The sequence below is a fragment of the Synechococcus sp. MU1643 genome, from assembly GCF_020514095.1.
Classification (GTDB): Bacteria; Cyanobacteriota; Cyanobacteriia; order PCC-6307; family Cyanobiaceae; genus Parasynechococcus.
Genome location: NZ_VTKY01000009.1, coordinates 1 through 54,001, shown reverse-complemented (window position 1 = coordinate 54,001; position 54,001 = coordinate 1). Strand labels below are relative to the sequence as shown.

General features: G+C 57.9%; 66 protein-coding genes, 1 tRNA gene and 1 pseudogene (1 of these 68 cut by a window edge). 34 read left to right on the top strand and 34 right to left on the bottom strand.

Features of this window, described 5'->3' with window-relative positions; translation table 11 throughout:
* Both FZX09_RS11130 and FZX09_RS11125 read left to right on the top strand, forming a co-directional pair.
* On the top strand, positions 1-609 hold the final stretch of the coding sequence (locus tag FZX09_RS11130; RefSeq protein ID WP_226402838.1) for an efflux RND transporter permease subunit. It extends 2,814 nt beyond the left edge of the window; only the last 609 of its 3,423 coding nucleotides appear in the window; the start codon falls outside the window, past its left edge; its stop codon occupies positions 607-609.
* Positions 609-905 (top strand): hypothetical protein, encoded by a 297-nt coding sequence (locus FZX09_RS11125; protein WP_226402836.1) that lies wholly within the window; start codon positions 609-611, stop codon positions 903-905. Before FZX09_RS11130 ends, FZX09_RS11125 begins: the two co-directional genes overlap by 1 nt.
* Positions 906-1,158: 253 nt before the next feature.
* Here the strand turns inward: FZX09_RS11125 and FZX09_RS11120 are convergent, their stop codons facing one another.
* The gene (locus FZX09_RS11120; protein ID WP_226402834.1) at positions 1,159-1,317 is read right to left on the bottom strand and encodes a hypothetical protein; all 159 of its coding nucleotides are present in this window, start codon (positions 1,315-1,317) and stop codon (positions 1,159-1,161) included.
* 257 nt (positions 1,318-1,574) lie between these two features.
* Between FZX09_RS11120 and FZX09_RS11115 the strand changes: the two genes are divergently transcribed.
* Positions 1,575-1,826, top strand: a complete 252-nt coding sequence (locus FZX09_RS11115; RefSeq protein WP_226402832.1) for a hypothetical protein — start codon at positions 1,575-1,577, stop codon at positions 1,824-1,826.
* A 2-nt stretch (positions 1,827-1,828) separates the two neighbouring features.
* Here FZX09_RS11115 and FZX09_RS11110 read toward each other — a convergent pair whose 3' ends face one another.
* Positions 1,829-1,996 carry a hypothetical protein gene (locus FZX09_RS11110; protein WP_226402830.1) on the bottom strand — a complete coding sequence of 56 codons (168 nt, stop codon included), beginning with the start codon at positions 1,994-1,996 and terminating at the stop codon, positions 1,829-1,831.
* Positions 1,997-2,070: 74 nt separating this feature from the next.
* Here FZX09_RS11110 and FZX09_RS11105 point away from each other — a divergent pair, with 74 nt between their 5' ends.
* Entirely contained in the window at positions 2,071-2,904 is an 834-nt protein-coding gene (locus tag FZX09_RS11105) for a sulfotransferase domain-containing protein (protein ID WP_226402828.1), read from the top strand.
* 765 nt (positions 2,905-3,669) lie between these two features.
* On the opposite strand, the gene FZX09_RS11095 is transcribed toward FZX09_RS11105, so the two are convergent.
* Complete coding sequence (locus FZX09_RS11095; protein ID WP_226402846.1) at positions 3,670-4,185, bottom strand: tyrosine-type recombinase/integrase; 516 nt, start codon at positions 4,183-4,185, stop codon at positions 3,670-3,672.
* A 127-nt stretch (positions 4,186-4,312) separates the two neighbouring features.
* On the opposite strand from FZX09_RS11095, the gene FZX09_RS11090 reads away from it, so the two are divergent.
* The 3 genes from FZX09_RS11090 (at position 4,313) to FZX09_RS12105 (ending at position 6,664) form a co-directional block, all read left to right on the top strand.
* Positions 4,313-4,492, top strand: coding sequence for a hypothetical protein (locus FZX09_RS11090; RefSeq protein ID WP_226402850.1), 180 nt, complete (start codon positions 4,313-4,315; stop codon positions 4,490-4,492).
* Positions 4,489-5,331, top strand: coding sequence for a hypothetical protein (locus FZX09_RS11085; RefSeq protein ID WP_226402848.1), 843 nt, complete (start codon positions 4,489-4,491; stop codon positions 5,329-5,331). Before FZX09_RS11090 ends, FZX09_RS11085 begins: the two co-directional genes overlap by 4 nt.
* Positions 5,332-5,980: 649 nt before the next feature.
* A complete protein-coding gene (locus tag FZX09_RS12105; RefSeq protein ID WP_226402826.1) occupies positions 5,981-6,664 on the top strand; it encodes a response regulator transcription factor in 684 nt (227 codons plus the stop codon).
* A 129-nt stretch (positions 6,665-6,793) separates the two neighbouring features.
* Here FZX09_RS12105 and FZX09_RS11075 read toward each other — a convergent pair whose 3' ends face one another.
* The 6 genes from FZX09_RS11075 to FZX09_RS11050 form a co-directional block, all read right to left on the bottom strand.
* Positions 6,794-7,204: a hypothetical protein gene (locus FZX09_RS11075; protein ID WP_226402824.1), complete on the bottom strand. Its 411-nt coding sequence runs from the start codon at positions 7,202-7,204 to the stop codon at positions 6,794-6,796.
* A 183-nt stretch (positions 7,205-7,387) separates the two neighbouring features.
* Positions 7,388-8,029, bottom strand: coding sequence for a hypothetical protein (locus tag FZX09_RS11070; protein WP_226402822.1), 642 nt, complete (start codon positions 8,027-8,029; stop codon positions 7,388-7,390).
* A gap of 102 nt (positions 8,030-8,131) precedes the next feature.
* A complete protein-coding gene (locus FZX09_RS11065; protein WP_226402820.1) occupies positions 8,132-8,401 on the bottom strand; it encodes a hypothetical protein in 270 nt (89 codons plus the stop codon).
* 1,274 nt (positions 8,402-9,675) lie between these two features.
* Positions 9,676-10,305, bottom strand: coding sequence for an NAD(P)H-dependent oxidoreductase (locus FZX09_RS11060; protein ID WP_226402818.1), 630 nt, complete (start codon positions 10,303-10,305; stop codon positions 9,676-9,678).
* A 310-nt stretch (positions 10,306-10,615) separates the two neighbouring features.
* A complete protein-coding gene (locus FZX09_RS11055) occupies positions 10,616-10,792 on the bottom strand; it encodes a hypothetical protein (protein ID WP_226402816.1) in 177 nt (58 codons plus the stop codon).
* A gap of 300 nt (positions 10,793-11,092) precedes the next feature.
* Entirely contained in the window at positions 11,093-11,503 is a 411-nt protein-coding gene (locus tag FZX09_RS11050) for a hypothetical protein (RefSeq protein ID WP_226402814.1), read from the bottom strand.
* A gap of 20 nt (positions 11,504-11,523) precedes the next feature.
* On the opposite strand from FZX09_RS11050, the gene FZX09_RS11045 reads away from it, so the two are divergent.
* Positions 11,524-12,201: a hypothetical protein gene (locus FZX09_RS11045; RefSeq protein ID WP_226402812.1), complete on the top strand. Its 678-nt coding sequence runs from the start codon at positions 11,524-11,526 to the stop codon at positions 12,199-12,201.
* A 315-nt stretch (positions 12,202-12,516) separates the two neighbouring features.
* Positions 12,517-13,134 (top strand): SHOCT domain-containing protein, encoded by a 618-nt coding sequence (locus tag FZX09_RS12100; RefSeq protein ID WP_226402810.1) that lies wholly within the window; start codon positions 12,517-12,519, stop codon positions 13,132-13,134.
* Between the two features lie 89 nt (positions 13,135-13,223).
* Here the strand turns inward: FZX09_RS12100 and FZX09_RS11035 are convergent, their stop codons facing one another.
* Entirely contained in the window at positions 13,224-13,640 is a 417-nt protein-coding gene (locus FZX09_RS11035; protein WP_226402808.1) for a DUF4278 domain-containing protein, read from the bottom strand.
* A 1,164-nt stretch (positions 13,641-14,804) separates the two neighbouring features.
* Here FZX09_RS11035 and FZX09_RS11030 point away from each other — a divergent pair.
* From FZX09_RS11030 to FZX09_RS11020, 3 genes are all read left to right on the top strand, one after another.
* Entirely contained in the window at positions 14,805-15,299 is a 495-nt protein-coding gene (locus FZX09_RS11030) for a hypothetical protein (protein WP_226402806.1), read from the top strand.
* Positions 15,300-15,557: 258 nt separating this feature from the next.
* Complete coding sequence (locus FZX09_RS11025; protein WP_226402804.1) at positions 15,558-15,854, top strand: hypothetical protein; 297 nt, start codon at positions 15,558-15,560, stop codon at positions 15,852-15,854.
* Positions 15,855-15,888: 34 nt separating this feature from the next.
* On the top strand, positions 15,889-16,236 hold the full coding sequence (locus FZX09_RS11020) for a hypothetical protein (protein ID WP_226402802.1): 348 nt from the start codon (positions 15,889-15,891) through the stop codon (positions 16,234-16,236).
* On the opposite strand, the gene FZX09_RS11015 is transcribed toward FZX09_RS11020, so the two are convergent.
* From FZX09_RS11015 to FZX09_RS10995, 5 genes are all read right to left on the bottom strand, one after another.
* On the bottom strand, positions 16,224-16,610 hold the full coding sequence (locus FZX09_RS11015; protein ID WP_226402800.1) for a hypothetical protein: 387 nt from the start codon (positions 16,608-16,610) through the stop codon (positions 16,224-16,226). The genes FZX09_RS11020 and FZX09_RS11015 overlap by 13 nt on opposite strands.
* A 175-nt stretch (positions 16,611-16,785) precedes the next feature.
* A complete protein-coding gene (locus FZX09_RS11010; RefSeq protein WP_226402798.1) occupies positions 16,786-16,983 on the bottom strand; it encodes a hypothetical protein in 198 nt (65 codons plus the stop codon).
* Positions 16,983-17,354, bottom strand: a complete 372-nt coding sequence (locus FZX09_RS11005) for a hypothetical protein (RefSeq protein ID WP_226402796.1) — start codon at positions 17,352-17,354, stop codon at positions 16,983-16,985. Before FZX09_RS11005 ends, FZX09_RS11010 begins: the two co-directional genes overlap by 1 nt.
* Positions 17,354-17,752, bottom strand: a complete 399-nt coding sequence (locus FZX09_RS11000; protein WP_226402794.1) for a hypothetical protein — start codon at positions 17,750-17,752, stop codon at positions 17,354-17,356. The genes FZX09_RS11005 and FZX09_RS11000 overlap by 1 nt, the downstream gene beginning before the upstream one ends.
* Before the next feature lie 485 nt (positions 17,753-18,237).
* Positions 18,238-19,194 carry a tyrosine-type recombinase/integrase gene (locus tag FZX09_RS10995; RefSeq protein WP_226402792.1) on the bottom strand — a complete coding sequence of 319 codons (957 nt, stop codon included), beginning with the start codon at positions 19,192-19,194 and terminating at the stop codon, positions 18,238-18,240.
* 414 nt (positions 19,195-19,608) lie between these two features.
* On the opposite strand from FZX09_RS10995, the gene FZX09_RS10985 reads away from it, so the two are divergent.
* Positions 19,609-20,751, top strand: a complete 1,143-nt coding sequence (locus FZX09_RS10985) for a class I SAM-dependent RNA methyltransferase (protein ID WP_226402791.1) — start codon at positions 19,609-19,611, stop codon at positions 20,749-20,751.
* On the opposite strand, the gene FZX09_RS10980 is transcribed toward FZX09_RS10985, so the two are convergent.
* The 3 genes from FZX09_RS10980 to FZX09_RS10970 all read right to left on the bottom strand — a co-directional run bounded on the left by FZX09_RS10980 (position 20,733) and on the right by FZX09_RS10970 (position 22,468).
* The gene (locus FZX09_RS10980) at positions 20,733-21,080 is read right to left on the bottom strand and encodes a hypothetical protein (protein WP_226402789.1); all 348 of its coding nucleotides are present in this window, start codon (positions 21,078-21,080) and stop codon (positions 20,733-20,735) included. The genes FZX09_RS10985 and FZX09_RS10980 overlap by 19 nt on opposite strands.
* Before the next feature lie 579 nt (positions 21,081-21,659).
* Positions 21,660-22,046: a phage holin family protein gene (locus tag FZX09_RS10975; RefSeq protein ID WP_226402787.1), complete on the bottom strand. Its 387-nt coding sequence runs from the start codon at positions 22,044-22,046 to the stop codon at positions 21,660-21,662.
* A complete protein-coding gene (locus FZX09_RS10970) occupies positions 22,046-22,468 on the bottom strand; it encodes a YqjD family protein (RefSeq protein WP_226402785.1) in 423 nt (140 codons plus the stop codon). The genes FZX09_RS10975 and FZX09_RS10970 overlap by 1 nt, the downstream gene beginning before the upstream one ends.
* Before the next feature lie 59 nt (positions 22,469-22,527).
* Here FZX09_RS10970 and FZX09_RS10965 point away from each other — a divergent pair, with 59 nt between their 5' ends.
* From FZX09_RS10965 to FZX09_RS10955, 3 genes are all read left to right on the top strand, one after another.
* Positions 22,528-22,884: a hypothetical protein gene (locus tag FZX09_RS10965; RefSeq protein WP_226402783.1), complete on the top strand. Its 357-nt coding sequence runs from the start codon at positions 22,528-22,530 to the stop codon at positions 22,882-22,884.
* A gap of 50 nt (positions 22,885-22,934) precedes the next feature.
* Complete coding sequence (smc, locus tag FZX09_RS10960; protein WP_226402781.1) at positions 22,935-26,540, top strand: chromosome segregation protein SMC; 3,606 nt, start codon at positions 22,935-22,937, stop codon at positions 26,538-26,540.
* Positions 26,541-26,630: 90 nt separating this feature from the next.
* Positions 26,631-27,698, top strand: coding sequence for a PRC-barrel domain-containing protein (locus FZX09_RS10955; protein WP_370624242.1), 1,068 nt, complete (start codon positions 26,631-26,633; stop codon positions 27,696-27,698).
* 25 nt (positions 27,699-27,723) lie between these two features.
* Here the strand turns inward: FZX09_RS10955 and msrB are convergent, their stop codons facing one another.
* The 3 genes from msrB to FZX09_RS10940 all read right to left on the bottom strand — a co-directional run bounded on the left by msrB (position 27,724) and on the right by FZX09_RS10940 (position 29,529).
* Positions 27,724-28,125, bottom strand: coding sequence for a peptide-methionine (R)-S-oxide reductase MsrB (gene msrB / locus FZX09_RS10950; RefSeq protein ID WP_226402777.1), 402 nt, complete (start codon positions 28,123-28,125; stop codon positions 27,724-27,726).
* A 28-nt stretch (positions 28,126-28,153) separates the two neighbouring features.
* Complete coding sequence (locus FZX09_RS10945) at positions 28,154-29,437, bottom strand: glycosyl transferase (RefSeq protein WP_226402775.1); 1,284 nt, start codon at positions 29,435-29,437, stop codon at positions 28,154-28,156.
* 10 nt (positions 29,438-29,447) lie between these two features.
* Positions 29,448-29,529: transfer RNA gene (locus FZX09_RS10940), tRNA-Leu, on the bottom strand.
* A gap of 119 nt (positions 29,530-29,648) precedes the next feature.
* Between FZX09_RS10940 and accC the strand changes: the two genes are divergently transcribed.
* Entirely contained in the window at positions 29,649-30,995 is a 1,347-nt protein-coding gene (gene accC, locus FZX09_RS10935; RefSeq protein ID WP_226402773.1) for an acetyl-CoA carboxylase biotin carboxylase subunit, read from the top strand.
* Positions 30,996-30,997: 2 nt separating this feature from the next.
* On the opposite strand, the gene FZX09_RS10930 is transcribed toward accC, so the two are convergent.
* Positions 30,998-31,327, bottom strand: coding sequence for a YggT family protein (locus FZX09_RS10930; protein ID WP_226402844.1), 330 nt, complete (start codon positions 31,325-31,327; stop codon positions 30,998-31,000).
* An 80-nt stretch (positions 31,328-31,407) separates the two neighbouring features.
* On the opposite strand from FZX09_RS10930, the gene psbX reads away from it, so the two are divergent.
* The 4 genes from psbX to FZX09_RS10910 are packed head-to-tail and all read left to right on the top strand — an operon-like array spanning position 31,408 to position 33,521.
* Positions 31,408-31,530, top strand: coding sequence for a photosystem II reaction center X protein (psbX, locus tag FZX09_RS10925; RefSeq protein ID WP_006851281.1), 123 nt, complete (start codon positions 31,408-31,410; stop codon positions 31,528-31,530).
* Between the two features lie 49 nt (positions 31,531-31,579).
* Positions 31,580-32,512, top strand: a complete 933-nt coding sequence (locus FZX09_RS10920) for a Ycf66 family protein (RefSeq protein ID WP_226402771.1) — start codon at positions 31,580-31,582, stop codon at positions 32,510-32,512.
* A gap of 5 nt (positions 32,513-32,517) precedes the next feature.
* Positions 32,518-33,048: a hypothetical protein gene (locus tag FZX09_RS10915; protein WP_226402769.1), complete on the top strand. Its 531-nt coding sequence runs from the start codon at positions 32,518-32,520 to the stop codon at positions 33,046-33,048.
* Complete coding sequence (locus FZX09_RS10910; protein ID WP_226402767.1) at positions 33,045-33,521, top strand: hypothetical protein; 477 nt, start codon at positions 33,045-33,047, stop codon at positions 33,519-33,521. Before FZX09_RS10915 ends, FZX09_RS10910 begins: the two co-directional genes overlap by 4 nt.
* Here FZX09_RS10910 and FZX09_RS10905 read toward each other — a convergent pair whose 3' ends face one another.
* Genes FZX09_RS10905 through FZX09_RS10895 form a run of 3 tightly spaced genes read right to left on the bottom strand, consistent with a single transcriptional unit; the run spans position 33,522 to position 36,105 of the window.
* A complete protein-coding gene (locus tag FZX09_RS10905; protein WP_226402765.1) occupies positions 33,522-33,722 on the bottom strand; it encodes a chlorophyll a/b-binding protein in 201 nt (66 codons plus the stop codon).
* A gap of 9 nt (positions 33,723-33,731) precedes the next feature.
* Positions 33,732-35,708 carry an ABC transporter ATP-binding protein/permease gene (locus FZX09_RS10900; RefSeq protein ID WP_226402763.1) on the bottom strand — a complete coding sequence of 659 codons (1,977 nt, stop codon included), beginning with the start codon at positions 35,706-35,708 and terminating at the stop codon, positions 33,732-33,734.
* 55 nt (positions 35,709-35,763) lie between these two features.
* Positions 35,764-36,105: a histidine triad nucleotide-binding protein gene (locus FZX09_RS10895; RefSeq protein WP_226402761.1), complete on the bottom strand. Its 342-nt coding sequence runs from the start codon at positions 36,103-36,105 to the stop codon at positions 35,764-35,766.
* Between the two features lie 75 nt (positions 36,106-36,180).
* Here FZX09_RS10895 and FZX09_RS10890 point away from each other — a divergent pair.
* Both FZX09_RS10890 and FZX09_RS12095 read left to right on the top strand, forming a co-directional pair.
* Positions 36,181-37,295: pseudogene (locus tag FZX09_RS10890) on the top strand (YifB family Mg chelatase-like AAA ATPase); the annotation flags it as partial.
* Between the two features lie 69 nt (positions 37,296-37,364).
* Complete coding sequence (locus FZX09_RS12095; RefSeq protein WP_370624241.1) at positions 37,365-37,721, top strand: hypothetical protein; 357 nt, start codon at positions 37,365-37,367, stop codon at positions 37,719-37,721.
* Here FZX09_RS12095 and FZX09_RS10885 read toward each other — a convergent pair.
* From FZX09_RS10885 to def, 4 genes are all read right to left on the bottom strand, one after another.
* Positions 37,715-37,864: a hypothetical protein gene (locus FZX09_RS10885; protein WP_226402759.1), complete on the bottom strand. Its 150-nt coding sequence runs from the start codon at positions 37,862-37,864 to the stop codon at positions 37,715-37,717. The genes FZX09_RS12095 and FZX09_RS10885 overlap by 7 nt on opposite strands.
* An 81-nt stretch (positions 37,865-37,945) precedes the next feature.
* On the bottom strand, positions 37,946-38,575 hold the full coding sequence (locus FZX09_RS10880) for a DUF3747 domain-containing protein (RefSeq protein WP_226402757.1): 630 nt from the start codon (positions 38,573-38,575) through the stop codon (positions 37,946-37,948).
* A 50-nt stretch (positions 38,576-38,625) separates the two neighbouring features.
* Positions 38,626-38,823 (bottom strand): hypothetical protein, encoded by a 198-nt coding sequence (locus FZX09_RS10875; RefSeq protein WP_006850702.1) that lies wholly within the window; start codon positions 38,821-38,823, stop codon positions 38,626-38,628.
* A gap of 3 nt (positions 38,824-38,826) precedes the next feature.
* Positions 38,827-39,432, bottom strand: a complete 606-nt coding sequence (gene def / locus FZX09_RS10870; RefSeq protein ID WP_226402755.1) for a peptide deformylase — start codon at positions 39,430-39,432, stop codon at positions 38,827-38,829.
* A gap of 49 nt (positions 39,433-39,481) precedes the next feature.
* On the opposite strand from def, the gene FZX09_RS10865 reads away from it, so the two are divergent.
* The 3 genes from FZX09_RS10865 to FZX09_RS10855 all read left to right on the top strand — a co-directional run bounded on the left by FZX09_RS10865 (position 39,482) and on the right by FZX09_RS10855 (position 42,141).
* Positions 39,482-41,395, top strand: coding sequence for a prolyl oligopeptidase family serine peptidase (locus tag FZX09_RS10865; RefSeq protein ID WP_226402753.1), 1,914 nt, complete (start codon positions 39,482-39,484; stop codon positions 41,393-41,395).
* Between the two features lie 122 nt (positions 41,396-41,517).
* Positions 41,518-41,820, top strand: a complete 303-nt coding sequence (locus FZX09_RS10860; protein WP_226402842.1) for an MscL family protein — start codon at positions 41,518-41,520, stop codon at positions 41,818-41,820.
* Positions 41,821-41,967: 147 nt separating this feature from the next.
* Positions 41,968-42,141, top strand: coding sequence for a hypothetical protein (locus tag FZX09_RS10855; RefSeq protein WP_226402751.1), 174 nt, complete (start codon positions 41,968-41,970; stop codon positions 42,139-42,141).
* Between the two features lie 6 nt (positions 42,142-42,147).
* Here FZX09_RS10855 and FZX09_RS10850 read toward each other — a convergent pair whose 3' ends face one another.
* Genes FZX09_RS10850 through FZX09_RS10830 form a run of 5 tightly spaced genes read right to left on the bottom strand, consistent with a single transcriptional unit; the run spans position 42,148 to position 47,239 of the window.
* A complete protein-coding gene (locus FZX09_RS10850; RefSeq protein ID WP_226402749.1) occupies positions 42,148-43,428 on the bottom strand; it encodes a SufS family cysteine desulfurase in 1,281 nt (426 codons plus the stop codon).
* Complete coding sequence (sufD, locus tag FZX09_RS10845) at positions 43,425-44,603, bottom strand: Fe-S cluster assembly protein SufD (RefSeq protein WP_226402747.1); 1,179 nt, start codon at positions 44,601-44,603, stop codon at positions 43,425-43,427. The genes FZX09_RS10850 and sufD overlap by 4 nt, the downstream gene beginning before the upstream one ends.
* A gap of 2 nt (positions 44,604-44,605) precedes the next feature.
* Complete coding sequence (sufC, locus tag FZX09_RS10840; RefSeq protein WP_226402745.1) at positions 44,606-45,394, bottom strand: Fe-S cluster assembly ATPase SufC; 789 nt, start codon at positions 45,392-45,394, stop codon at positions 44,606-44,608.
* Between the two features lie 43 nt (positions 45,395-45,437).
* Positions 45,438-46,877, bottom strand: a complete 1,440-nt coding sequence (gene sufB / locus FZX09_RS10835) for a Fe-S cluster assembly protein SufB (RefSeq protein ID WP_226402743.1) — start codon at positions 46,875-46,877, stop codon at positions 45,438-45,440.
* A gap of 5 nt (positions 46,878-46,882) precedes the next feature.
* Complete coding sequence (locus FZX09_RS10830; RefSeq protein ID WP_038553034.1) at positions 46,883-47,239, bottom strand: ferredoxin-thioredoxin reductase catalytic domain-containing protein; 357 nt, start codon at positions 47,237-47,239, stop codon at positions 46,883-46,885.
* Positions 47,240-47,397: 158 nt separating this feature from the next.
* On the opposite strand from FZX09_RS10830, the gene FZX09_RS10825 reads away from it, so the two are divergent.
* The 8 genes from FZX09_RS10825 (at position 47,398) to FZX09_RS10790 (ending at position 53,781) form a co-directional block, all read left to right on the top strand.
* The gene (locus FZX09_RS10825; RefSeq protein ID WP_226402741.1) at positions 47,398-48,042 is read left to right on the top strand and encodes an ArsR family transcriptional regulator; all 645 of its coding nucleotides are present in this window, start codon (positions 47,398-47,400) and stop codon (positions 48,040-48,042) included.
* Positions 48,042-48,380 (top strand): hypothetical protein, encoded by a 339-nt coding sequence (locus FZX09_RS10820; RefSeq protein ID WP_226402739.1) that lies wholly within the window; start codon positions 48,042-48,044, stop codon positions 48,378-48,380. Before FZX09_RS10825 ends, FZX09_RS10820 begins: the two co-directional genes overlap by 1 nt.
* A 62-nt stretch (positions 48,381-48,442) precedes the next feature.
* A complete protein-coding gene (locus tag FZX09_RS10815) occupies positions 48,443-49,036 on the top strand; it encodes a phycobiliprotein lyase (protein ID WP_226402737.1) in 594 nt (197 codons plus the stop codon).
* Between the two features lie 90 nt (positions 49,037-49,126).
* Entirely contained in the window at positions 49,127-49,915 is a 789-nt protein-coding gene (locus tag FZX09_RS10810) for a phycobilisome rod-core linker polypeptide (protein WP_226402735.1), read from the top strand.
* A gap of 184 nt (positions 49,916-50,099) precedes the next feature.
* Positions 50,100-51,173: a DUF4912 domain-containing protein gene (locus FZX09_RS10805; protein ID WP_226402840.1), complete on the top strand. Its 1,074-nt coding sequence runs from the start codon at positions 50,100-50,102 to the stop codon at positions 51,171-51,173.
* Positions 51,164-51,370, top strand: coding sequence for a hypothetical protein (locus tag FZX09_RS12090; RefSeq protein ID WP_226402733.1), 207 nt, complete (start codon positions 51,164-51,166; stop codon positions 51,368-51,370). Before FZX09_RS10805 ends, FZX09_RS12090 begins: the two co-directional genes overlap by 10 nt.
* A 217-nt stretch (positions 51,371-51,587) precedes the next feature.
* On the top strand, positions 51,588-51,920 hold the full coding sequence (locus tag FZX09_RS10795) for a hypothetical protein (RefSeq protein ID WP_226402731.1): 333 nt from the start codon (positions 51,588-51,590) through the stop codon (positions 51,918-51,920).
* 202 nt (positions 51,921-52,122) lie between these two features.
* The gene (locus FZX09_RS10790; RefSeq protein ID WP_226402729.1) at positions 52,123-53,781 is read left to right on the top strand and encodes an alpha-D-glucose phosphate-specific phosphoglucomutase; all 1,659 of its coding nucleotides are present in this window, start codon (positions 52,123-52,125) and stop codon (positions 53,779-53,781) included.
* Positions 53,782-54,001 lie beyond the last annotated feature (220 nt).

Genomic DNA, 54,001 nt, shown 5'->3' with positions numbered 1-54,001 from the left:
TTCAGCCAGGGGAGCTTCCCAGGTCTGGGTTACGACTGGACAGGTATCTCTCGCGAGGAAGTCAAAGCAGGTTCACTTGCGGTGGTGATCTTTGCCCTAGGCATTCTTGCGGTATTCCTGGTGCTGTCGGCTCAGTACGAGAGCTATACAGATCCGATCATTATTTTGCTGACGGTGCCGACGGCCCTTCTGGGAGCCCTGGTGTTCCTTGGAGCAGCTGGGCAGGTACTCAACATCTATGCCCAGGTGGGTTTGGTGATGCTTATCGGTCTGGCTGGCGGTAACGCGATTCTGATCGTCGACCTGGCCAACCAGAAGATGCGCGCGGGCGAGTCGGCATTGGAAGCAGCCAAATTTTCGGCCAAGTCGCGTCTGCGTCCCATCCTGATGACGGCGATCTCTTCCCTCACGGGATTCCTGCCCTTGATGCTCGCCAGCGGTGCTGGGGCCCAGAGTCAGTCGTCACTTGGTCTGGTGGTTTTCGGTGGTCTGTTAGTGGCCACCTTCCTCTCCACCCTTGTGGTGCCGGTCTTTTACGTGGTGATGAAGACCCTGATCGGGGAATCCAAGTCGAAGGCGGCAGAGGACACTTCAAGTGTCATGAGCTAATGGCTACCAACAAAACAAAGCTCAGATCTGATAAGCCATTCAGTGGCATCAAAGTTTTGTTGGCCCTAGTGATTGGTCTACTTCTGGGCTGCGCAGTGGCTTATTTCCTCAAGGTTTTGATCGATCACAGTCCTGCAGATGTGAATCTGCGCCGCCTGAGGCTCTTCTATTTGATGGTGATCAGCTCTGGTGGTCTTGGCGGCTTTGCGATCGAGACAATGCGACAGTTGCAATCACAAGCAACTGACCCCTTGTATCGCGCTAAAAATCCTTCCCGAGGACGTGGTCGAAAATAACTACCGTTGAGCGACATAACGCCTGGATGACTCTTGCTTCAATTGTTGTTTATCGCCCAGATGGCTCGTTAGCTGCTCCAGCGGCATTCCTCATGCCAAACCCTCTACGCACGCGTCCACACGACCTGCACTAAGGAACAACAGCAGACCTAAGCCCGCAGTGATCAGCATGGCCTGGAGCTGGTGCAGCAACTTCATGCAGCTATCAACCTGTCTTCGGATTTTGCTGGGTAAAGGCTCAGTTGCATACTGATCAGCGCCGGTAGTGGTGTCCGTTGTGTCGATGACCTCGGAAGCCCTTCTGGTCATCACCCAACGCCATCATTCGATTCAGCGCCGTAATGGCACCAACTGCCGCTGAAAACTGGCCTGCATTTTCTGCCTTGCGGGCGATGCGTTCGAGTCGTCCCACCTGCTGGAAAAGCAAGTCACGTTGGTCGATCTCCTCTGATCCGTAGCAGCATCTAGCCAGTCCTTGTGGGCCACAGCGACGACATCACGTACCTGTCTACGGGAACACCCCCATGTTTCGGCGGTAAAGGCAGTTAATTCGCTCAGACCCATTCCGGCGTCAATCTGCCGAACCGCCCATTCATGGCGTTGTTTCTTCTCGCTCGCGGTGACTCTCTTGCGGGTCATGGCTACCTAGATGCCAGTGGATGACATCTGATGCAGATTTTTTATTGGATCTGGATCGTTGCCATGGCGTTTGCGTGCTCGGTCTGGGCAGAAGAAATCGCCAAGTTGAAGGGCCATAACTCCAAGCAGTGGCTGGTGTTGGGATTGCTTTTTGGACCCGTCGCACTCATTGCATTGGCTGGGTACCCAGACCTTGAAGACAGAAAGCACCAGCGGGACTCTTCGGCAGAGCTGTCGCTGATCAAGGACGACATTGATGCCATGCGTCGTGGCAAGGACTGAGATCACAGCAGGCCAGCTCCGATGAACGCCTCCTCGACTTCAGCCAAGGCGGCAGGGTGCAGGTCCATGTCAGCGATGGTCTGCCGAATCAACTCACGAGTGATGGCGAGCCACTCCTTGCGGGTTGCTGACCGGGGCCAGCGAGCGAGCCCATCGAGAATGTTTGCCATTACATATATACCGCCATTAAGTTAAAATCTCAAAAAACCGTAAAACTCCTAAAAGGAGATTCAATCGTTAGCGCATGGAAAGCAAAATTAACATCGAAGATCTTCAAAAAGTTCTCAACGACACGCAAGTTGAGCCAAGATTATCAAATCTAAGATGGGAAAACAAGGGCGACATCAAAGGTCGCTATATTCTCATAGCAGCACCACCAAAGTCAGGCTCAACCTGGACCGCCAATGTCATAAAAAAATCGCTTCAATGCCGTGCCGCAAGATACTGCTATGCATGGTCGAGCAATGAACACGATATTTATGTGCCAGCACTGCTAGCAAATCAGGGATTTTGCTCCGTTGCACAAATGCACATGAAAGGGACTCCACACAACGTGCAACTAATAGTAGACTTTCAAATAAATACAATCCTAATTACTCGCAATATTTATGACTCACTAACAAGCTTCGCAAGAGATCTTATGGCCAAAAAGGACTTAGCCCCGCAAGCCCCTGGCTTAGTAGGCTACTCGTTCGTATGGACGAAAAACTTCAATGAAAAATGGTTATTCAATGATTTCTTGAATTATGCCATCAAATACTATTTACCTTGGTACGTCAACTTCTTGTCCAGCTGGTCGGAATACAAAGATTCGATCGCTGCTCAAACCTTTAGATATGAAGCCATAAGATCAAACCCCAAGCAGAGGTTTAAGGAAATGATTCATAGACTAAACAAAGATTATAATTTGTGTGATAGATACCAAGAGCAATTCTCTTTTAGAGGCATCTCTGCCACCAACTCCAACACTAGCTCTGGACTTTCAATCCTTTCCTTGGATCAACGCAATACAATAGAAAGCTATTTTGACGGAATCGAAAATGATTGGATAAGATCACATCTAAGAGTCGACATTTAAACGCCCTTTGAGATTCTTATCTTTTTTGAGAGCCTAAAAATCACATTTCCAAAATCATCTAAAAATAACTAGCATCTAATTACTGATTAACTCAATCGATCATCAGGCAGCTGCCCCCCTGGTGCATTGAGCGCAAAAGCCACACTGGGACGGAGATAATCCAGGTGCTATTAACTTGCATTCATTGAATTTATGGTTATAGAGGCGTTTCCGAGTCACCCACTAAGCCACTATTCAATCCATGTTGCCCTTCTCTCTCCCTTCACATCTCCTCTTCACCCCATCTCTGCATCGAATCTCTTGACGATCCAGTTTGCGTTGAAAGTGCGGCTTGATTCCCAGTTCTGCTCCATCCCAGAGGCGATCCATCTCGCGGGTGAATGTTGTGCGAGTGGGGCTGAGTGGATCACCAGCAGGGTCTCGTCGTTGGTGTGAGCAGGGGTTACTAGCGACGTAACGAACGAATCTTCTGCTCAAGCTTGATCAGCATCAAAGACCATTTACCTGACAGGACAAGCCAGCAGGCAACTCCGGTAACTGCGAATGTTGCGACCACCCAAAGCACTAACCCCGTCCCTCCGATAACGAGGTCCCGTCGACACGCTTCAAAGTCCGGGCCTGGCTTGCATCTTGGAACGATCTCCCTGAACCCCTGATCTCCAGCGCGACTTCCTAATGCTGTTCCACCTCCGTATCCCATCCGTAGAGCCTCAGTGAGCTTTTGCCAGCAGAGATAGCAGCGGGATTACACATCAGCGAAATGCACTAACCAAGACGCAGAGAACTGCTGTCCAGAGGATTTGCAGCCACGTAATGCCCAGTAGTCGCGCTTGACGAGTGACCGAGCGTGGCTTGAAGCGTGAATACGTCCACGCCCCTCTGCACAGCGTGTGTGGCATGGCTGTGCCTCAGTTGGTGTGGGTGAACGTGGAACCCTGCGGCGCGTCCCCACTTCCGGCAAACATCTCCAATTGCTTGGCGTGTGAGATGCCCATCCCGCCTGGGACTAGGGAAGACGAACTCTTCATCAGAGCCGCGGCCAAGTCCTTGAAAGAGGCCAAGCGTTGCTGGCGATACGCGAACAGTGCGTCTCCTGGATCCTTTGCCGAAAAGGTGAATCTGGCCTCCGTCATCGAGTGCCTCGATGTCTTTCCAACGGATAACCGCGATCTCCGAGACCCTGCATCCGAGCAAGTACGCATCTTTGATGAGGGCGTAGTCACGTTGGGCATTGGGGTCCAGGTGAGCCGCTCTGGTGATGGCTGCAAACAGCAAACCCATCTGTTCATCAGAAAGGCCACGGGTCGACTTCTCGGCGTGGAGCTGAGACCGGCCAGGGATCGGGTTCCGCGGAACACCGGACGCTGCCGACCGTGATGGATCAGACGCCCATCGGTACAGAGAGCTGATGGCGGCCACCCTGCGGTTGAAGGTCCGGGGCTTCATGAGTCCAGCGTCGACTTCTTCCCGCAGTTGGGACACCCAGAACAACGCGTCTGGTTCTGGGTCAATGCATCTGATCAAGGGCATGAGTCTTGGCGGGCCGACATCAGAGGCGTTATTCGATTGGAACAATTCATTCGGATGAACAAAATCGACGCCACTTTCATCGACAGCGTTAAGAGCGTTAGCAGTGCAGCCGGTTGGTCACATGAAAACAATTTATCCAGCAGAGCAATGCTTACTTACTTACGGGAAGGCATTTGCCAGCCAAATAGATGCTCAATCGGTTTGTTAAATCACGATGGCAGCACAAACGGAATATGGAGCGGTGCAAAAAGCTGGGCGGAAGACCCAAGCATGGTGGTGTCATTTAGTAAGGCACTTGACGCAGACGGCAGGCAAATCGGTGTAACAGCCAAATTCAAAAAAGACCGAGCGGCAGTTATTGATCCATGCCGCAGCCTCACTTTCAACCTGAACCGTGAAACAGGTGTTTTGCAGTTAGCGCCGGAAGTAGAAGTCGTCGGTAATTGCCGCGAGGCAATCATCGATGTTCTTTGGCGAGCGCATCAAAATGGCACACCTTCTATGACGCGCAAAAGTCTGGTCGATGCAGTTTTTGCACGGCACGGCAAACCAACCAAGACCGTGGACAACACTCTTGGGTCCATGTTTGGCGAACGCCAATTAACCAAGCCACACCGTGGTTCGTACGCTCTGGCACCAAAACTGATTCAGCAGAAGGAAACCTCCTATACGGGATTTTATATAGAAGGAAGTAATAAAGAAGAAACACAGTCAGAGACTGCGGTTAGGCAAGTTCCCGAGGCTATTCCCACCGCAGAAATTGGGAACACTGTTGTTCCCGAGGGAAATATGGCGGGAAGTCGTCACATGCCTGTCATGCCAGACCTTGTCACAGAATTACTTCCTACCCCGGCATCACTGCCTTACGAAATGGAAGATTCGGCAGACAACTGGTGACGACGGTCTTAAGTTCTATTGCGTCAAAACCTGACGGCATAACTTCCAGTCGCAACAAATTAATTACGACTGGAAACGCCAAGCATGAGCCTTACGTAAGCAAGACTGGGACCAGCTTTTGAACAGCGACAAAGTACTGGCATGAAGCGGCTTCTATTGCTTGTCGGACTGTTCGCTGCAGCTCCTACTTTGAATAGACCAAAAACAGGGTGAGTGCTGCAGGAGTTTTGATGGCAACGCTTGAGACGTTCAAGTCCTTGCGTGCAGGGGTCGCCCCTGAGATGCAAACAGAGCAACTTTCAAAATCTTCTTAGCCTTGGGGAAGCCAGTATTTAATAAGCATTAAAGCCACCATACATGGCATTACTCATGAGCCGCTCGAAGCTCAAATCAGCTGAATATCTCATCTGGTGTTCGTAGCTTGCCTCCTTATCGAAAGATTTACTAGATACGTCAGCTTGCGCGGAACTGGCAGCCAATGCCCCAGCCGTAAATACAACTCCGGCCGTCAAGACGATAAAAATCCTTTTCATCTGCTTTTAATACTTGGGATGTGAGGCTCACGCCCCGTAAGTACACCATCGCCGTGACAACAACGAATTACCTCACCAAAATGGGTGAAGCTCAGAGGCACGCCCCTCCCCCAAAGGTGGAATTCAACCCAAAGTCAGAGACGATCCAACGGGTCCTCAAAGAAAGCCAGAACCTCTGGGCAGGCAAGACAGCAGTTGTCGCTATGGGAGACCTGCTGACCCTGGGTGCATTCAGCATGGTTCCACCTATCACCAATACCCTGGTTGGAGCCTTCAGTACGGAACGCGAAGCCTTAGATGCCTGCAAGGAAAAACAACCCGATCTTCTCTATGCCACAGAGCACTTAGAGCAAGGGTATGGAATCCCATTAGCCATCAAGGCCAAAGAAGTAAGTCCGAATACTCGGGTGCTGCTTTTCTTACATCGTGAGAACCAAGAAGTCGTGAGGGATGCCCTTGATGCTCATATCGACGGGATTGCATTCGTCAGCTCAATTGGCAAAGGAGTCGATGGGGACCTATTCAAGTCACTAAATGCTATTGCTAACGGGTCCACTTACTACCCAAAAGAAGTCAGGGAAATGGCGGGCTTTAAAAAGAGCCAGATCCTTAATGAGCTATCAGCACGTGAGAAGGAGGTGTTGGAAGCCTTATGCCAAGGTATGAGCAATAAGGAGATGGCGGAATCTATGTTTGTAAGCACAGAAACAATCAAAAGTCATGTGAGCACGGTTATCAGCAAACTTGGTGTCAAAGACAGAACACAAGCTGTTATCGCATGCATCCGTGCAGGCATGTAAAAACCCCACCTGATGACGGGGCAAGAATTCTGTCAGGAGATTGATCAGCACAATCCAAACCGCCCTGCCTTTCCCTTACGGATCTTTTATAGCTTTCAGTCATATAACATCAGGCTTCCCGACAGGAACTCAGCAGTAGCTATTTCGATACGTAAGCCCGTCTCTATCATCTTCTCGAAAATTTTGTGCAGCCTGTTGATGAAGAGATTGGCTCAAGCTTCTTGTCCTCTTGAACCCTGGCCGTTCTCCTGCGATTGTTGGATAAGCCGCACCCTGTAGAGGACGGCGGTTCGTTGATGTTCTACATCCTTGCACATAATAGAGGTGAGGATTGCCATCATTTATTTCCGTCACTTCACCTCGATGAAGATCAATCACAATCCCAGCTTTTGCAGGAATTGGATTGCCAATACAGCAAGTAATAACAGCAGCAGTGGCAGCAATTGCTTTGAAGAATTTCATTTGATTCCTATGTGTATTGTGAGGCTCTCGCCCCGTAAACACACCATCGCTGTTCTGGTTCGGAATCACCTCCCCCATCTGAGGGATTTATTTAGGGAACGTCCTCCCCCCAAGTGGGTAGGCAATAAAGATCCCCGCCATCGCTGTCGGGGTGGCTTGTATGCGAGGTCTTGTCGAGAGATGGATGGCGACAATCGTGTCGCCTCTTGGCTTATTTACGATCGATCTTGTAGTGCTTTCGCCCAAAAAAACACTTTTTTGCTAGCCAATAGCAAGATCGACGGCCCTGGATAAGGTGAGGCCAAAAACGTCTAGAACAACAAATCCATTTAAAAGTCTTACCGCTTTCGAGGGGGCAGTCTTGCATGAATCTTGCGAGTAATCAAAACAAACTTCGGCCGCAAAAAAGAAATATTCCATGGCTCCAGGTGCATCACAGACCAGAATGGCAGGAGGTAAATTCCTGATCGAACGACCTTCATTGATGCGCCAATACCACCACGAAAAGCAGATCAAAATTATGGGTATAAATAGAAGAAGTTCAACAATTAAAAGGACTGGGCTTTTGATCGGGGCAACAAGAAGTAAATTCATGATAACAAGCTCTAAAATCCAGCACAGCGAGAGAAATATTGCCAATATATCGACACCTTTCCTCACTCCCTTGTTCGCCAAATTCAAGACAATAAGGATAAATGTGTAGCCAAAAAATATGGCGCCAATTGGCTGCATATGGTTGGTAAAGGCGTCCAGAAAAGCATGTGCAACTTCTAGGAAGTTTTTTATTGCTCCTTCTTCTACTGCCTCGAGGTTGAGGTTCCGATCGAATTGTTCGGTAAAAATAAATGTAGCGAGTAATACGTAGATTTCTGCTGGTTTTTTGATTCGCTGAAGAAATGTCATGTCTCTGCAGTCGTCTTCACAATCTTACTGACAAAGCCTGAGATGTCTCCAGTTGCCTTGGAGAGTGCTGCGCCTAAAAGCAGGTGTTTGTTCGAGAAGGACTCACCCAGAGGATGGAAGGATTGGGCTGAGATCACATTCACTCGCATCTGAGTTGAGGCTCACCCCCAGGTGCCAACCCGTCAGCCTGTCCTGCTCTTCCACTGTCAGGAACGAATAAAGCCAGTCCAGCAGCAGTTCCTCCACCACTGGCTCTGCTAGGTCCTGCACCCCACCAGACAGCCACTGCCTGAAGGCATCAGGGTCATTAGCGCGTAAAGCTGCCACCAACTCTCCCATAAGGAACAGGGCAATGCGGGTGTCTTGAGGCATGGGTCAGACGTGACTGTCTTGAGTGTTCCCCGCTCTGGTCAAGCAATAAAAAGCCCCGCCATTGCTGACGGAGTGAGGTTCATTGAATTGAAACGACTGCCGGTGCTTCAAGCGATCCGGTGCTCATCGGTGAACGTTGAAGATAAAGTCCTTAAGAGGTTGCTCGCCATGGGGCAATCGATGGAAATGCCACCATCCAGCAGATCCGCATGCTATCGCTAGAGCAATTGCAACGAAAGTACCGTAGTAGACGTCTTTTTTGTAGGTGAAGTTGCTTCTCATGGTTGTTTTGTTGTAAGTGAATAATGTTTTATCGGGAGATGGATGGCGACAATCGCTGTCTCCTACTTAACCTCAACTCCAGGACGTAGTGAACCTGATGATGAGCCTCGGTACACTAAATCTTTTGCTTCAAGTTCTGTAGTTTCTAGGTTTGTAGAGAAAGGGAACTTTTCCATTGCCACCGCAGTACCAATGGTGATTCCGAGCATTACAAAGCAGGAAATTATTAGTGCTGGATGAATGTCATTGTTTTTAGCCATCATGAGTCAAGTGTTTGGTAGATATACAGAGCCCGCCATCTTTTTTTTGCTGATGGGGTGCTGATCAGGAGGACGGTTGGTGGAGCTGTTCCAGCTGGTCCAACCACTCTCGGACCTCTAGATCAGTCATCGCCATGACCCGCTTCAATAGGCTGTTTCGGTAGATGTTGAGGCCTCTGCAGCCCCTGAGGGGTTCCATCAGTCGGTCATAAAGATGGGCTTTTGCTGTGGTTCCTGTCATGGTGTTTTCATTCGTAGTTATCTAGAAGTTCGAAGAGCAGTTCTGTTGTCCCAATCACTGCTGCAATAACGGCGATGTTGATCATGACTATCTAGATGGTGGATAAGGTTCTGTCGGGAGATGGATAGCGACAACCACACCCCCTGCTTTTCCCCGAAGGGTCTTGTATTGCTCTCAGCCAGTGAGCAATGGCATCAGGCTTCCCGACTCTTTACCTATGGATTCGCTAATTAGGAGGTTTGGGGTTAACTAACATTATTCACAACATACCAATGAAGGCTGATCAAACTTATTCTCTTTTTTCTTTTGGCTGAAGATCATCCTGTCAGCAAAGAATGATATGTTTATAGCGGTGAATGCACCCACTGGAACTGATTGCAAGTAGGTATATCCACTGGACATAAGAGTTCCAACAATCAGTGCGTTCAATCCGGTGCCAACTGTCAGTGATCTCAAATTGTAGAGAAGATATTTCTTCAGCAAATCATTCATCAGACAGCCTCCTTAAGATTCATGCGATCAGCCAGTTCTTCACCAGACTCAACACGCTCGGAGTAACGATCAGTGAGGAAGTCAACTTTATCCTCAAGGATCTCAGTGAACTTCGCCAGTTCCTCGACAACATCAATAACACGATTGCGGAAGGGACTGTCTTTCAGTTGTCCTTCCTCAGTGAACTCTTGATAAGCCTTGGGGATGGAAGACTGATTAGGGATGGTGAACATTCTCATCCAACGACCCATCTGCCTCATGAGATTGACGGTGTTGAATGATTGTGAGCCACCTTCAACCTGCATCACTGCCAGTGTCTTGCCTTGAGTAGGGCGAAGAGCCCCAACACTAAGTTGCATCCAGTCCACCTGATTCTTCATGACTGCGGAGATAGTTCCGTGAAGTTCAGGAGAAATCCAAACGAATCCATTAGCCCAATCAACTTGACCCAAATATTCTTGAACTTTGGGATCATCACGAAGTTCCTCATCATAAAGAGGAAGATTTGGATTAGCCACGATAGCTTCAACTCCAAACTGTGTCAGAAACCTTTGAACCTCCAGTGCCAGTTTGTGACTGACAGAGTTGGAACGAAGTGAGCCATATTGAACAAGAATTTTAGAGGTCATGGCTGGGTGTGTTGTGAGGCTCTCGCCCCGTGAACACACCATCTCCGTTCCAGCTGGGAATTAACTCCCCCATCTGAGGGATTTATTCAGCGGGTCTTATCCCCCATCGGGGCTAGAGGCTTATTGACGAGCAAGTGACAGTCCATCCATCGTGGTGAGACCCAGCAACGGCAATAACTGAGATCCCAGCCACTGAGATGAGAACTGAGCCGGTTGAGACCGGTTTTTTCGTGTCCAGATCGGGTCCAGCAGATTTGAGACTCAGCCGCCCAGTGAGATCGCGATGGGACTGGCACAACGACCTTGCCGCCTAGGAGCGGGTGTTGCCGTGGCGATAACCCCAACCAGGACGACTTGCTTTGGCAGCTTCGTGGTCCATCTTCCGGCGTAGCAGAAGCTCGTAAAGCATCTTCTGGGCACCGACAGCAGCGGCGTATTGCTTGTCCTCTTCAGCCTTGAGAGAGATGCGTTGAAGGCTTGTCGCCATGTGGACCATCAGATGCTGAGCATCGTGTGAATCAATGCTCAGTTGAAGCTGATCATGCGCCCAACGACAGTCCCGCTGGGCAGATGACCGTGAGCACCCCCATTGGGACATCTGTGCGGTCACGACATCGCTGAAACCCTTTCCCTGACTGACTAAAGCCAACGCTGATTCACGGCGTCTGTGGCGTTCAGCTCTGCTGGTTCTGGCCATGGATCAGCCCCTAAAAAAATCGATGTGTCTCTGTGGCTTTCATCATGGATTCAAATCACTCGAGTAACGTTTTCTGATTAAAAACGAATCTTACTCAGAAAAAGTATTCCAGAAATCAACTTCCTGCTGCTTTTCTTCTTGAATCTTTCTTTGCTCTTTTAGTCGCCTTTGCTTAGCTTCCCGTGCTTTTCTTGCCCATTCGGCTTCCATAAGCTCTCTCTCTTCGCGTTCTCGTTTAAGACTTTCGAGGCGCCTTCTCTCTCTTTCGGGAGCTCCTTTCTCCCACTCTATTTTCCATTGCCTCTGCTTTTCCTCATAATCTCGAATTTGCCGTACTGCTGTTTTCATACATTCATTATAGGATTTTTGCATCGCATAATTTGAATAACTTGAGCTTTTATCAACACACCATGCATGTTGCTCGCTAAGAGGAACGGCATAGGCACTCATGCCATGCGTAAAACTTACGGCCAAGAAAGATACCAATGCTAAACTGCGCATGATGCTTAAGTAGACCACACATGAAGACATTAAAGCATTTATTAGCTGCACTTGCATTAGTTGCATGGCCTTCCGATGTTTTTGCTTTTGTTTCTTGCCCTAAAGGCACATGGCAAGTCAAAGAGTATAAACAACGGGCTTATTACATAGGTATTATGCCAGATTCAAAAACGCTTCCCTCCTCATTAGCTGAGTGCATAGGCGCGAGGAATCCAGAGTTTGGATACATGTCATTCAAATGCGGAGACATTACCCTCAAGAAACATGATCCATATGGAGGGGGTAATGATTTCATTGAAGATAGATCAGTAAATGTAGAGGCCAAGTCTGGAGGCGTAGTTAATTTTAGACCTGTTACTGTGAAAAAAATGGAGAAATACGGAGAAGGAACTCTCTTCGAAGGCGAGGAGATGACGACTCAGATTGCATACTGGTGCGTTAGAGGAGTTTCTGGTGGCCCCAATGGTGCTTCACTGATTGATAATGGCACTATTAAGGCAGATTGGATCAATTCTGACACCCTCGCAACGGATCTTAGATCTCAAAATAAATGCACAACTACCAAGCAATCTGGCGAGATGTACTTTTTGCAGACATCTTTTGGAACTATTTGGGGATCAGATCTTACCGATAAATTCATTTTTGGACATTCATTGCACCAGGATGGGGCTATTTGTAGGAAAACTGAGGTTTTCTAGCCGTTAAGAAATTTCTTGCATCTTAAATCAGTTAATTACTATTGGGAGTGATATTTCTGCCATCACGATAGCTTGGTGTCAGCAATCAGCTGAAGAGCCTCGCTGCGGCGTTGCTGCGCTGGACAAAACCGCGAGATCAAGTTCAAATGCATCCCCGGGCTCGCGGAGGGGTCGGGCACACCGATCTCCACCGAGGAACTCATGAATCGCTACGGCTTCAAGGACTCCACCTACTGATTTGACGTAACTGCTGTTAAGACGGTCAGCCCATGCCACCTCTTGGAGCTACAAAGCGATTGAGCCCAATACCTCCCTGTGGATCAAGACAAATTCAATAAAGCCGTTGCCTACGCGATTTCGAGGGGCTACTTCCGTGATCCCAGTACACCGGACATCAACCAATCCACTGATGAAGGTGGATTGATCACCCTTAGGACTCCAGGAAGGGCGAAGATCGCTGAATTTCAAACCGATGGGAATACCTTCCAGGGAATTGGCAACCTCAGCACTACAGCCTCAATAACGCAATTCTCAACTTCGGAAGAGAAGGCAGTCGCATGGGCAATGTCCATGGGCTATCCCGTGCCGACAAAGATGAACGGCTGCGCGACTGGACTGCTTGTGGCAGTCGGCTTGCTGTGCGCAATTATCCCCGGGATTCTGCTTTTGGTCTGGCTTGGGGTTCAAGAAAACCAATACAAGAGAGACATGGCGGCCCTCGTCGCGAAATGGGTGGATGCGGGTAAACCAGAGCCCGGCGAAGGCGCCAAAGAAGTCACCAAGCTCGAGAGGGTCGTCGAAAAAGTTGAAACACCATCTGCTTCCGCAGATTCAATGGAGCAGAAACTCACGGAACTCAATTCCATGAAGGAGAAGGGGCTCATCACGGACGAGGAGTACCAAGCCATGAGGAAGAAAGCTCTCGGGCTCTAACAGCTGAATCTCCGACAAAGAGGAAGGCCGCCCCTCCCGGTGGAGAGACGGCCTAGCTCGCTCGTTTATGCGTTTGATCTATCTCCCAATCAGCGATGTGATTTCATCTGATACTCCTGGTCTGCGATCAACATCGCAGTCTCATCATCTTGAAACTGGCATCCGTACATCAAATATGTAATGCGATCGACATCCATGCCTCGATCAGCAACTTCTTGCCAGAGCTGCTGCGTTCTTGATTCATCTGCGAATTGGAACTGCGCTCTTACGATCCTCCGGGCCAAAGAAAAGTAGGACTGGCGATCATTTCGGAGTCGGCACTCCTCCTCTGCCTCAAGGGATTTGTCGTAGCCAATTCCTCGGTAGCTCAGATGAGGATGCAAATCAGCTGGTTGGTGTTCCGTACAGGTGTTGTACTCCTGGCCTCGGTAACTCAGCTGTTTGCAGACTTTTTGAGCTGCAGGTTGATGCTCGTAAGTGTGTCCGCGATACAAGAGCGTGCTCATGAATCGACCTCAAGATTGCTCGGGTCCCCGTTCCTTGACCCAAGTCGGACTGCACCCTGTTTGGAGGGCGAACGTGCTGATCAGGGGATGAGAGGCCAGCCCACCTACGACAGGAATGGGGTGACCTCTCCTATTGCTCGCTTCCGACACCCCTGTGATGACGGAACAGGGGCCATGCCGTATGCCATTTCTGGCGTCGGGCGAAGTGTCGGGCCTTTCAAGCTCCTGGGGCCAAGGTTCCAGGTAATGGACCTTCTGACTCAGTGTTGAGTGCCCCCCGGCAGTGATGGTGCCGAGATTTAGGGCAAGCCCATGGATGGTGAGAAAACTCGTGGAGCAGATGCTCGAAAGGTCAGGCGACTTCTAAAACCTGCTCGGTTGGACCGTCGTCTCTCATTGACGCCTCCGATCTCAGTGGACTCACTCTCGTCAGCGGACACGCACAAGGCAATCGGTCTTAACACTCATTTCTTCAGCAATCAAAGCCACCAAAGTCAAGAGTGGCGTAGTGAACATGTAGAGACAATTGCCTACGCGATTCAAAAAATAACCTCCTGCCTCATAGAGATCAGGAGGAAAGATTGTCCCCATCAGTCCAATGCCGTTAGTGGCAGTGGAAAAGCTCAGAGCTAGTAGTCATGCCCTCTCTTCATCGGGGTATCTCGGTAAGGAGTCATGCCAATTGGGGGAGGAACATGGCTCTTTTCCTCTGCATCAATCGCGCCCATTGCATGAGCAAAAGCGTCTCCAAACCACTTCAGAAAACCCTTCATGGGACCTCTCAGTTAGAACTGACTTATTCCTAAGACAGAAGTCTCTTGTTGGAACTAAGTACTTAACCCAAACCCGGACAACGGGTTGGCGAGGATAAATACCTAGGTACTTTATTTTCGTTCACAAGCAGCTTGCCTCTCACGGCACTAGCAACATATTTTCTCCCTCAAAAGAATTGGAGGCGACGAGTATGTCTCTTGCCCCTTCACTTGTTCAGAGAACAAAACTAGGCGGGACAATTCGCATGCTGATGGGTGATAGCAACCCCCGCTACTTAGCTGAGTTAAACGGCAGCCGTATCTACTGCGACGACATAGCTACCGCCAGGGCTCATCTCGACTACTGGAGTAAACAGCAATTGCACTGCTGGGGCAGGCGGTAACACCGGTTGTGCTCCACCACAGCGGTCACAGCCGTCAGGGTGAAGGTGCGGTCGCGGCATCACGAGGCACCACAGCACTGCCCGCAGCGTTCAGCCAGGTGATCTGCCTTTCCTGGTTCAAACGTCGCGAGTGCAAGGCCGACAAGCGGGTGCTGCTTGAGACCGAAGGCCGTGAGGAAGACCTCCAGCTCCTGGTCCTGCAACACGCAGCCCACTGGACCTTGGAGGGTGACGCTGCCGAGCAGCTGGAAGCCCTGTTCAAACAGGAGACGGAGGACAAGCTCTCCGACGCCATGGCTGACGTTCTGGAGCTGTGTCGCGAACGATGGAGGGAGTTCAAGCGCACGACCCGCAGGGACGTGGTTCAGCACTGCGACGCCTACAAGGACAAAGACCGCAAAGCGTTGCGTCATCTGCGATCCCTTGAGGGCAACGGGCTGCTGGAGAGCAAGGCCGAGACCACAGAAAACGGCACTGAGATCGCTTTCAAGCCCACCGAATAGCCGTCCTGTCACAGCTGTCCGAACTGTCGTTGGTGTCCCTGGTGTCGGTCAGTGGGGTCACTTCCGACGGCTCGGTCAGTGCTGACAGCGAGGACAAGAAACAGCTCAAACCCACTTCTGGAAACTCGTCACTAGGGTCTCGCTCCGCAGAGCTGCGGATCTTGACTTGTGGCCGTCACCGCAAGAAAAGAAGACGGATGAGGGCGGGCCTGAAGAACCCGCCCTTTTTTATTGCAAGGTCAGCGCCACACTGAGGGCATGGACAAGACCACAAAGGCTTTTGTTATCGGCGCTTGCAGCGTGGTGATCCTTATTGGTGGTGGTCAGATCCTTGGCAGGGTCCTGGGAAAGATTGGGGGAGAGCTGGAAAAGATCGAGAAATCCAGGCAAGAAGATCAACGGCTTAGGTATCGGGCCCGAATGATGGTGTGCATGGATCCGCTGATCACGGAGTACATGAAGGATTTCCAGGGCTCTTCGGATGAAGGATGGGTTGCACAGACCGAAGCCGCCAAAAAAGCGGAAGCTGAGTGCGAGCGGAAAGTGGCTCCATAAGGACTATTGAGACAGTCAGCGCCACACTGACGGCATGGACAAAACCACCAAAGGCTTGCTGATCGCCCTTGGATCAATCGTCGCGCTCGCTGTAGGGATGAACTTCGCGAGCAAGGTCATCAATGACATTGCCGAAATCAGAGAGCGCCAAGAGTGGGCCAAAAAAGAGAGCGAGACCGAATTCCGTCTCCGTATCGAGTGTCATGAAGACCGGCGGAAGCTACGCCATGCCGAAGAGCAGCGGATCGCGATGAAAGAGTTCCGCCGTTACTCACAGAGCATTTGGGAAGGAACCAAGTTGCACCAAACCGAGCCACGCACGGTCCCACCAGTTGAGAGCGAAGAGGCTTGCCTACAACGCCTTCAAGCTCAGCGCCGGTAGTAGTGCCCGTTGGGGCGATGACCCCGGAAACCTCTCTGGTCAGCACCCAACGCCATCATTCGGTTTAGTGCCGTTATCGCGCCCACGGCGGCAGAAAATTGGCCCGAATTTTCCGCCTTGCGGGCGATGCGCTCTAGCCGCCCCACCTGCTGAAAAAGCAAGTCCTTCTGGTCGATCTCCTCAGATCCGTAGGCAGCATCTAGCCAGTCCTTGTGGGCCGCACAGACGACATCACGGGCGTTTCTGCGGCTGCACCCCCATGTTTCGGCAGTAACGGCAGTTAATTCGCTGAGACCCATTCCGGCATCTATCTGCCGGATCGCCCATTCGTGCCGCTGTTTCTTCTCGCTGGCAGTAACGCGCTTGCGGGTCATGGTGCGTCTTGTGCCCGGGCCCATAGCCTGCAGGTTATGAGCCATGTTTTCGCTGAGAATGACTGCAGCGCAGTGGATCTGAGCCTGTCGGTTGAGCGGCCGGTTTTGAGGTGCTTTTTCGCCGAGATCGGTTGCAGCGCAGTGGATCTACCCCTGCCGGTCTTGGTGGGGCCCCTCATAGCAATCCAGCTCCGATGAACGCCTCCTCGACCTCAGCCATGGCGGCAGGGTCTAAATCCATCTCGGCAATGGTCTGCTGGATCAGCCCACGAGTGATGGCGAACCACTCTTTTCTGGTTGTCGATGCAGGCCATTCAGCGAGGCCATCAAGGACTGAACCCTCAAGGCCAAGACCATCAAGGATGCTCGCCATTACGTCTCAACCTCAGTTCCGGAAAGTTGAGCCAGCTCGTGCATGAGCCACTCGCGCTCAGCTACGGCTGCATCGCGCTGATCCATCAGAGACCCAGCAGACCGCTCGATGTCCTTGTTCAAGTTCTGGATTTTGAGCGCAAGCGCGTCGATGTGGGCTTGAGCCTGATTCCGATAAAACGGCTTGCCGATATGTGCTGGCAACCAGCTGATCCGGCAGTAAGTCTTGAAGTCCTCAGGCATCCCCGTGTGCTGGGGATCAACCTCCAGAGCCTTGTCGCGGAAATCCAGCAGGCGAGTCGTCAGCCGCTGCATGTCACCGGCTTGAACGTGGAAGATGTGGCCCCAGAGGGGATGCGGTCGAGCAAGCATCAGAACCCCCGATAAGCGCGTTGCCAGGGAGCCAGGTTCTGGCGGACTTCACGGTCCTGCCGTGCCTGCTCATTGGCGGCGCGGGACTTCTCGGTCAGCATCTGCATCCGCTGCTTGAGCAGCTCCCGGGCTTCCTTCTCCTCAAGCCTGCGGTGAGCAACACCTGCATCGAGGCCAAAGTAAACAGCAAGCTGTGGAGACTTGGCTTCAATCAATGAGCGAAGTGTGAGGCTTGCTCGGATTTTTTCTGCATTAACTGGCTCTCCATAACGGCGAGCAGGAATCAGTGCAGCTGCACCAGGAATTTCCTTGATCTTCGCCTCGATTTGACGGGCGAAGGTTTCACGATTGGCTGCCTCTTGAAACCCAGATTCCAGGAGGGTGTCTAACTCAGACATGCAAGACCTCGACTGCGGTTCGGCGCGACTGAGGCGAACTCAGATCGTGCATCCATTCTGGGGGACGAGGGCAGTCATCGTCCATGTTTTCCGCTCTTTTTAGGGCTTCTAAACGGCCAATACTCACCGCAACTAACCGGGACTCAACAGTTGAAAATCCCTTCATAGATTTTGCACTAAAACATACAAATAGATTAGCTGAATTTGTTATTATTAGATCGGTGCTTACGGTGTGGTGCCCTGGCACAAAAGCCCCTGGGGACATGGAGACTCCAAGGGGCTTTTTTCTTGCCTTAAGTCCGCTTAAGACACTTGCTCCTGTTTCCAACGATCTCGGCGACTTTCTAAGCAGCGATTGCACATGCAGGTGAAGTCCTCCTTCGCACCGATGCCAGAACCAGGCGCACCTGAGACGCCCCACTTCGTGTGGAGCGTCCACCTGTAGAGCTTCGCCAGCTCTTCGTCAGTGGGCAGAGATGACTGCATCAACCAAGACGCAGAGAACTGCTGTCCAGAGGATTTGCAGCCACGTAATGCCCAGTAGTCGCGCTTGACGAGTGACCGAGCGTGGCTTGAAGCGTGAATACGTCCACGCCCCTCTGCACAGCGTGTGTGGCATGGCTGTGCCTCAGTTGGTGTGGGTGAACGTGGAACCCTGCGGCTCTGCCCCACTTGCGGCAGACCTGCCCGATGGCTTGGCGTGTGAGATGCCCATCCCGCCTGGGACTAGGGAAGACGAACTCTTCATCAGAGCCGCGGCCAAGTCCTTGAAAGAGGCCAAGCGTTGCTGGCGATACGCGAACAGTGCGTCGCTTGGATCCTTTTCCAAAGAGGTGAATCTGGCCTCCGTCATCGAGTGCCTCGATGTCTTTCCAACGGATAGCCGCGATCTCAGAAACCCTGCATCCGAGCAAGTACGCACCCTTGATGAGCACGTAGTCGCGTTGGGCTTTGGGGTCCAAGTGAGCGGCCCTCGTGATGGCTGCCATCAACAGCCCGAACTGCTCAGCAGTCAGCGGCCTGGTGCTCTTGCTTGCCATCAGCATCGAGCGCGGTGGCATCGGATTACGCGGCACCCCTGTGACCGCTGAGCGGCTTGGTTCAGCCGCCCATCGGTACAGGGAACTGATGGCAGCAATCCTGCGGTTAAAGGTTCGAGGCTTCATCAGCCCCTCCTCAACTTGTTCCCGCAGTTGGGACACCCAGTCCTGGCAGAAAGCAGGGTTGATCTCCCGCAGATGCAGATGTGGGTGATTGCGCTCGCGCCAGCGACAGAACTCCCTGATCTCAAAGCGGTAGGCCGCCCTGGTGGCTTCGGAGTCCGTGCGACTGCACTGAGTGATGAACCGCTTAATCAGCAAGGCATCGCCCCAGACAGCAGCACCGGCTTGGGCTGCATCAAAGAGACGTGAGACGTAAGCAAGCGCCTCCGCCTTGTCCATGCCGTCGAGGACAGCTGGCAGCGGCTTTGATGCGCTTTTTGATGCAAGGTGTTCCGACCCCGATGTCTTAACTAGCTCGGAGTCAGTGTTTGCAGTGTTGGAGGGGGCCTTCCAGCCCCCGTGAGTCAATTGGGTGATAAGGCTGACTTCACCCCATCTCCCCTAAGGGTCAGGCAGCAACAGGGGCTGCTTGACGGGAGAAACGAACGATGTTGTTCGCAGTTACGGGTTTGCTCTCACCGAGCAGGCTTCAGTCACCCTCCTCATGCCCCGTCGAAACCATTGCAGCCCCGTGAGGGAGAATGGAGCTGAGCGGAATCGAACCGCTGTCCGAAACACTGGTGTGGATCACCTAGTCCGACTAAGCCGGACCCTGTCATTCTGACAGGAGTGGTGGCCTTGAGCACAACGCCCTTGGGTCGAACAAACCGGCTATCCGCTGTTGCCGTTGTGCCCCAAGGCCTGGAAGCAGCCAGCGGTGAAGAACTCAGCGGCCTTGGTGCCCATGGCGTGAAGCCTGGCCGGCGTGCCGTCAGCTTCGAAGCGGACATAGCCTGCCTGTACCGGCTGCACCTTCAGGCTCGACTGCCCTTCCGACTTTTACGGCAGGTGGCGTGCTTCCCCTGCCAGGGCCGGGACGACCTCTACGACGGCATCCGCCAAGCGCTCGACTGGGAACGCTGGCTGCATCCATCAATGACCTTCCGGGTGGATGTGACCGGAACGGCAGCGGGGCTGAACCACAGCCATTTCACGGCATTGCAGGTTAAAAACGCCCTTGTAGATGAACAACGGGATCTCTGGGGGGAGCGTTCCTCCATCGATCTCGACGACCCCGACCTCTCCCTGCATCTACACCTCGGCCGCGGGGAAGCACAGCTGAGCCTCGATGGCAGTGGCGGCAGCCTGCACCGCCGTGGCTACAGGGCCGCCATGGGAGCTGCACCGTTGAAGGAAAATCTGGCCGCTGGTCTGATCCGCCTGACGGGCTGGGATGGAAGCCAGCCGCTTGTGGACCCTTGCTGCGGATCCGGAGTGCTCTTGATCGAAGCGGCTTTGGCCGCATTGGAGCAGGCCCCGGGGTTGGAGCGCCACTTTGCCCTCGAAGGCTGGGCCGATTTCCAGCCCGAGCTCTGGGACAAGGAAGTCGATCGCGCCCGGCAACGCCGCAGGGGAGACCTCACCCTTCCCCCGCTCCTGGGAATCGAAAAGGATCCCTCTATTGCCGATCAGGCCCGCGCCAACGTGGAAGCCGCCGGCCTGAGTGGAGTCATCCGCATCTGCACCGGCTCATTCGAAGCCAACGCCCTACCTGAAGGCCCAGGGGTATTGATCTGCAACCCGCCCTACGGCCAGCGCATCGGCGAGGAACAAGAACTCGATGCGCTCTACAGCGCCCTAGGGCAATTCGTACGCCAGGAAGCCTCCGGTTGGCAGCTGTGGCTGCTCAGTGGCAATCCGAAACTCACCGGTGCGCTTCGGCTGAAAGCATCACGGCGGATTCCTGTAAGCAACGGCGGCATCGATTGCCGGTGGCTTCAATACGAGATTCGCTGAAAACGCTTGCTCCACCCCGCAACAAGCAGCGAACTGTTGAGCAAAAGATCCCCGGATTCAGAGACCTGCGTGGTGAATAAAGCGGCGGACTCAAAAAGCGAGAGGCTCCGCTCCCAAGATGCATACAGCTCTTGATGAATGACTTGGGCCATCGGATCTGGCGCCTGAAAATACTTGTATCGGAGCTGCGCCTGAGACGTCAGCCCGTTTGCACTCATCTTTGCTTTCCTTGCTGATAAGTGCCGAGCATTTTCTGAATACTCACAACGAACTGTATTCACAAGAATGCGTTTGAAACGCTTGAAAAATGGGTGCTGAAGAATAAGCATGCATCATCTGATCATTTTCAGAGGGCAATTGCAAACTGCCAATAGAACGCTTTGCGAGCTTTGTTTTTGCACGGTGCTGGCCATTACCTTTCTCGTCCCGACCCTCTTTCAGCAGAACACGTTTCCGAAGAGAACAGGGTCAACAGGAGGAGTCAATTCCGCTCAACACCTAGTAGAGATCCACATGCAGCAACACAAACTGAGGCAATGAAACCTGTCGAGCCAGCAACTTGACATGACTGGCCTGAAAAAAGATCTCTTGCGCCACGCAAGCTTGTAATCATCGTGCTCTAGATAACTTCGATCCCTGCACGACTTTCTGAAACACTGGGAGAACTCCGGCCCAAACAAAGGCAGTTTTCTTTATTAGCATCCCACAGAAGAGTCGACTTCCCCAATCCACAAGGGCCAGCAACAATTATCAACGTATTCGAACCAGGAACGTCTTGATTCGAAAAGTCTGTACGGGAAAGAGATGGATCCAAGCCAAAGAAATTCAGGGCATCGAGCCAACCCAGAACTTCTCATCCTTGAACATTATTGCCATTTTAACCCAGCTTTAATTCCTCTTTAAATCGTTCAAACCCGTCCGATCACCGCCCGTACCGTTTTCATCAGTCCCTCCAGTGTTTGAGGAAGGAAAGGCCCTTTCAGCACTTGGCCACCAATACGCAAGCTGATACCCGCCAGCACCAGATTGGCCACGGCGAGGGTCAACAGTGCGCGCATCCAATCCAGCTCCCACTGGGCCTGGATCCATAGCAGCAACGAAGCTTCACCCGCCAGCAAAGCCAGGAACATGGCGGTGCCACCAATGGCGAGGAACAAGCCACCGCTGATCAATCGGCGTTTTTCCCGATCCACCTCCTGCAACGCAATCCGCACATGCAGGTCCATCACCGACGCCGCCAGTGCCGTCACCCGAGCTGCTGCTCCAAATCCGCGGGGAGAGTTCTGATAGGCCATCAGGAACGCCGCCCCCCGCGAAGCATGCTGCCCAGCAGCAAACCAATACCAAGGGCAACACCCACAGCCAGCAGTGGTCGCTGGCGAACAGGCGCCTCGATCTTCGGCCGCAGGGTGCTGTTCAACTCATCCAGCAACTGCTCCAGTTGCTCTTCGAGGGGATCCAGGCTGTCGGCCCAGTCCCGGCTTCGGTCACCGGCGTTATGGAGGAGCTCTTCCAGTTGCTCGCGAACCCCTTGCGGGGTCAGGCCTGTGTTTTGTTCGATCAACCGAACCAACTCATCCACACTCCCTCTGGTGGCCTCGAGGGTGTGCTCAGCCAGATCCGGCCAGCGCTCCTGAATTGTCGGCAGCAGGCTTTCGAAACGTTCGCGGAAGTGGTGCTCGAATCTGCCGTTGGGCTGTGGCGATGGCGAGGCCATAAAGACCGTTGGCAGAAACCTTTAGAAGGGTAGGGAGACTGAAGGCTGAGGGAAAGTCTTTGCCGCGATACGCCCTCCTGCGCCACACCGGAGCACCGGACGACCCCTCTGGATGCCATTTCGATCTGCTGCTTGAGGACGGGGAAAGCTGCCGAGCTTGGCGGCTCTCCACAGTGCCGCAACTCAACGAAGCAGCTCAACCGGCGGTCCCCCTGCCGACGCATCGAAAGGTCTGGCTGGAACCACGCAGTGCTGCCGTTTCGGGCGATCGGGGCTGGGCCGAACGAATTCATGCCGGCAACTACAGCGGCGTGCTCCCCAAAACCACGGATGCAGAGGTCACCCTGCAGCTCGAGGGCGACCTTCAGGGCTGCCTGCGCATCGCAGTTGGGCACTGCTGCTTATCGAACCCTTGAGCTTTTCGTGGGTTCCGCTAGCTTCGGCCTGCTGAAAGCCCCTGTTCCTGTTGGTTCATATCAATCAGGTTGGGCTGACGCACTTCAAGTCGTTCGGCGGAGCGATGAGCATCCCTCTTGAGGAGGGATTCACCGTCGTGACGGGACCCAATGGATCCGGCAAAAGCAACATTCTCGACGGCGTTCTGTTCTGCCTAGGCCTGGCCACCAGCCGTGGCATGCGGGCAGACCGCCTGCCAGACCTGGTCAACAGCAGCATGCTCAAAGCCGGCAAGGCCGCTGAAACAACGGTGAGTGTCCGCTTTGATCTGAGCGACTGGACGCCCGATGCGGCCGAGGAAGGCCTGGAGGCACCGGCGGAGGGACCTTGGATTCAACCGGGACAAACGGAATGGACGGTCACCCGCAAACTGCGGGTGATGCCGGGGGGCTCCTACAGCTCCAGTTACAGCGCCGAAGGAGTGCCCTGCAACCTGCAGCAGCTGCAGACCCAGCTGCGTCGCCTCCGGATTGATCCCGAGGGCAGCAACGTGGTGATGCAGGGGGACGTCACCCGCATCGTCTCGATGAGCAACCGCGACCGACGCAGCCTGATCGATGAACTGGCCGGTGTTGCCTTGTTCGACACCCGGATCGAACAGACCCGCCGCAAGCTCGATGACGTGCAGGAGCGCCAGGAGCGCTGCCGGATCATTGAGCAGGAGCTGCTGGCCAGCCGCCAACGACTGGAGAAGGACTGCGCCAAGGCCCGGCAGTACCAGGAGCTCAGAGAGCGGCTGCAACTGGGACGCCGCCAGGAAATGGTGCTGGCCTATGAGGCAGCCAAGCTGGCCCTCAAGAATCTGGCCACGCGCCAACAGGCGCTGGAAGCCCAGGAACAGAGAGACGCCGCGGCCATTGCCAACGGCCGGGAGCAGCTGAACAAAGCTGTGGCCGAACTGAACCTGCTGCAGGAGCAGGTGAAGGCCCTGGGGGAGGACCAGCTGCTGGCGGTTCAGGCGGAACTGGCTGGCCTCGACACCAGCAACCGCGAACTGGAACGCCAGGCCAGCCTCCATCAAGAAGAAGGCCAGAAACTGCAGGCGCAGCGCCACGACCTCGCCACCCGTCGCCAGCAGTGGCAGCTCCAATCACGGGAGCTGGAACGCGATCCCCATCAGGACGCCTTGAACGTCGCAGAAGACCACTGCAAAGCCGCTGAAGCGGCAGTAGAGATTTCCCGACGCAGGCTGGCGGATGTGGCGGGCCGCTCAGGCGCCTGGGTGGAGGAACAGAAGCGCCGCAGTGTTCGGCGTCAGGAGTTGCAAAACAGCGTCGCTCCTTTGTTGGAGGAACAGCAGCAGTTGCAGGAACGGCTGCGCCAGGAACGGGAACGGCTGGATGAGCTCACCCAGGAGCAGCAGCAGGACGGCGCCGACGGTGACGCCGTGCAGCAACAGCTCGCAACCCTGGAGGAGACCTGGCAAAACCTGCTGCAAGCCATTGCCGACGGGAAACAGGAGCTCCAGCAGACCGCCGAATCCCTCGCCATCCAACAGCGCACCCGCAGCCGACTGGAACAGGAGCAGACCCGCTTGGAACGGGAGATCGCTCGCCTGGAGAGCCGGCGGGATGCCCTTCAGGAAAGCCGCGGCACCGGAGCCCTGCGCCTGCTGCTGGAGGCCGGCCTCGATGGCATCCATGGTCCTGTGGCCCAGCTGGGGGAGGTGGAGGATCGCCATCGCCTCGCCTTGGAAGTGGCCGCCGGAGCCCGTCTCGGCCAGGTGGTGGTCGACGACGACCGCATCGCCGCCCGCGCCATCGAACTGCTCAAGAGCCGCCGTGCCGGCCGGCTCACCTTCCTGCCCCTGAACAAGATCCGAGCTTCTGGTGGAAGTGGATCAGCCGCTTTTGCCAGGGGGGCACGCCCCGGTGGGGACAGCGGCGCTGGACTGATAGGCCGGGCCGTGGAACTGGTGCGGTTCGAGCCGATCTACGACCAGGTGTTCGCTTACGTCTTCGGCGACACCTTGGTGTTCTCCGACCTGGCTAGCGCTCGCCAACAGCTGGGCCGCTCCAGGGCAGTGACCCTGGATGGCGAACTGCTGGAAAAGAGCGGCGCCATGACAGGCGGCAGCTTCTCCCAACGCAGCAGCAGCCTCAGCTTTGGCCGCAGCAGCGATCAGGACGAAGCCGAACCCCTGCGGCGGCGCCTGCTGGAACTGGGGGAATCCCTTGTGGCCTGCAGGCGGGAGGAGTCGAGGCTGGCGCAACTGATCGAGCAGCAGAAACCCCAGCTGCGCGAACTGGAAAAGCAACAAGCAGCCCTGATCGCCGAGCGCAATGCGGCCCGGCGCAACCACGGCCCCCTGCTCGAGCGCAGCCGCCAGCGGGCCGAACGGCTCAACAAACTGCAGCAGGATCAGACCGAGCAACAGCAGCGGCTCGCAGCCATCAGTGCTGCTCTCACCCCACTCACCGCAGAGCTGCAGGCCTTGGATGAGGCGGAGCGCAACGGCGGTAACAACGACGATGCCGCCGCCTGGGCCCAACTGCAAGCGGAACAGGAAGCCGCCGACCAACGGCTGGAAACAGCCCGCAGTGAACGTGACCAGCTGGTGAATGCCCGCCGCGAGCGGCAGCTGGCGATTGAACGCCTGGGGGATCAGGAGAAGGCCCTGGCCGCCGAAGAAGCCCGGTTGCAGGAGGCGGTGAAGGTCCTGGCCAGCGCCCATGGGGCCTGGCGCCAGCAGCAGAGCGACCTCCAGGACAAGCGCAAACAGCTCGAGCAGCAGCAGACCGACCTGCAGGAGCGTTTCGGCAGCCAACGCCGGGCCAGGGATGCCGCGGAAGCCGAGGTGGGCCGGCAGCGTCAGGCCCTACAGCAGGCCGAGTGGAATCTGGAGCGGCTCAAGGAAGACCGCGAAGGATTGATCGAAGAGCAGCGCAGCGGTGCGGTGCGCCTGCAAGAGATGGAGCAGGCCCTACCGGACCCGAGGCCAGAGATCCCGGAGGCCCTGCGCATGGCTGGCCTGGAGGCGGTGCAGGCCGATCTGCAGGCGATCCAGCAACGTATGGAAGCCTTGGAGCCCGTGAACATGCTGGCGCTGGAGGAACTGGAGGCCCTGGAAAAGCGGCTCAACGAACTGAACGAACGGCTCGAGGTGCTCAACAGCGAGCGGGAGGAACTGCTTCTACGGATCGAAACGGTGGCCACCCTGCGCCAGGACGCCTTCATGGAGGCCTTCACCGCGGTGGACGGACATTTCCGCGAGATCTTCGCTTCGCTCTCCGATGGTGATGGACACCTTCAGCTAGAAAACCCGGAGGAGCCCCTGGAAGGGGGCCTGACCCTGGTGGCACATCCCAAGGGCAAAACCGTGCGGCGCCTGGCCTCGATGTCAGGTGGGGAGAAATCACTCACCGCCCTGAGCTTCCTATTTGCCCTGCAGCGCTTCAGGCCGTCGCCGTTCTATGCCCTCGACGAGGTGGACAGCTTCCTCGACGGCGTCAATGTGGAGCGCTTGGCTGCTTTGATCGCCCGTCAAGCCGAGGCAGCCCAGTTCATGGTGGTCAGCCACCGCCGCCCAATGATCGGCGCGGCACAGCGCACCATCGGCGTGACCCAGGCCCGCGGCGCCCACACCCAGGTGGTGGGTTTACCGGATGCCGCCTGAACGATCGAAGTTTTCGCTGTGCAATCTGAACGTGACAGGCGGAACCCCTGCGCCACAATGATCTGAAAGTCCATGGCCGAGGGCCCGCGCTTGACCCCGACCCCTACCCCAACCGACGCCATCACCACTGGCGTGCCCAGCGATCGCCTCTGGTTGCGCTCCGAACTGATGGGTACTCAGGTGATCACCCGTGACACCGGCCGCCGTCTGGGTGTGGTGGGTGAAGTGATCGTCGATATCGACCGCCGTGAAGTGGTCGCCGTCGGACTGCGGGACAACCCACTGACCCGTTTTCTGCCAGGGCTGCCGCGCTGGATGCCGCTAGACCGGATCCGTCAGGTGGGCGACGTGATCCTGGTGGATTCCGCCGACTCCTTGAGTGAGAACTTCAACCCCGAGCGCTACAGCCGGGTGATCAACTGCCAGGTGATCACCGAGTCCGGCGAGCAGCTCGGTCGGGTCCTCGGCTTCGCCTTTGACATCGAAACCGGAGAGCTCACCACGCTGGTGATGGGAGCCCTTGGCGTGCCCCTGTTGGGTGAAGGGGTGCTGAGCACCTGGGAAATGCCGGTGGAGGAGATCGTCAGCAGTGGCCCGGATCGGATCATTGTTTACGAAGGTGCCGAAGACAAGCTCAAACAGTTGAACAGCGGCGTGCTGGAGAAGCTTGGGGTCGGTGGCCCCAGCTGGGAAGAGCAGGAGCGGGAGCGCTACAGGGTCAACCTGGTGCCCGTCGAAAACCAGCTCACCTCTGGCCAACCGCAAGAGCAGGAGCAACGGCGTCTCAAGGCTTCAGAAGCCGAGCGGCTTGAGGCTGATGCAGAACTGGAATACGTGGAACTGGAGGACCGACGACAGAAGTCCATGCAGCAACGCCGCTACCTCGATGAGCCCCAGCGGTACAACGAGCAGCGGTACGCCGAACCTCCCCGCTACGACGAGCGGCCGGCTGAGCGGGCTCGGACCTTCAACGAGCCTGAGCCCTACGAGCAGGAGCCTGCCTACGAAGAACAGGCTGCTTACGAAGATCAGCCCCCGCGGCGGGCCATGCCAGCCTCCCGCCGCGCGGTTCAGCAGTCCGGAGAACCCCTGGATGTGGAACCTATGGAAGACAGAGCACCCCAGCGCCGGAGCCAGGATCTCGACGATCCCTGGTAAACGGGCCGAAGGCGCCGAAAGTCGTTCAGGACGCCTTGAAGTCCAACGATGCGCTGTTGACGCAGTAGCGCTGGCCCGTGGGCGCGGGGCCATCGGGGAAGACATGCCCGAGATGGGCATCACATTGAGCGCAATTGATTTCGGTGCGCACCATCCCGTGGGTCAAATCCTCCTTGGTGGTGATCGCCTGGGAACTCACACCGTCCCAGAAACTGGGCCAGCCCGTGCCCGAATCGAACTTGGCTTCAGAGTTGAACAGCGGTGCACCACAGCAAACGCAGTGGTACATCCCCGTGGCCTTATTGTTCCAGTAAGCCCCGGTGAATGCCCGCTCCGTACCCCCGCAGCGGGCAACCTGGAACTGCTCCGGCGTGAGGGATTGCTTCCACTCCTCAGCGCTGCGTTCGACCGGATTGGAAGGGGTCATGGTCGTCGAAACCATAGTTGAGAGGAGCCTAGGAAGCGTTGAGCTCTCGAGGAAGCAACCCCCTCACCTCGGCGGCCAATGCCGCCACAGCCCCTGGCTCTCCCCGCAAGGCCTTGAGGTCCTGGCGCTGACCCTCCAACCGCTCGGGCGCGTTCAGCCAATCGCAGGCCTCCAGCGCAATCGCCTCGGGGGTGATCGCCCCCACCCGCTCCGGCACCACGGCGCGGCCCGCGCTGATGTTGGGCCAAGCCATAAACCCATTGTTGCGCAGACGCCAGAGGGTCAACAGAACTCCGATCAGACGCCGCAGACCCGGCAGTCGCGCCAGCAGCCCCAGCCCGCCGTCCCAGGCCTGCATCACCTCCAGGTGCTGGGTGGGAACAATCACGATCATCGGCACCGCAAGGGCGCCGAGTTCGGCCGTGTTGGCACCGACCGTGGTCAGGGCCAGGGCGCACTGGCTCAAGGGGCCATGAGCCGGATGCTGCTCCAGTAGAAGAATTCGGGTCCCCGCCGCGGTCACGATCTCTGTCACAGACCCACTCCGGTCAAGCGACGCCACAGAGGCGCTGTAGGGGGCAGCAATCGGGTTGGATGCGCCGGCAAAACGCAGCAGCTCATCAACGCTTGTGGTGGGAGCCAGCGGCAGCAGAAAGCGGCATCCGGGTTGCAACCGAGCCAGACGATCCGCGGTGTCTAGCAAAAAGGGCATACCAACGCTCAACTTGGCCGACTTGGATCCCGGCAGCAGGGCCACCCACCGGCCCTCAGGGAGGGGATCCTCGCGGCGGGCGAAGGACGACAGATCCGCCATCAGATCGCCTACAACGCGGCATCGGGGCTGGTAACGGACCGGCAGCTGGCGCCGCACCGCGTCCGACATCGCCGCAATCCGATCGTTCCAGCCCGGCCAACGCGCCACCCACTCGGCATAGGTGATGTGGCGGTAGCCGAGACGGGCCGAGAGCAGGACAGTCCAGAACTGATCTCCGCCCAGGAAAACCACCACACCCTTCTGCGGCCATGGGCCGTAGCGCTGGGGACGCAACAGCAGCGACCAGAAGCGTCCTGCCGGCACGATGCGCTCAAACAAGCCCCAAGGCTCCGCCGCCGCGCGCTCCTGGCCGGTGGCATTGGGACAGGGCACCAACACCAAGTGCAGGGACGCTGGTGCGCTCGAAGACCGAGGACGCAAGCGAACGCTGGCGTGCAGCCGTTCGGCCAGGGGTCGTACCCAGGTGGTCAGCTCACCGGGACCGTTCGAAACGAGAACAACGGCCGGTCCTGGTTCTGCTGCGCGGGGACGGGCCAAAGAAAAAAAATGCGGATGGCGAGACTTGAACTCGCAAGGCCGAAGCCACACGCCCCTCAAACGTGCGTGTCTACCAATTCCACCACATCCGCGTGGTCGACTTCACCACTCGGGTGTTGTCGAGGTCAGATCATACCGGGCGGGGTCTTCGCTCTCGGCATCTTCGGTCTGCGCTGATACGATCCGGCCTCAGGCCTGAACATGCTGCGGGATGCCCATCGGCAAAGTGCTGATCGCCAACCGCGGCGAGATTGCCCTCAGAATCATTCGAAGCTGCCGCGAGCTCGGCATTGCCACCGTGGCGGTTTACAGCTCGGTTGATAAAGACGCTCTGCATGTGCAGCTCGCAGATGAAGCGGTCTGCGTAGGCGAAGCCCTGAGCAGCAAGAGCTACCTCAACATTCCCAACATCCTGGCGGCCGCAACCTCCCGCGGTGCTGACGCCATCCACCCCGGTTACGGCTTTTTGGCGGAGAACGACAAGTTCGCCGAGATGTGCCGTGATCATGGCCTCACCTTCGTTGGACCGTCCCCCCAAGCGATTCGCTCGATGGGGGACAAGTCGACCGCGAAATCGACCATGGAGTCGGTGGGGGTTCCCACGGTCCCTGGCAGTGCAGGTCTGCTCAGCAGCACAAACCAGGCGGCCGCACTGGCCGAAGAGATGGGCTATCCCGTGATGATCAAGGCCACCGCCGGCGGCGGCGGTCGCGGCATGCGCCTTGTTCCAGACGCCAGTCAGCTGGAAAGCCTCTACAAAGCAGCCCAGGGTGAAGCGGAAGCCGCCTTCGGCAACCCCGGCTTGTACATGGAGAAATTCATCGATCGGCCGCGCCACGTGGAAGTGCAGGTATTGGCCGACCGCCAGGGCAACGTGGTGCACCTTGGCGAGCGGGACTGCTCGATTCAGCGCCGTCACCAGAAACTGCTTGAGGAGGCCCCAAGCCCCGCCCTGGATCCCGAGTTGCGCCGCCGCATGGGCGAAGCCGCCGTAGCTGCTGCCCAAAGCATCAATTACGAGGGCGCCGGAACGGTGGAATTCCTACTGGACCACAGCGGGGGCTTCTATTTCATGGAGATGAACACCCGGATCCAGGTGGAGCACCCGGTGACCGAAATGGTCACGGGTGTGGATCTGATCGCTGAGCAGTTGCGCATCGCCGGTGGCGAACCCATCAGCGTGCGCCAGGAGGAGATCCAACTCACCGGCCATGCGATCGAATGCCGGATCAATGCTGAGGATGCACGCCATAACTTCCGTCCCGCCCCCGGACGCATCACCGGATGGCTGCCCCCCGGCGGGCCGGGTGTGCGCGTCGACAGCCACGTCTACACCGGCTACGACATCCCACCCTTCTACGACTCGCTGATCGGAAAGCTGATCGTTTGGGGCAAGGATCGCGACCACGCCATGACCAGGATGAAGCGAGCCCTGAACGAATGTGCCGTCACTGGGATCCCAACAACAGTGGAATTCCACCTGGAGATGCTGGATCGGCCGGAGTTCATCAACGGCGATGTGCACACCAAGTTTGTGGAACAAGAGATGCTCCCCTGAGCTCAGGCAGCCGCCTGGGCGTTCATCAGGATCTGTGAGAGCAGCCCCTGCTGACCGACCAATAACTCGCGCACGAGACTGATCAAGCCCACCCAAATCACCGGGGTGACATCGACCCCACCGATCGGGGCGATCACGCGGCGGCTGACCGCTAGCACAGGCTCCGTCGGCCAAGCCACCACAGCCCAAGCCCCCTGATTCAGGTTGACCTGGGGATACCAGGTGAGCACGATTCGCAGCAGGAATGCCAGGGTCCAGGCAGCCAAAAGCAGGCCGAGAAACAGGTGGATAACTGGCAGGGCCTGGAGCAGCAGCGGCGTCACAAAGCTCAAAGCAAATCGTCTCCTCATCGTAGAAAGACGGCATCGCTTCTTAAGATCAGCACGGCTTTGATGCAGACGGCAGTAACTCCATGACCCCCTCCCTCTCCAACTTCCTAAGTAGTCTCCTTTGGGGAGGTGTGATCGTCGTGATTCCTGCCTCCATTGCCCTGTTCCTGCTGAGCCAGACCGACCAAGTCGATCGCAAGCTCTGATCTGCCACTGGCGCCCCTCGTAGACTGATTCCTAAGCGGAAGCAGAGCTTTGGTTAACGCCAGTCTCAATTGGGCCAGCATCGTCGGCATCGTTTTGGCCGTCGGCGGCGCTCTGCTCTATTTCATGCGATCGTTCAAGCCCGCCCTGGCTCGGGACTACGACGTCTTCTTTGCAGCCATCGGGCTGCTCTGCGGCGGCATCCTGTTCTTCCAGGGCTGGCGCCTCGACCCAATTCTCCAGTTCGGCCAGTTCCTTTTGGCGGGAACCACCGTGTTCTTCGCCTATGAAAGCGTGCGCCTGCGCGGCGTCGCCACGGAGCAGGCACGGCGCTCCGCCTATTTCGATGACGAACCGGCACCGGCCCGTGGCGGAGGCCCAGGGGGTCTCCGAGGCGGTTGGGAAGACGGCGGTTACGACCGTTTTGATGAACCCCAACCAGTGCGACGCCGCTTCTCCGGCCGCGACGATGACGCCGAAGACCGGCCCGAAGAAGAGTTCTACCGGCCGCGTCGCGCCAGCCGTGCCGCCATTCCTGAGGAAGCCGCCAGCCGTCGCTCCGCAGGACCTGATCAAGGCGATTCCGGCTGGGAGCAAAACGATGAACGCTCCCGCCGCATGGCTCGCTTCCGCGCCGGCGAAGCCAGGGATGAACGACGCCCCGACTTTGGCTCCAGAAGGACGGATCGAGACGAACAACGCCGCGGCAGCCGTCCGATAGGGCGCCCTGAGCGTCCTTCCGGCGAACCCGCTCCCTCAGGAGCAGAAGATGCCGCCTTCGCCCCCAGCCGCATTTCAGCGCCGAGCAGTGCGGCACCGAACCGGGGCCGCCCCAGCGCCAATGCGGGTGCCGCGAGTGACTCCAGACGATCCGCGGAACCGCCACTGGCTTCGAACCGGCCCAGCAGTAATCGCCAACCCCCCCGCAGCTCACGGCCCTCGTCCGGCAGACCGCGGGACAACAGCTCCCGCTTCGACGACTGAGCAAGTTGCCTCGCCCGCTGCTGATCCTGCTCGCCAGTGTGGTGCTGGCGGGCTGCAACGGTCGCCGTGAACGGGCCGGTGGTGCGTTACTCGCAACCAGTCAGCAAGCACCAGCCCTGAGTGGCAGTGGTGAGTGGCTGGCGGTCATCAGCGATCGCGGCGGCAGACCTACGGTGCAGCTGCGGCGTCTGAGCGACAGATCAGTTGTGTCTGTTCCTCAGCTGAGCCGACATCAGCCCCACAGCTCCCCTTCTTTGAGCTGGAACGGCCGCTACCTGGCAGCGATCACCCAGCGGGGGCGACGCCGACTCGCGGTGGTGACCGATCGTCTAAATGGCCGGATGCATCCCCTGCCCCTCCCGGGGGGCCGAGACCCGGTGCAGCTCAGCCTGGCGCCAGATGGACAGCAAATCGCCCTCCAGGTGACGGATCAGGGCCGGTGGCGCGTGGAACTGCTGGATCTGAGTGATCTGCTCGAACCGGACCGTCCGCCGGGGCAGAGCCTCTCCACACCGGCGTTGTCGTCAGAGCCATGATCCACATCGCTCTGCTTTTCAGCCTGATGCTGATGACCGGGTGCAGCAGCCCCAGGCCCACCCCCCGGCCCGACCTAAACGGCATGCTGCGTCAATCGGTGAACAGCCGGCGGGATCCATCTCTGGGGGGACGCTGGCTGGCCAGCCTGGGCCAACGCAATGGACGTGAGCGGGTCGAACTGATCGACCTAAGCAGTCGCAACCCTGTCCCACTGCCGGGCCTCAACCGTGCGGATGCCCAACCGATCAGCGTCAGCGTCAGTGCCGATGGGCAACGCTTGGCCGTGGTCCAGCAGCGGGAAGACCGCACCGAACTGGTGCTCTACCGGCGCAACGTTGGGGCGACGCAACGGCTTCCCCTGGATCCGCCAGGTGTGCCCCGCAGCGTCAGCCTGGACGGCTCAGGCCGGCGATTGGCGGTGCAGGTAAGCCGGAACGGCCGCTGGGATGTGGATCTGATCCGCCTGCCCTGATCAGGGAAGCAGACCCGCCCAATGCAGAAACGTGTCGCCGCTGAGGGCCTCGATGATCAGCACAGCCACAAAACCCACCATGGCGAAGCGGCCATTCACCCGCTCGGCATAGCCACTCCAGCCGAAGGCAGGCACATCGTTGGTGGTGGCTGACGTCTCCGGAACGGACGTGGTGTCAGGGGTCTCGCTGGTGGAGGTCATCCGGCCGGTTCAGGAACGCCCGAAGTCATAGCTGGTCGCCGGGATCAGCCGCCAGTCGAGATCGCCGCTGAGCTCGAGAACAGTGTCATGGAAGTCCTTCAGGGTTGGCCGGTGACCCACGCTGATGAAGGCCACCTCCCGGTCTCGCAACAGGGAATAAAGGCGGGATTCGGTCTCGACATCCAGTGCACTGGTGGCTTCATCCAGCACCACGACCTTGGGCGAATTGAGCAGCAACCGCGCAAAAGCCAGACGCTGCTGTTCACCCAGAGAGAGCAGCCGTGGCCAGTCCTGCTTGATGTCGAAGTCGGGATAACGCTGCAGCAATTTGCCCAGCATCACCTGATCCAAAACAGCCCGAAGCTGCTCATCGCTGAAACGGGCCTGATCGAGGGGATAACAAAGCTGCTCACGCAGGGATCCCAACGCCATGTAGGGCTTTTGGGGTATGAACAACAGGTCTCCCTGCCCCGGGGAATAGACGGTGCCCGTCGGCGAGCCCCAAAGACCACTTACCACCCGCAGCAGTGAGGTTTTGCCGCAGCCTGAGGGGCCCACCACCAGTAGCCCCTCGGCGCTGTCCAGTGAAAAACTGAGGTCACGAACCAGCACGTTGTCAGTGCGTGGTGTTTTGACCGTCACCCCCTGAAGCGCAAGGTGTTCGGATGGCAGGATCCGCGGCACGTAATCACTCCACTCCTCGCGATCCAGATTGGAGATGTTCGATTGAAAACCTTCAAGCCGGTTGATCGATGCCGAAAAACGAGCCAAGGCTTCGATGTTGTAGATGATGAAAAACAACGATCCCTCAACCAGGTTGTAAGCAACGTTCGCCTGAGCGAAGCCGCCGTAATCCATTTCACCGGCAAGAATCGGTGCTGCAAGGATCAGATAAGGTATGAAATTGCTGGCGTAGATGCTTGAGCGCTGCAGCACCCGCAACAGCACCTCCCAGACAATGAGCAGATTGAAATTCTCAACGACGGTGGCTAGGCGACGCGTCACCTCCTTGGATTCCTGCTGCTCTCCGGCATAGAAGGCAATCGATTCGGCGTTGTCACGCACCCGCACAAGGCCATAGCGGTAATCCGCTTCAAAACGCAGCTGGAAATTGTTCAACCGCACCAACTTGCGGCCAGCCACAATCATCAGAACGGACACTGCCGATGCATAGGCCAGAAGCGCGAAGGTAAGCCCATCACTCACCGAGTAGAGGATGAGGATGTTGAGGGAAAAGGTGAGGATCGAGTCAAAGATATTCAGCGCGAATCCCAGGGCCTGAGCCGTGAAATCACGAACATCCTCGGAAATGCGCTGATCAGGGTTATCAACATTGGTGGCCGCTTCATCATTGGGATTGAGCACGTAATAGGCCCTATCCCGCAGGTAGTCGTCCACCAGGCTCAGCGACAACCATTCCCGCCAGAACAGCCCCAGTTTCTGGGTGAAATAAAACTGCAGGCTGCGAATCGGCAGCGCGACCGCAAAACAGGCGCCATAGATCCAGAGGTTGCGATACGACGCATCGCCGTCTTTGGAAATCAGCGCATTCGTCAGATCCCTGGCGATGAATGTGATGCCGGCATTGATGCCGTTCACGCTCAACAGCATCAGGATGATCAGACCGAGAAACAGCCAAGGCAGCCAGCGGCGATGCCTGAGTTGGCCCCGCACGGAAGCGAAGACCACAGCCCCCAGGACGAACAGGGCACTAATCCCCGCCCCCCATCCACGGGACCAGAGCATGGCCAGGGAGGACTGGACACCACCGAGGTACTGGCCGGTCAACTCCGGCAACAGCCACGACAGGCCGTTCATCAACCCGGTGACCAGGAACAGCACGATCCCGGCCACACAGAAGAGCAGGCTCACCAGCAGTCCTAAGAACTGCCAACCGTTGTCTTCGGTGTAAGGAAAGAAGTAGGGCTGCGAAAGCCGACGCAGCTTGGCGGCCTGATTGCGCAGGTTCTGAAGCTGGTGGGTCATGCCACTACTGAACTGTGCTCAGTCTGGCTGTCGCCGCGCCGCTTCGCCGCTGACATCAACCGGGAGGCCATGCCAGAGGACGCCCACCGATCACGTGCACATGGAGGTGAAACACCGTCTGACCAGCACCTGCGCCACTGTTGACCACCGTGCGGAAATCATTCAGCCCCTGCTGTTTGGCCACGCGCGTAGCCACCAGCAACAGATGGCCCAGCAAGGCCGCATCCTCAGCAGCAGCGGAACGCAGGCTCTCGATCGGCTTGCGGGGAATCACCAGCAAATGCACCGGAGCTTGGGGGGCGACATCGCGAAAGGCCAGGCACTGCTTATCGCTGTAGACCTCATCACACGGGATCTCGCCACGAAGGATCTTCCCGAAGATCGTGTCGTCTGCCATGGGCCTCGAAAAGGAAGGAACAGCGGGACCGGTGTGACAGCAGGGGCATGAATCTCCTGCGTCACCTTCCACAGAATGCTGGCACGTTGTCTCAGTGCATCCCTGCAAGGCCTGGAGGCCAGACCGGTGGTTGTGAAGGTGGATCTCGCCCCGGGGCTACTGGGCGTCCAGCTTGTGGGTCTGCCGGACAAAGCGATTCAGGAATCACGGGAGCGGGTCCGCTCCGCCCTGCGCAACAGCGGCTTCCGCGCCCCCCTGGTGCGCGTGGTGATCAACCTGGCACCTGCCGATCTGCGCAAGGAAGGCCCCTCATTTGATCTCCCCATCGCCCTGGCCCTGTTGGTGGCCAGCGGGCAGCTCGCCCGCCCTCAGCTGGAGGGCCTCTGGTGTGCCGGAGAATTGGGCCTCGACGGCAGCCTGAGGCCCTGTCGCGAGGTGATTGCCCTCGCCGAAAAGGCCCATCAGCAAAAGGCCCGGGCCCTGGTGGTTCCTTCTGAGAATGCCAATGAAGCCAGCCTGATTGAAGGGCTAGCGATCCGCACAGCGCCCAATCTGCGCGCGCTGGTTCAGCACCTCAAAGCAGACCAACCCTGGTATGGGATCGACTGCAGTCGCTCACGCACGTCAGCGGCAAACACCGGTCCTGATCCCTTGCCCTGCCTCGACAGCAGCCTGGCCTCCCGCGCCCTGGCTCTTTCGACAGCGGGCGGCCATCCCCTACTGCTCGTGGGTCCCCCTGGCTGCGGCAAGACCCACCTGGCCCATCAACTGCCGCGGCTGCTGCCAGGTCTGAACCGCAAGGAAGCACTCACCATCACGCGCATCCATTCCGTCGCCGGCCATCTGCATGACATCGATCAACTGCAACAGCAGCGCCCCTTTCGATCGCCACACCACAGTTGCACCGCTGCCGCCTTACTGGGCGGCGGACGCTCACCCCGTCCCGGGGAAGTGAGCCTGGCCCGCGGTGGCATGCTCTTCCTCGATGAGCTGGCGGAATTTTCGCGAACGGTGCTGGATCAATTGCGGGAGCCCCTGGAGGACGGCGCCGTGCAGATCAGCCGTGCCCAGCAGAGCACAGTGTTCCCGGCCCTGATCACTTGGTGGCAGCCACCAATCCCTGCCCCTGCGGCTGGCATGGCGACCGCAACCATGGCTGTCGCTGCAGCATCAGCCAGCGCTACTGGCAGCGGCTCTCCGGCCCGCTTCTGGATCGGCTCGATCTCCAACTGGGACTGGAACGGCGCTACGCCAAGGAGATGGCAGCGGTGCTGAAGCAGCCCAACCCAACACAAGCCTCAGCCTCCTGGTGCAACCCCACACGGATTGAACGGGCCCGCAAGCGAATGCAGAGGCGCAATCCCGGTGGAGCGAGCAACGGGAGGATGTCTGCTGCAGCATTGCGGCAGAGCGGAGTCATCGAAGCAACGGCACTCGACCTCTGGCAACAGCAAATCAACCAGCGCGGCATGAGCACACGCAGCAGCCTTCAACTGTTGCGCGTGGCGCGCACCATTGCCGACCTCAACGATCGGACCAGCATCGATCGAAATGCCGTGGCGGAAGCGAGTTGCTTCCGCTGCACAGATCTGCTCAAGCAGCCTGGATCTCAGTAATCGCGAGCTCGCTTATCAGGCGTGTCCCGGTAAGGCTGGGTGCCGATCGGTGGGGGCTGGAGATGGCGGTCGTCGAACGACCCCAGCGCGTGGGTCATCGCTTCACCGAACCAATGGAACCATTGCACAACCGTTGTTTTCATCACAGCCTCCTAGGATCTTCCTTCAGTGTGAAATCACTGACAAAGAAGAACAACAGGTGTTTACACCGGTTCTGCACAAGCTCAGTAGGACGGAGCAGTAGAACTCTCGATCTGTTCAGTCTCAGCAGGCAGCTTGTTTGGGCTGGAACCAGCCACTGGTGCGCTGTCCCGATAAACGTAGAGATGGCCCAGGCTCTTATTGCCATAGGCCCGTCGCTTCAAGGTCCAGCCGGGCTCAAGCTTGAGCTGAACAAAGCCGCTTGCGGCGCCGCCGGACCGAGCCACAAGCATGATCGGCTGGGAGGGATTCTTGGTCGGAGTGGCCAGCAACTCGATATCTCTACCGGTGTTCACCACGCTGAGCCGGTATCGGGTGCCGAGGTCATCACCACCGATGCGCAGGGAATAACCGTTGCCATCGATGTAGCGGTTGCAGACCCCTGTGAAATCAAACTTGGACAACAAGGGATCCACCATGGCCGGTGATCCTGCGGCCACAGCGAAACAGGGACGTTTCGTGGTGCGCTGCTCGTAGATGTTTAGCTGCGAACGCTCGCCCTGACCGATCGGGGCCGACACCAAAACGAAATTGCCTAACTCCACGGGCACCGCCGTGAACAGCGAACCCTGGGCTTGGGCCACCGGTGCAGAGGTCGCTGCGAGAGCGAGGCCGGCAGCGGCCACGATTCGAAAGCGTGCCATCAAGTCCATTGAGGAACTGAGCGGATCGTAAAAGTGATGCCTGGATCGGTCGCCCCCGATCAGGCCGGTTTGTTCAGGCGAATGGCGAACAGAAGAGTCCCCACGGTTCCAGGGGCCGCAAGGGCCAGGATCCAACTGGTGGTTTTGACCCCGAGATCGGGATCGCCGTAGGCCAGTTCAAACACACAGCCGGTGCTGGCGATACCCAGAACACAGGCGAGGGCCAGGAAAACGCCGGCCAGGGGTTTCATCGGCATAACTCAGGCGACGCTCCGCACATCTTGGCGCTCAAAACCTTTCTCCTTGAGCTCCTTTTGCAGACCGTCTTCATCGGTGACGCGATCAACAAACAACACGCCATTGAGATGGTCCATCTCGTGCTGAATGCAGCGGGCCATCAGGCCATCGGCCTTCATCTTCCGGGGCCGACCCATCTCATCGCGGAAGCTCAGTTCAATCGCAGTGGGGCGGACGACATCGAGGTAAACCCCAGGGATGCTGAGACAGCCCTCTTCGTAGGTGTCGAGCCCGGCGCTCGCTGCCGTGATTTCCGGATTGATCAGCACCAGGGGCGGCGTGGCTGCATTTTCAAGATCGAGATCAATCACCAGCAGCTGCTGGTGGATCCCCACCTGAGGAGCCGCCAGGCCGATGCCCTTAGCGGTGTACATGCTGCGCAGCATGTCGCGAGCCAGCTCCCGCACCTGCTCATTCACCTTGCCGATGCGGCGCGCGGATTGACGCAACACCTCATCGCCCAGGGTGTGAATCTCCAGTGGAGGGGTTTCGAGGGCCGTCTTGGGCAGCAGCATCGTGTCCCGTGACTTATCGGCCTGACGGGCCAACTCTGCAAAGCTTCCTGCCAAGACCAATGCCGCGTTGATTCAGCATGGTAATTGGCCTGAATAAGCCGTTATGGGAGCCGTTCCGTTATCCGCGAAACATGCCGTTGGCAGTTTGCCGGGACTCAAGGAGCCGTCCCTGGTCAGTGGCCCCGATGCAACGCTGTGGCTGATCTGGCTGGAACAGCGCCCTCAGGAGCGCGGTCGCACCACAGCCTTGATCCGCCGTTTCGGCGATTCCGAGGCAACGCCCCAGGAGCTGACGCCGGCCCCCTGCAATCTGCGCAGTCGCGTGCATGACTACGGCGGCGGCGTGCTCGCCACCGCTGTGGAGCAGGACAAATTGATCCTGACCTGGATTGAGCAGGGCTGTCTCTGGCGTCAGGACTGGCACCTGCCGCAGACCAGCACAATTCAACCCACACCCCAGGCAGCCGCCCAACGGCTCAGCCGGGAGGGCGACTGGGAGCTTGCGGATGGCGTCCTCGATCTGCCGAGGCAGCGCTGGATCGGAATCCGTGAAATCAACGGCCGTGACGAGCTGGTGACGCTGGAGCTGAACGCAAAGGATCAGACGCCGCTGCTGCTGCACCAACCGACGGACTTTGCCGGCTATGGCTGCTTGAGCCCCGATGGCCAGCGCTTCGCCTGGGTGGAGTGGCAGCAACCCGCCATGCCCTGGGACAGCAGCAGTCTCTGGTGCGCGGAGTTCAGCGACACGGGCGGGCTGCTCAGGTCCCGTCAGCTGGCCGGAGGCGACGGCGTCTCGGTGTTTCAACCCCAATGGCTGCCCGACGGACAGTTGCTTGTGGCGGAGGACAGCACGGGTTGGTGGAACCTGATGCTCCAGCCCAGCGCCGACGACGCTTGGGAGAGGCCCTGGCCGATGGCTGCCGAAACGGCCATGCCCCAGTGGATCTATGGGATGAGCACCACGGCCTGGGATGGCGAACGGCTGATCGCTGCCGTATGCAGCCGCGGGGCCTGGTCGTTGCAACGGCTCGATCTGGATGGAACGGTGCAGCCGTTGTCGCAACCGTTTGATGACCTCGCGGGATTGAGCGCCTGCCACGGTCGCGCCGTGGCAGTGGCCAGCAACAGCGCCAGCGTGGCCGGCCTGCTGGAACTCGACCTGCGACCGGCCACCCCGCTCTGGAGCCACAGCCCCGCCATCAAGGCACCCTTGCCGGTTGAGGCGATCAGCGTGGCTGAACCGCTGTGGTTCAACGGACATCAAGGGGAACGCACCCATGCCTGGTACTACCCCCCCAGCGGCAACCCACCAGGGGCAGCCCCACTGCTGGTGAAAAGCCACAGCGGACCAACGGCCATGGCCCGCCGCGGCCTCAGCCTGGCAATTCAGTACTGGACCTCCCGGGGCTGGGGCGTCGTGGACGTGAATTACGGCGGCTCAACGGGATTCGGTCGGGACTATCGGGAGCGCCTCAACGGGTGCTGGGGCGTGGTGGATGTGGCCGACTGCGCCGCCGCAGCTCAGGCCCTGATCGAGGCCGGTCGAGCCAATCCCGACAAGATCGCCATCGAAGGCGGCAGTGCCGGCGGCTTCACCACCCTGGCGGCCCTCTGCTTCACCAAAGTGTTTCGGGCCGGAGCCTGCCGCTATGCGGTCTGTGATCTCACCGCCATGGCTGAAGACACACACCGATTTGAAGCGCGCTATGTGGATGGCCTGGTGGGGGAATGGCCCGCGACGCGTTCCTTGTATGAGCAAAGGTCGCCACTGCTGCATGCCAATCAAATCCGCTGTCCTGTGCTGTTCTTCCAGGGTTTGCAGGACAAAGTGGTGCCTCCGGAACAAACCGAACGCATGGCCGAGGCCCTTCGAAGCAACGGCATCCCTGTGGAAGTGCGGCTGTTCAAGGACGAAGGCCACGGGTTCCGCAACCAGGCCACCCAGATCGACGTGCTTGAGGAGACCGAAGCCTTTTTCAAACGTGAATTGGGCCTGGCGGAACAACCGATTTAAACACCAAAAAGAATGCTCAAATCACGACAGGTCGAGACAAATAAACAACAGAACTCAAACTCCCAACAAGATCAAAAGGCTTTCATATTCAGACCATATTTCAGCAGTAGAGCAGAGAATTTATTGAGTTCTTTTTCACCAATGGCGACGCTCTGAGCGTCGCCATTGCATTCATCGTGGGGCAACAATTCACAAGAATCGTTGACTCCATCACCAAAGACCTCCTGATGCCACTCCTCAACCCATTGGTATCGAGCGGAAGCTTCAAGGAACTCAAAATTGCCTACTTCGGCGGCGCCATTGAAGCTGGCAACTTGATTGACACGGTGATTGAAGCATTATTGGTGGCCTGGATTCTGTTCCTCATCGTCAAAGCGATGAAACGCATGGAACGACAAACCCCGGCCGACAAAAACGAGGGCTGATATGCCACATGGTTATAACCCACACAACCCTGTTCAGCAGATGTGATGGGTTGATCGAGCATCCAGCAGGAATGTTCAACCTGTGCCTTACGGAACCCATGGAACAGCGGCAAACCTGAAATGGTGGCCGTTATTTCGAAAAAACTGATGCGGATCCTGCGCTATCGCGGCAACAGCTATGCCAGCCCTGAACCGATCAACGCGGCTCCCCGTCCCGGCGCACGCTCTTACCGCTGGGTGAAGTACGCCATCGAGACCAACAAGGTTGTCCCCCTGCGCCAACGCGAATCATCAGCAAGCAACGATCAGCTGGCGGCCTGAGCCAGCTCAGCTGTGTTCACGAAGGAAGGTGACGGTAGAGGCGAGCTCCTCGCTGAAGCGATCGATTTCTTCAAAGGTGCTGGTGAAGCTCAAGCTGGCCCGCGCTGAAGCCGTCACGTCATAGAGACGGTGCAAGGGCTGACAGCAATGGTGACCACTGCGGATGCAGATCCCGGAGGCATCGATCAGAGCGGCAATGTCGTTGGCATGCACCCCATCCACCAGAAATGTGGCCAGGGCGCCGCGCTCGGGCTGCTGATCCGGCGTGGGGCCCAAGATCCGCACACCATCAATGGCCTCCAGCCGGTTGAACAAATGCCGGGTGAGCTGCGCCTCCCAGGCCTGAATCGCCTCCAAACCAACCGACTGCAAATAACGAATCGCGGCCCCCATGCCCACCGCTTCACCAATGGCAGGGGTACCCGCTTCGAACTTGTGGGGCAACACCGCCCAGGTGCTGTGGTCGAGGTAAACGTCTTGGATCATCTCCCCGCCGCCCAGGAAAGGAGGCATTGCATCCAGGAGCGACTCCCGCGCCCAAAGGAAACCCATACCGGTGGGGCCGCAAAGCTTGTGGGAGGAACCCACCAGAAAATCAGCATCGAGAACAGCCACATCAATCGGCTTGTGGGCCAGGCTCTGGCAGGCATCCACGAGCACACAGGCGCCGACGGCATGGGCTGCAGGGATCACCTGATCAAGGGGGTTGCAGCAACCCAGGGAATTGCTGATGTGCACCAGGCTCACCAGTCGAGTGCGCTCGTTGAGCTGAGCCCGGAAATCCTCGAGATCCAGCTCACCGGATTCCGTGATGCCAACGTGGCGCAACACGCAGCCGGTGCGCTGAGCCAGCAGTTGCCAGGGCACCAGGTTGCTGTGGTGCTCCATCACCGTGAGGAGAATTTCATCCCCTTGCTTGAGGTTGGCGTCACCCCAGGTGCGCGCCACCAGATTGATCGCTTCACTGGCATTGCGGGTGAAGACAATCTCGCGGGCACTCGCGGCACCCACGAATGCCGCAGTCGTGCTGCGGGCCGCTTCGAAGGCATCGGTGGCGCGGGCACTCAGCTGGTGAGCACCGCGATGCACGTTGGCGTTGTCGCAGCTGTAGTACCGCTGCAGCGCCTCAAGCACCTGACGGGGCTTCTGGCTGGTGGCAGCGTGATCGAGATAAATCAGCGGCCGACAATCGGGGGCACGCTGCTCAAGAATCGGAAAATCGGCACGATATCGAGACGATAAATCCATAAAATCAGCACTAGATCGTGCTTCGACTGCGATAGTCATGAGGCGAAGCTCTCCATCACACGCTCCAGAGGGCGCCAAACCTGCGCCGCAGCAGGAAGTTTGGCGATCACCTCCTGGCAGGCCCCTCGCAGCAACAACGCCGTTGCCTCCGCCGCAGCGATGCCCCGGCTCTGGAGATAGAACAGCTCATCGTCCTGAAGCTGCGACACAGTGGCGCCGTGGGCGCAGCGCACATCGTCCGCCACGATCTCCAGTTCGGGCTTGGTGTCCACCCGGGCCCGATCAGAAAGCAGCAGATTGCGGCTTAACTGCGCCGCGTTGGTGCGCTGGGCACCGCAGGGAACATTAATGGCGCCGTTAAAAATCGCGTGGGAGCGGCCGCCGGCCAGGCATTTCTGCAACTGATCCAACTCCCCCTCAGGCCCGTCGAAGCGCACCGCAGTGTGGGTGGCCAGCTGCTGCTCGGCGCCAGTCACGGCTAGACCTTTGAGCACGGTCTGTGCCTGGCCATCCACTTGCACCACACGAGGCTCAACCCGTCCCAGGTTCCAGCCCTGAACCACCGAAGTGAGGGAATAGGAGCTGCGGGGCTCCTGCTCGACGGCCAAATGGGCCATCAGCGATGAGTCGCCATCCGCCGTTGCCAGCACGCCATGGCGCAGTTGGGCCTCCTGCCCCAGATGCACTTCCAACACGTGACTGTGAGCCGACGCCCCCTCCGCCAGCAACACCTGCATCAGCTCCAGCTCTGCCTTTTCCTCCAAAAGCAGCAAAACCCGCGTGGCGTTCAACCCGGCACCCGCCGCCAGGACTAGCTCCAACGGTCCGACTCTTCCACGCACCCTGAGGGCCAGGATTTGCTGTGCTTTGGCGTGATTGAACTCCACAGGCCAGACCTGGGCACAACCGCAGCGGTCCAGGGTGTGGCCGAGGGCCTGCTCAAGCTCTTCGGCATTCAACGCCGTGATTCCGTCAGGAAGAACCTGCCCAGGCAAGGGATCATCAAACCCATTAATCACCAGTCGGGTCACTCCTTCCAGGCGGGCCGGCAGGGATGTGGACAGCGGCGAGGAACTGGCCGGCAATGTCGATACGGCCGCCAGCCGTTTGAGGTCGGTCAGACGCCAGGCCTCCTGGCGGCGGTTGGGCAAACCAAGCTGTTCCAGGGCTGCTCGACCGCGCTCCTGCACTGGCGCCAGCACACTGCTCCCCATGATCAAGCAGCTCCTTGAGCGGCCAACTCCTGATCCACCCAGTCGTATCCGGTCTGCTCCAGCTCAAGGGCCAGTTCCCGGCCTCCGGTGCGCAGGATTCGGCCTGCCGCCATCACATGCACATAGTCCGGGGTGATCTCATCGAGCAGACGCTGGTAGTGGGTGATCAGCAGCGTGGCGTTGTCTTCCGTCGCCAGCTGATTCACACCTCCGGCCACGATGCGCAGCGCATCGATATCCAAGCCGGAATCGGTTTCATCCAGGATCGCCACCACAGGCTCCAGCAACGCCATCTGCAGAATCTCGTTGCGCTTTTTCTCTCCCCCGGAAAAACCTTCATTCACACTGCGCTCAAGGAAGGCAGGGTCCATCTGCACCACCTTGAGCTTGTCTTGCACGTGGTCCTCGAAAGCAAAGGTGTCGAGCTCCTCTTCGCCCTGCTTTTCCCGCCGGGCATTGGTGGACACCCGCAAAAATTCCAAGTTGCTAACGCCAGGAATTTCAACGGGGTACTGAAATCCGAGGAAAACCCCAAGACGGGCCCGCTCCTCAGGCTCCAGCTCAAAAAGATCCTGGCCGCGATAGCGGACGGTGCCGCCCGTGACCCGATAGGCAGGATGTCCTGCCAGCACCTTGGAGAGCGTGCTCTTGCCACTGCCATTACGGCCCATCACAGCATGAACCTCACCAGCCCTCACCTGAAGGTTCACACCCTTGAGGATGGGCTTGTCCTCGACGGAGGCATGCAGGTCTTGGATGTCGAGCAGCAGCTCAGCTTCAGGGCTAATCACGGAAGGCGTCGTTGAAAAAACAGAGACAAAGCGGGGGAGGGGATCAGCCCACGGAACCCTCGAGCTTGAGGGCCAGCAATTTGTCAGCCTCAGCAGCAAACTCCATCGGCAGCTGGTTGAAGACATCGCGACAGAAGCCGCTGACCATCATCGAGACGGCCTCTTCAAACCCGACGCCACGGCTCTGCAAATAAAAGAGCTGGTCTTCGGAGATGCGGCAGGTGCTGGCCTCATGCTCGATGGCCGCCTGCGGCTGCTGCGAACGGATGTAGGGGTATGTGTTCGCAGCGGCTTGATCACCGATCAGCATCGAATCGCATTGGCTGTAGTTGCGAGCGCCCTTGGCATTGGGCCCCATTTGCACGAGACCGCGATAGCTGTTGCTGGAGCGGCCGGCACTGATGCCCTTGCTCACAATTGTGGAGCGGGTGCGCGGTCCGACGTGGACCATCTTGGTGCCGGTGTCGGCCTGCTGGCAGTTGTTAGTGAGGGCCACGGAATAGAACTCACCCACCGAATCAGCACCCTGCAACACGCAACTGGGGTATTTCCAGGTGATGGCTGAACCGGTCTCCACCTGGGTCCAGCTGATGCGGCTGCGATCACCGCGGCACTGGCCTCGCTTGGTCACGAAGTTGTAAATCCCTCCGACGCCGTTTTCATCACCGGCGTACCAGTTCTGAACCGTGGAGTATTTGATGGAAGCGTCGTCGAGGGCCACCAGTTCCACCACCGCCGCATGCAGCTGGTTGGTGTCGAACATCGGTGCCGTGCAGCCCTCGAGGTAACTCACCGAGGCACCTTCTTCGGCCACGATCAAGGTGCGCTCGAACTGTCCAGTGTCACCAGAATTGATCCGGAAATAAGTGGACAGCTCCATCGGGCACTCCACGCCCTTAGGGATGAAGACGAAGGATCCGTCGCTGAACACCGCTGAATTCAGAGTGGCGAAGTAGTTGTCGTTGCTGGAGACAACCGTTCCGAGGTAGCGCTCGATCAGCTCGGGGTGCTCCTTGACCGCCTCACTGAAGGAGCAGAACACCACCCCGTGTTCCGCCAACTTCTCCTTGTAGGTGGTGGCAATCGAAACGCTGTCGAAAACAGCATCCACCGCAACGTTACTGAGACGCTTCTGCTCGCTCAGCGGAATGCCGAGCTTGTCGAAGGTTTCCAGCAGCTTGGGATCCACATCATCGAGGCTGGCCTTCTTCTCCTGCTGCTTTGGAGCTGCGTAATAAACGATGTCTTGATAATCGATCTCGGAATAACCAAGGGCAGCCCAATCGGGCTCCTCGAGAGTGAGCCAGTGGCGAAAAGCCTTGAGCCGGAACTGCAGCAGAAATTCCGGCTCTTCCTTCTTGGCCGAGATCAGGCGAACGACCTCTTCACTGAGACCTTTGGCAATCTTGTCGGTCTCGATCTCGGTGACGAAGCCGTACTTGTACGGCTGGCTGACGAGATCCCGTGTGGAGGTGCTGGTCATTCGGCTCAGCCGGCGGTGGCGTTGATCGTTTCTGTGGTGATGGTCTGCGTCTTCTCAGGGCAAGCGAAAGGGTTGTCCTCGGTGAGGAAGAGCATGCAGTGGCATTCCTTGCGCTCGCGCATAGGTACACAGGGGCAGTTCCAGAAAGCTTGAGAAACCTCGGCCTCCTTGTCTTCGTAGTGGCGGCAGGGGCAAAGAGCTCCTCCCAGATCGTCCTTGTGACGCGCCAGACCTTTCAGAACAACAGCGGTGACGCTGGGGTCCGCACAAAAATAGGTTCCGGTGCGCTGCGCGTAGGTTTCAGCGAACTTGCGGATAACCTCCAGGCTTTCTGCTGTCGGCTCTTGAGGGGCGTCGGACATGGAAGTGGAGGGAGTGGCGAATTACGAAACCCCGCGGTTTCCTTACTGGAAGCCTAGGCCAACAGGTCTCCGGTCAGCGGGCTCCCCATTGTGACCCTCAACTCGGCCGACATGACGAGGCAATTCGATGGCATCGTGTGGGGAGGTTTCGCCTCGTCATGAGCGCCTCGGCCCCCGACAGCACCCGCGACGCCGTGCTCTCCCTGCTGCTGGAGCGCGGAGAGGAGGACGCTGGCGCCCTGGCCTGCGCTGTGGGCATTTCCGTTCAGGCCATGCGACGTCACCTGCGCTCCCTCGCCGAAAGCGGCCTGGTCTGCGCCAGCAGCAATGCCAACGGTCCTGGGCGCCCCAGCAACCGCTGGTGCCTCACCGACGAGGGACGGGCCCAGTTCCCTGATGGCAGCGGCCGCTTCGCCCTCGACCTGCTGGATTCGATGCGCAGCCATCTCCCCGAAGCGACCCTGCGCCAGCTGCTGGACCAGCAGGCGGAGTCGAAGGCCAGTCAGTACCGACAAAGCCTCGGCGAAGCCTCCCTGGAGACTCGACTCGAACACCTGGCACTGTTGCGGCGCGACGAGGGCTACGTCACCGTTTGCAGCCGGGATGACGACGGCATCAGCTGGAGGCTCGAGGAAGCCCACTGTTCTGTGCAGCGCATTGCCGAAGAATTCCCCGCGGTGTGCGACCAGGAATTGCTGCTGATCCGACGCACCGTGCCGGATTGCCGGGTGGAACGCGTTCATTGGCGACTCGAGGGCGGCCACGCCTGCGGCTTCCGCATCACCCCTTTAGCGCAGGGCTGATGGCCATCGACAGGGCCACGATTGAACGCATCGACGCCACCCTGCTGCCCCAGCTGGATCGCCATCACCTGCGGGTGTTGAGCCACTGCCTGGACAGCTTTCAGACCATGGCTCCTCCAGAGAGGACTGGCGCGATCCCCGACGAAAGCCAACGACGCCTTTGGTGCCAGCAGCAACCCGTTGTCGCTGAAGATCCGACTTTCCTCGATACCCTGCTGCTGCAGTTCAATGCTGCCGCCAAGCAACTGGATCAACTTGCGCTTGAGCTGGGCAAGCCTCCCCTGGATCTGACCCTCGACGATCTGATCAGCGCCTCCGAAGCCCGCTGCAGTGGCTGACATGGCTGTCGTGGCTGACGCGGTCGGACTGCCATCATCAACCCAGTTCCTCAACGCCGGCGATGCTTGAGATCTCGGACGCCCTCAGCTTCTTTCGCCTGAGCTGTGGCCGCTGGACCTCACAGCGCAGCCAACACCACCTGCTGCATCGCCGCGCCGAAGCCGGGGCCTCGTTCATCGTGGTGGAGGAACTGCTGAAGGGGGACGAGCGGCTCGCAGAGATCGCCGAACGCAACAACGCCAGCGTCGAGAAGATCGTTGGCGGCTGCTGGGTGCGCTGGAGCGGATCGATGGCCTGGGATCGCGCTGGCGAATCCCATGAAGACCAGACCATGTTCGGACTGATCCCCGAAGACGAAACGGGGCGACGTGGCCTGTTGCTTCGGGATCGCGGCTACGCCGAAAAAGCACCGGTGGCGGGCCAGTTCCGAATGGACGACGAAAACGGCCTGATCCTCACGACGGACTACGAAATGATGAGTTCGCTCGAGCGCTTCTGGTTCGCCAGCGAGAACGTGCGACTGCGCACCAGCACAGTGCAAGGGCTCTCCAACAACGCCTCCTTCTGCATCGAGACCCGGCAGCTGGACGATGTAGATCAGACCAGCCCAGCGATTGCTTCGAACAGAGCCGCTCTCGCCCCCTTCGGCTGGTAAGTAGAAACACTCAGAGCAAGTATTACGGCATGTAATCGCTGCAAGAGCAGCTGAAGGGGGCAAGACCCAGCACTTCTACGATCGCCGTCAGTGGATGCTGTAGCTCGCGTGGCCATTCCTCTTCTGGAGTACGCACCAATCACTCAGAACTCTCTGAGGTCAGGTGTTCCGAACCTTCGTGTCGGCTCCGAGGAGGGATCACGGGCTTATTCCCTGGAGATTGCAGACGATCGGGACAACTTCGACACCGTCGTGGAAGCCGGTTATCGGCAGATCTTCTTCCACGCCTTCAAAACGGATCGGGACGTCAACCTTGAGTCCCAGCTGAAGGATGGCCAGATCACCGTTCGCGACTTCATTCGCGGCCTGCTGCTCTCGGACACTTTCAAGCGCACCTTCTACGGCTTCAACAGCAACTACAAAGTTGTCCGCCACCTTTGCGAGCGGATCCTGGGCCGCAAAGTGAATGGCAAGGGAGAAGAGCTCTCCTGGTCCATCGTGATTGCGACCAAGGGCTTGGAAGGTCTTGTCGACGTCTTGCTCGACAGCGCCGAGTACCTCGACGCCTTCGGCTACGACACGGTTCCTTACCAACGCAACCGCGTGCTTCCCGGCCGCGAGCTCGGTGACACTCCCTTCAACATCACCACCCCCCGCTACGACGAGTACTACCGGAACATTCTTGGCTTCCCCCAACTCGTTTTCATTGGTGGGCCTGCCAAGCGACTGCCGGATCGCGCGAAGATCAAGAAGGGTGGGTCTCCGCAGGACTACGTGGCATGGGTGAGCGAAATCGGCAATCCCCGCCGAGTCGGCCCGAGCACAAGTGCCGATATGGACTATTTGACCAAGGTGCCTTACCGGACCATCGGCTACTGATCCCAGCACCAATCTTGTTCACAAAAGCGGGGCTTCGGCTCCGCTTTTTTTGTGTACCTGACTGTGATCCCCGGGATCGACGTTCATCCAGTGGTCAGCATCCACTGACCCTTGGCCCCTTCACGCTTCGAAAAGGAATTTTTCGGATCACAATGATCCCAAACTAAACATGGAGTTTTTGGACGTGTCCCCAACCCTGTCATCACTGGCACGTCTCACCCTTCGCCAACTGCGTCAGATCGCTAGCGACTTAGGGGTGCCGCTCTACAGCCGCAAGAGCAAGGAGACCCTGGTCGACGAGGTTGCCCAACGTCAGCAGAAGCGTGGTGGAGACCTGAAGGCCATCGAAGCGGAACTCAACGCTCCGGCCATGGGCAGCAGCGACACCCGCGTGGTGTTCCTGCCCCGTGATCCCCAGTGGGCCTATGTGTTCTGGGAGATCTCGGACGCAGATCGAAAGGTGGCCCAAAAAGATGGCGCCAGCCGACTTTGCCTGCGCCTGGCGGACGTGACCGGCATGCAGGACGGCAGTGCCCACCCGCACACTTTGCAGGAAGTGCCCGTCGATAGCCACAGCACCGAGTGGTACCTGCCTGTGCCGCTCTGCGACCGGGATTACCGGGTAGAACTGGGCTATCGCATCGGCGCAACTTGGATGTCCCTGGCCTTCTCCTCTGTAGCCAGAGTGCCCGCTCTGCACCCCAGTGAGCAGATCCTTGATCAGTTTGTGCCCTTCAGCCTCGATGCGGCCCCGGCCGAATCCGCTCCAGCTCCCGTTACGCCGATCGAGTCGAGCAACAGCGGTTTGCATGAACGGCTGTACCAAACCGCCACAGTTCACTTCAGCCGCCGTCGGGTTGGCTCTGAAGAATTCCAGGAAGGCTTTGACGTCTCGGGCGACAGCAGCGGCTTGAACGACTCGGGTGCTGGTCTCTGGGCAAGCGGCCGCAATGAATCTGGTCTTGGTGGTGTGGCTCCTCGCCAACGCTCCTTCTGGCTGGTGGCTGACGCCGAACTGATCGTCTACGGCGCCACCGACCCCTCCGCTCGCCTAACCATCGGCGGCGAAGAAGTGCCTCTCTCCACCGACGGAACATTCCGAATCCAGGTGCCCTTCCGGGATGGCGAGCAGATGTACCCCATTGAGGCGACCGCCTCGGATAGAGAACAGAAGCGCAACATCACGCTCAACTTCAAACGTGAGACCCCGGAAGACAACAGCAACCCCGCCAGCGAAGCTCGCGCCGAGTGGTTCTGAACCCTTCCGATTCCAAGGCTCCAGCGTCCTTGCGCTGGTTCGTAGCCATCACCCCCCTCGCGGGGGCGATGGTATTTCCATTAGTGGTGCCTTTAGTGATGGCACGGGTAAGCATCGGAGCCGGTGTGGGAGTCGCCCTCGTGTTGAGTGGACTCTGGTTTGTTGCGATGCTGAAGACATCGGAGATGCCCCACTGAAGATTGGTGAACTCCGATAAGCCAAGTTCTTGATCTAGACATGGAGCGGCTCAGGGACAGCACTGAACTGGGGACCGCACCAAATATCCAATGAAAACTCGGTTGTCAAAAAATCCGTGAAGGTCGGAGTAACGAGTAACTGAAAAACCAGGTCAAACGAAAGATAATGAGCGTTATGAACTTCCCTGTCCTGATTCGCATCTTCACGGTGTTATCCATGACTGCCCCGTCTGTGGCTGCTGACCCCTATGTGGCTTGGCCCAGCAAAGAGCAACTGCGAGGCATCGAACAGGCCGCCTACGCATGTTCCCGAGACAACTCAATTGAGGCCTGCAGGCGAGTCCGGCAGCTCGCCGATCCTTTGATGGATCACTCCAGGTTGCCCGAACGCTGCAAAGACGTGTTGTGGATGTTGATGGACGAAGCCAAGGTCTCCAACAACAACGACTTCAGACGCAAAGACACCATTACAAACACGGCCCGGCGTATCCCAAGTTTCTGCGCAGAGCCGGTGACCAAAAAGGAGAAACTCAAATCGCGTCAGGCTTGAGCCAAGCTTAGTAGTCACAAATTGACGGCAGTCAATGCCTCCCAAAAAGCAACCGGCAAGCAAGGGGCTCGCTTGCCGTTCTGCGTTGCATAGTCCTCTGTGTTGTTGCGGCCAAGGGGGTAGCGACATCAACTGGTCGCGACCGACGCCTTGCAAATGGATTTCCATGTTTAGGTTCCGCATATAGCCCCCATCCGTCGTGATGACCACCTCGGCCCCTGCGGAACCGACCCAACGCCAAGTGCCACTGGCCACCCCTTTCACTGATCAGAAGCCAGGGACCTCCGGCCTACGCAAGAGCAGTCGCCAGTTCGAGGAGCCCCATTACCTGGAGAGCTTCATCGAGGCGTCGCTTCGCACGCTACCGGGCGTGCAGGGCGGCACCTTGGTACTGGGGGGCGACGGCCGTTACGGCAACCGCCGTGCCATCGATGTGATCCTTCGGATGGGAGCCGCCCACGGCCTGAGCAAGGTGATCGTCACCACCGGAGGCATCCTCTCCACCCCTGCCGCCTCCAACCTGATCCGGCAGCGTCAGGCCATCGGCGGCATCATCCTTTCCGCCAGTCACAACCCGGGTGGTGAGAACGGTGACTTCGGTGTCAAGGTCAACGGTGCCAACGGTGGCCCCACCCCCGCCTCCTTCACCGATGCGGTCTTCGAGTGCACCAAAACCCTGGAGCAGTACACGATTGTTGAGACTCCAGAAATCCCACTGGATGCTCCTGGTCTCTACAGCATCGGCGCGATGCAAGTGGAGGTGATCAATGGCGTCGATGATTTCGTTGCCTTGATGCAGCAGCTGTTCAACTTCGATCAGATCCGCGAGCTGATTCGGAGCGATTTCCCCCTGGCCTTCGACGCCATGCATGCCGTCACCGGGCCCTACGCCACTCGCTTGTTCGAGGGGCTGCTAGATGCACCGGCGGGAAGCGTGCGCAACGGCACACCCCTGGAAGACTTCGGCAACGGTCACCCCGACCCCAACCTCACCTACGCCCACGACCTGGCTGAACTGCTGCTCGAGGGAGATGAGTACCGCTTCGGCGCTGCCTGCGACGGCGATGGCGATCGCAACATGATCCTGGGCCAGCGTTGCTTTGTGAATCCCAGCGACAGCCTCGCCGTTCTCACCGCAAACGCCACGGTGGCTCCGGCCTACGCCGAAGGCCTGGCAGGGGTGGCCCGTTCGATGCCCACCAGCGCTGCGGTTGATGTGGTGGCCAGGGAGCTGAGGATTGACTGCTTCGAAACCCCTACAGGCTGGAAGTTCTTCGGCAACCTTCTGGACGCCGGCAAGATCACCCTCTGCGGGGAAGAAAGCTTCGGCACCGGCAGCAACCATGTGCGCGAAAAAGACGGGCTCTGGGCCGTGCTTTTCTGGCTACAGATCCTGGCAGTGCGCCGCTGCAGCGTTGCCGAGATCATGGAAGAGCACTGGAAGCTCTTCGGACGCCACTACTACTCGCGTCACGACTACGAGGCCGTCGCCAGCGACGCTGCCCATGGGCTCTACGACCGCCTGGAGGCCATGTTGCCGAGCCTGGTGGGCAGAGCCTTTGCTGGACGCAAGATCAGCACCGCAGACAACTTCAGCTACACCGACCCCGTCGATGGTTCCGTGACGTCAGGCCAGGGTCTGCGCATCCTGTTGGACGACGGCAGCCGCGTTGTGGTTCGCCTCTCCGGCACTGGCACAAAGGGAGCGACGATTCGCGTCTACCTGGAGAGCTATGTGCCCAGCAGCGGCGACCTCAACCAGGATCCCCAAGTCGCCCTGGCCGAGATGATCAGCGCTATCAATGACCTGGCGGAGATCAAACAACGCACGGGCATGGATCAACCCACCGTGATCACCTGAACCTGGAGCATTACGACTTAGATGCACAAGCCACCCCTCTGGGTGGCTTTTTGATTGCTGTGGTTATTCACCCAGCGACGACGACCTTTATCGAAAGACTGCAAACCGTGCTGAGAACCGGTTTGGTGATGAAGTTATTGGAAGCAGACATCGATCAACCTCAGTTCCCCTTGGCGGGTTGCACCTTCACAGGCATCCCGTGTCTCAGGTTCAAAAGGTT

Excerpts from the sequence above, each read along its gene's own strand:
- FZX09_RS11125 (WP_226402836.1), top strand. The coding sequence starts at position 609 with ATGGCTACCAACAAAACAAAGCTCAGATCTGATAAGCCATTCAGTGGC.
- FZX09_RS11115 (WP_226402832.1), top strand. The coding sequence starts at position 1,575 with ATGCAGATTTTTTATTGGATCTGGATCGTTGCCATGGCGTTTGCGTGC.
- FZX09_RS11110 (WP_226402830.1), bottom strand. The coding sequence starts at position 1,996 with ATGGCAAACATTCTCGATGGGCTCGCTCGCTGGCCCCGGTCAGCAACC.
- FZX09_RS11105 (WP_226402828.1), top strand. The coding sequence starts at position 2,071 with ATGGAAAGCAAAATTAACATCGAAGATCTTCAAAAAGTTCTCAACGAC.
- FZX09_RS11095 (WP_226402846.1), bottom strand. The coding sequence starts at position 4,185 with ATGGGTTTGCTGTTTGCAGCCATCACCAGAGCGGCTCACCTGGACCCC.
- FZX09_RS11090 (WP_226402850.1), top strand. The coding sequence starts at position 4,313 with ATGGCGGCCACCCTGCGGTTGAAGGTCCGGGGCTTCATGAGTCCAGCG.
- FZX09_RS11085 (WP_226402848.1), top strand. The coding sequence starts at position 4,489 with ATGAACAAAATCGACGCCACTTTCATCGACAGCGTTAAGAGCGTTAGC.
- FZX09_RS11075 (WP_226402824.1), bottom strand. The coding sequence starts at position 7,204 with ATGGGGGAGGTGATTCCGAACCAGAACAGCGATGGTGTGTTTACGGGG.
- FZX09_RS11070 (WP_226402822.1), bottom strand. The coding sequence starts at position 8,029 with ATGACATTTCTTCAGCGAATCAAAAAACCAGCAGAAATCTACGTATTA.
- FZX09_RS11065 (WP_226402820.1), bottom strand. The coding sequence starts at position 8,401 with ATGCCTCAAGACACCCGCATTGCCCTGTTCCTTATGGGAGAGTTGGTG.
- FZX09_RS11060 (WP_226402818.1), bottom strand. The coding sequence starts at position 10,305 with ATGACCTCTAAAATTCTTGTTCAATATGGCTCACTTCGTTCCAACTCT.
- FZX09_RS11055 (WP_226402816.1), bottom strand. The coding sequence starts at position 10,792 with ATGGCGACAAGCCTTCAACGCATCTCTCTCAAGGCTGAAGAGGACAAG.
- FZX09_RS11050 (WP_226402814.1), bottom strand. The coding sequence starts at position 11,503 with ATGCGCAGTTTAGCATTGGTATCTTTCTTGGCCGTAAGTTTTACGCAT.
- FZX09_RS11045 (WP_226402812.1), top strand. The coding sequence starts at position 11,524 with ATGAAGACATTAAAGCATTTATTAGCTGCACTTGCATTAGTTGCATGG.
- FZX09_RS11035 (WP_226402808.1), bottom strand. The coding sequence starts at position 13,640 with ATGAGCACGCTCTTGTATCGCGGACACACTTACGAGCATCAACCTGCA.
- FZX09_RS11025 (WP_226402804.1), top strand. The coding sequence starts at position 15,558 with ATGGACAAGACCACAAAGGCTTTTGTTATCGGCGCTTGCAGCGTGGTG.
- FZX09_RS11020 (WP_226402802.1), top strand. The coding sequence starts at position 15,889 with ATGGACAAAACCACCAAAGGCTTGCTGATCGCCCTTGGATCAATCGTC.
- FZX09_RS11015 (WP_226402800.1), bottom strand. The coding sequence starts at position 16,610 with ATGACCCGCAAGCGCGTTACTGCCAGCGAGAAGAAACAGCGGCACGAA.
- FZX09_RS11010 (WP_226402798.1), bottom strand. The coding sequence starts at position 16,983 with ATGGCGAGCATCCTTGATGGTCTTGGCCTTGAGGGTTCAGTCCTTGAT.
- FZX09_RS11005 (WP_226402796.1), bottom strand. The coding sequence starts at position 17,354 with ATGCTTGCTCGACCGCATCCCCTCTGGGGCCACATCTTCCACGTTCAA.
- FZX09_RS11000 (WP_226402794.1), bottom strand. The coding sequence starts at position 17,752 with ATGTCTGAGTTAGACACCCTCCTGGAATCTGGGTTTCAAGAGGCAGCC.
- FZX09_RS10995 (WP_226402792.1), bottom strand. The coding sequence starts at position 19,194 with ATGGACAAGGCGGAGGCGCTTGCTTACGTCTCACGTCTCTTTGATGCA.
- FZX09_RS10980 (WP_226402789.1), bottom strand. The coding sequence starts at position 21,080 with ATGCTTATTCTTCAGCACCCATTTTTCAAGCGTTTCAAACGCATTCTT.
- FZX09_RS10975 (WP_226402787.1), bottom strand. The coding sequence starts at position 22,046 with ATGGCCTATCAGAACTCTCCCCGCGGATTTGGAGCAGCAGCTCGGGTG.
- FZX09_RS10970 (WP_226402785.1), bottom strand. The coding sequence starts at position 22,468 with ATGGCCTCGCCATCGCCACAGCCCAACGGCAGATTCGAGCACCACTTC.
- msrB (WP_226402777.1), bottom strand. The coding sequence starts at position 28,125 with ATGACCCCTTCCAATCCGGTCGAACGCAGCGCTGAGGAGTGGAAGCAA.
- accC (WP_226402773.1), top strand. The coding sequence starts at position 29,649 with ATGCCCATCGGCAAAGTGCTGATCGCCAACCGCGGCGAGATTGCCCTC.
- psbX (WP_006851281.1), top strand. The coding sequence starts at position 31,408 with ATGACCCCCTCCCTCTCCAACTTCCTAAGTAGTCTCCTTTGGGGAGGT.
- FZX09_RS10910 (WP_226402767.1), top strand. The coding sequence starts at position 33,045 with ATGATCCACATCGCTCTGCTTTTCAGCCTGATGCTGATGACCGGGTGC.
- FZX09_RS10905 (WP_226402765.1), bottom strand. The coding sequence starts at position 33,722 with ATGACCTCCACCAGCGAGACCCCTGACACCACGTCCGTTCCGGAGACG.
- FZX09_RS10900 (WP_226402763.1), bottom strand. The coding sequence starts at position 35,708 with ATGACCCACCAGCTTCAGAACCTGCGCAATCAGGCCGCCAAGCTGCGT.
- FZX09_RS10895 (WP_226402761.1), bottom strand. The coding sequence starts at position 36,105 with ATGGCAGACGACACGATCTTCGGGAAGATCCTTCGTGGCGAGATCCCG.
- FZX09_RS12095 (WP_370624241.1), top strand. The coding sequence starts at position 37,365 with ATGGCAGCGGTGCTGAAGCAGCCCAACCCAACACAAGCCTCAGCCTCC.
- FZX09_RS10885 (WP_226402759.1), bottom strand. The coding sequence starts at position 37,864 with ATGAAAACAACGGTTGTGCAATGGTTCCATTGGTTCGGTGAAGCGATG.
- FZX09_RS10880 (WP_226402757.1), bottom strand. The coding sequence starts at position 38,575 with ATGGACTTGATGGCACGCTTTCGAATCGTGGCCGCTGCCGGCCTCGCT.
- FZX09_RS10875 (WP_006850702.1), bottom strand. The coding sequence starts at position 38,823 with ATGCCGATGAAACCCCTGGCCGGCGTTTTCCTGGCCCTCGCCTGTGTT.
- FZX09_RS10865 (WP_226402753.1), top strand. The coding sequence starts at position 39,482 with ATGGGAGCCGTTCCGTTATCCGCGAAACATGCCGTTGGCAGTTTGCCG.
- FZX09_RS10855 (WP_226402751.1), top strand. The coding sequence starts at position 41,968 with ATGCGGATCCTGCGCTATCGCGGCAACAGCTATGCCAGCCCTGAACCG.
- FZX09_RS10850 (WP_226402749.1), bottom strand. The coding sequence starts at position 43,428 with ATGACTATCGCAGTCGAAGCACGATCTAGTGCTGATTTTATGGATTTA.
- sufD (WP_226402747.1), bottom strand. The coding sequence starts at position 44,603 with ATGGGGAGCAGTGTGCTGGCGCCAGTGCAGGAGCGCGGTCGAGCAGCC.
- sufB (WP_226402743.1), bottom strand. The coding sequence starts at position 46,877 with ATGACCAGCACCTCCACACGGGATCTCGTCAGCCAGCCGTACAAGTAC.
- FZX09_RS10830 (WP_038553034.1), bottom strand. The coding sequence starts at position 47,239 with ATGTCCGACGCCCCTCAAGAGCCGACAGCAGAAAGCCTGGAGGTTATC.
- FZX09_RS10825 (WP_226402741.1), top strand. The coding sequence starts at position 47,398 with ATGAGCGCCTCGGCCCCCGACAGCACCCGCGACGCCGTGCTCTCCCTG.
- FZX09_RS10820 (WP_226402739.1), top strand. The coding sequence starts at position 48,042 with ATGGCCATCGACAGGGCCACGATTGAACGCATCGACGCCACCCTGCTG.
- FZX09_RS10815 (WP_226402737.1), top strand. The coding sequence starts at position 48,443 with ATGCTTGAGATCTCGGACGCCCTCAGCTTCTTTCGCCTGAGCTGTGGC.
- FZX09_RS10795 (WP_226402731.1), top strand. The coding sequence starts at position 51,588 with ATGACTGCCCCGTCTGTGGCTGCTGACCCCTATGTGGCTTGGCCCAGC.
- FZX09_RS10790 (WP_226402729.1), top strand. The coding sequence starts at position 52,123 with ATGACCACCTCGGCCCCTGCGGAACCGACCCAACGCCAAGTGCCACTG.